Here is a 56,211-nt window from a genome sequence, read left to right as displayed (position 1 = left end):
ACCTGACGGCCGCGTTCGAGGATCTGGAGGATGCCATCCTGAAACACGGCATCCTCACGCCGGCGGGCGAGAAGGTCGGCCTCGGAATCGCCGGCAGGCCGATCTGAGCGCTTCGCCTCCGGCCGGGTCTCAGAGCGTCAGCGTGAGACGGGATCGCCCGCCATGGCCTTGGCCTCTGGCAGCAGGGGCGATGCGGGCGCGGGGGATTGCAGGCGGCTCCGCAGGGCCGCGCCTGCGCGCAGCACGACGAGGACGAGGGACGCCACGCGGATATGGCGGGGCAACTGCTTCGGCCCGAGGGGGCGGTAGACCAATTTGGGGCTGACACGCTCGATCTCGGCGACGGCGAGGCCGACGAGGGGCTGCTGGGCGATCCGGCCCGCCTCCGCCGCCGGGATCGCCAGTCTGCGCGACCAGGCCCGCGTGGTCGCCAGGCGCCCCGTGGCGTGGAGGCGGCGCAGGCGACGGCGCCACAGGTACCGGTAGAGCGCCCGCGGCACCGCTTCCATGCGGGCGTCGCAGAGACTGTCGGGAATCTCGCAGCGTGCCCGGATCGTATCGGCGACGCCCCCCGGCGCCCGGCCGACCAGACGCCCCGACACGGTGACGACCACGTCCTTGGCGTGCCGGACCCGGAGCCCGTGCTGGAGCAGGGCCGCCACGAAGGCGCCGTCCTCGCCGAGCGGGATCATCGGCATGCCGCCCACCAGCCGGTAGGCCGAGAGCCGGACGGAGAGCGTGGCGCCGATCGTCGTGCGGTGGCAGGGCCAGGGATCGTGCGGATCGTGGTCGATCCGCGCCTCCAGCTCCGTCAGGAGATCGCTGTAGGCGTCCTCCAGCTTGCCGCGCGCGCGCAGGGATTTGGGCAGGGCCGCCCATTCGGCCTCGTCGATCTGGATGCGCCCGGCCACCGCGTCGGCGCCGGCATCCAGGGCCGCGAGGTTGCGGGCCACCCAATCGGTGGGGACGCGGCTGTCGGCGTCCGAGGTCAGGATGGTGCCGGCCGTGCCGTCGGGGCCGATCCATTCGGCGGCGGCATCCATGGCGGCGCGGCGCGCCCAGCCGGCATGGGCGCCGTCGAACGTGACGCACCGGACGCGGACGGGAATCGACATCGCCTGCGCGAGGTCCGCCACGATCCGGTCCGTGCCGTCGGTGCAGTTGTTGAGGAACAGGTACAGGCCGAGGCTGCCCGGCCGCACGCCGTCCTGCGCGTCGATGGCGCGAAGGCACGCCTCGATCCGCTCGGCCTCGTTGCGGACCGGGATGGCGATGACGGTATCCGGGGCCGCCGAGGGAAAGCGGGGCGACGTGTCGATCCCGGGGGCGACGTCGGCGAGGGTCGAGTAGGGCACGGGGGACTCCGATGGGGCGGCGCGGGCCAAGCCCGCTTCCGTTTCCCGGCAGGTGAGAGGGCCGGACCTTATCCATCGAAGCTGAACGGCAGCCGTCCGGTGCGACGATCAGGCGCCCGACGGTTTCGCGAAGGTCCGCCGTGCCAGGCCCGGATAGGCCAGGGCCTGGCTGGCACCGCGCGCGGCCAGCAGCGTCAGGAAGGCGAGCCAGAGGCCCATATTGCCGAAGCCGCCCGCATGGGCGAGGCCGATGGCGACGGCGTAGATGCCGGTGGCCGCGATCATCAGGTTGCGCATTGCCCGCGTCCAGGTCGAGCCGATATAGATCCCGTCATAGGCGAAGGGCACCGAGGCCACGAGGGGCGCGAGGGCGGCGGGGACGAGATAGGCGCGCGCCGTCTCGCGCACCTCCGGGCTCGTGGTCACGGTATCGATGAAGGCCGCCCCGAAGGCCAGGAACAGCGCCGCCACCGCCAGGCCGAAGGCGACGCACCAGACGAGGCTCAGCCGCGCCGCCCGGCGGAACCCGGCCTCGTCGCGGGCGCCCACCGCCTGCCCGCACAGGGTTTCGGCCGCCGTGGCGAACCCGTCGAGGAAGAAGCCGCCGATGAGGAAGAGATTCCACAGCACCGCATTGGCCGCGAGGACCACGTCGCCCGAGCGAGCGCCGAGGGCCGAGAACAGGGCGATGGCGCCGACGAGGAGCAGGGTCCGGATCATCACGTCGGCATTGACGCTGAGCATGCGCGCCAATGCCAAGGGATCGCGAACGACGCGGAACGGCACCGAGAACGGCCGCGACCCGAGCCGGGCCAGGAGAAGGAGACCGAGGGCGGTCCCGGCGGCCTCGGCCAGGAGGGTGGCGATGCCGGCGCCCGCGACGCTGAGATCGGCCCACAGCACGAGGACGAGGGTGAGCGCGATGTTGACGAGGTTGATGGCCACCTGCAGCAGGAGGCCGAGATCCGTCCGCCCGCGCCCCAGCACCGAGCCGAGGATGGCGTAGTTCGCCAGGGTGAAGGGTGCCGCGAAGATGCGGATGTGGAAATAGGTGGCGAGCCCCGCGATCACCGCCGGGCTGGCGCCGCTCAGCGCGAAGGCCCCGGCCGCGATCGGCACCTGTGCGGCGACGATGACGAGGCCGACGAGGAGGCCCGCCGCCAGGGAGCGCGCGAGGATACGGTCGACCTCCCCGGCATCGCGCGCGCCCACCGCCTGGGCGGTGAGCCCCGCCGTCGCCATGCGCAACGAGCCGAACGACCAGAACACCGCATCGAAGATCACCGCCCCCAGTGCCATGGCACCGAGAAGCGCGGGATCGCCCAGCCGCCCGATCACCGCCGCCCCGACGAAGCCGAGGAGCGGGGTGGTGACGTTGGCCAGCGTCATCGGTAGCGCCAGAGCCAGGATGCGGCGGCTGGTGGCCGGAACCGGCGTCACCCCGAGGGTGGAATCGGCGGTGGCGGTCAGTGACATCCGCACCCGCTGCCGCAGCTTCCCTCGCTCTTCGGTGGCTCGCCCTTGGGGCCGGCGGCCGGACGACGGGCGGCGTCGCGCACGAGTCCGCGCTCTTCGAGTTCGGACAGGTACGTCGCCCACCGGTTCCGGTATTCCCGGCCGAGATCGTAGAGATAACCCCAACCGAACAGCCCGGTATCGTGCATGTCGTCGAAGGTCAGCTTCACCGCGTAGTTGCCCACCGGCTCCACCGAGAGGATCGCCACGTCGCGCTTGCCGCCGATGACCTTGCGCTCGGAGGGCGAGTGGCCCTGCACCTCCGCCGAGGGGCTGGACACGCGCAGGTACTCGGCGGGCAGGGCGAACTTGCCGCCATCCTCGAAGGACACGTTGAGCGTGCGCTTGTCGCCGGACAAGCGGATCTCGGTGGGCCACCGCTCCGGCGGAGCGACCTGCCGGCCGGTGGAGTGGGGATCGGCGTGATGCTGGCTCATGCGAGAAATCTCATGCCCGAAAGCGGGTGGGATGCAATATATGTGTAGAGCGCAGGGGGCATGCGTCCGAGTATGCTTGCCCTATCCGCCGTCGCGCCTCATATGCCGGACATGCTAGGTTCACCGCGCGACCACGCTCCGGAAGTCCCCCCAGGCCCGAGTCCCGAGTCCCCTATGGGTGTTGCCTTAGCCGAACGCGTCGCATCGAAGGCACCCGCGCCTTTGATAGACCCCTTCCAGCGCGCGATCACCTACCTTCGCATCTCGGTGACGGATCGCTGCGACCTGCGTTGCGTCTACTGCATGTCGGACGACATGCAGTTCCTGCCCAAGCGCGACCTGCTCACCCTCGAGGAGCTGGACCGGCTTTGCGGCGTGTTCATCGACCGGGGCGTGCGCAAGCTGCGGATCACGGGCGGCGAGCCGCTGCTGCGCCGTGACATCATGCATCTCTTCCGGCGGCTGTCCCGCCATCTCGGCTCCGGCGCTCTCGAAGAGCTGACGATGACGACGAACGGGACGCAGCTCGGTCGCTTCGCCCCGGAGCTCGCCGAGCTCGGCGTCAAGCGCGTGAACGTGTCCCTCGATACCCTCGACCCCGACAAGTTCCGCGCGGTCACCCGGCGCGGCGACCTCAAGGTAGTGCTCGACGGGATCGAGAAGGCCCGCAAGGCCGGGATCAAGGTCAAGATCAACGCCGTGGCGCTGAAGGGCGTCAACGAGGACGAGATCGCCGACATGATCGCCTGGGCGCATGGCGACGGCATGGACATGACCCTCATCGAGGTCATGCCCCTCGGCGAGGTCGAGGGCGACCGCACCGACCAGTTCCTGCCCCTCTCCGTCGCCCGCGCCCGTCTCGAGCAGCGCTACACCATGGTGCCCCTGCCCGACCGGACCGGCGGACCGGCGCGCTACGTGCGCATCGCCGAGACCGGCGGGCGGCTCGGCTTCATCACGCCGCTGACCCATAATTTCTGCGAGAGCTGCAACCGGGTCCGTCTCACCTGCACCGGCAAGCTCTACATGTGCCTCGGCCAGGAGGATGCCGCCGACCTGCGCCATGCCCTGCGCGCCTCGCCGGACGACGCCCTCGTCACGCAGGCCGTCACCGATGCCATCGCGCGCAAGCCCAAGGGCCACGACTTCGTCATCGAGCGCGCCCGTCCGGCCGCCGTGCCGCGCCACATGAGCGTCACCGGCGGCTGATTTCGTCTGGCGTTTGACCCCTCCGGCCATCGTATCTAGACCCGCCTCCAACGAAATGACGGATGGAGACGGATGATGGCGAAGGTCGCGTTCCTGGGCCTCGGCGTGATGGGCGGCCCGATGGCGGGTCACCTCGCCAAAAAGGACCATTCCGTCACCGTCTACAATCGGACGACGGCCAAGGCGGAAGCCTGGGTGAAGGCCAATGGGGGCGCCTTCGCGGCGACGCCCCGCGAGGCGGCGGCGGGGCAGGAGATCGTCTTCGCCTGCGTCGGCAACGACGACGACCTGCGCGGCGTGACGCTGGGTGAGGACGGCGCCTTCGCCGGAATGGAGAAGGGCGCGATCTTCGTCGATCACACCACGGCCTCGGCCGAGGTGGCACGCGAACTGTCCCAGGCCGCGTCCGTACTTAGCCTCGGCTTCATCGACGCTCCGGTGTCCGGCGGACAGGCCGGTGCCGAGAACGCGGCGCTGACCGTGATGTGCGGCGGGGACGAGGCCACCTACGCCAAGGTCGAGCCCGCGATCCTCAGCTTCGCCAAGGCCTCGCGCCTGATGGGACCCGCGGGCTCCGGCCAGCTCACCAAGATGGTCAACCAGATCTGCATCGCCGGCATCGTCCAGGGACTGTCCGAGGCGATCCACTTCGCCAAGCGCGCCGAACTCGACGTGGATGCGGTGCTCGACGTGATCTCGAAGGGCGCGGCCGGTTCCTGGCAGATGGAGAATCGCGGCCGGACCATGAATGCCGAAAAATTCGATTTTGGTTTCGCCGTCGACTGGATGCGCAAGGATCTCGGCATCCTCCTCCTCGAAGCCCGGCGTAACGGCGCCAAGCTCCCGGTCACCGCCCTCGTCGACCAGTTCTATGCCGACGTGCAGGCCATGGGCGGCAACCGCTGGGATACGTCGAGCCTCATCGCCCGCCTGGAGAAATGAGGCTCGTCGACACGGCGAGGGCCGCGTCGGGATCCGTCCAGGCCCAGTCCTCGCCCATCTGGTGGCGGAACCAGGTGAATTGCCGCTTGGCGTAGCGCCGCGTATCGCCCTGCCCGCGCTGGATCGCCTCGGCGAGGGGGATCGTCCCGTCGAGATGGGCGATGAGTGCCGGCACGCCGTGGGCGCGCATGATCGGCAGGAGCGGATCGAGGCGGCGCTCCCGCAGGGCCGCGACTTCGTCGAGGGCACCTGCCTCGATCATCGCCACGAAACGTCGGTCGATCCGGGCGCGCAGGGTCTCGCGTTCGGGAGCGAGGAACAGCTTGACCAGGTGTTTGCCCGCCAGCGGCCCGGCGACGCGCTCGCCGTGAAACGCCGAGATCGGCCGCCCGGTGGCGGCGAAGATTTCGAGCGCGCGCATGATCCGGGCGCGGTCGGTGGGCCGCAGGGTCGCCGCCCCGGCGGGATCGACCGCCGCGAGGTCGGCATGCAGCAGGTCGGTGGCCCGGTCCTCGGCCCGCGCGCGAAGGGCGGTTCGGATCGCCTCCGGGACCGGAGGCAGGTCGGACAAACCCTCCTCCAGGGCGCGAAAATACAGGCCGGTGCCGCCGACGAAGATCGGAAGTCGGCCGTTCAGTTTGACGAGAAGGCGCGCGGCATCGCGGGCGAAGTGCCCGGCCGAGTAGTTCACCGCGCCATCCACCTCGCCGTAGAGCCGGTGAGGCGCCAGCGCCTCCTCCTCGGCGCTCGGCCGCGCCGACAACCGTCGCAGGTCGGCATAGACCTGCATGGAATCGGTGTTGATCACCACGCCGTCGTGACGGCGCGCGAGTTCCGTCGCGAGGCCGGACTTGCCCGAGGCGGTGGGCCCTGCGATGAGGATCGCTGCCGGGGGCGCCTGTCTGTGTGATCCGTCCGTGACCGGCGGCAAGGCGTGGACACTCCCCGATGACCCTCGTCGCGACCCTGATAGCAAACGAGAGCCGGCCCGCCATCACCGATGCGGTGCTGGCGGAAGCCCGTTCCGTGCTGCGGACCGACCATCAGCCGCGCATCCTCCATGGCGAGGTAGCGGCCGAGATCCTGTTTCCGGGCTCCGGGGACGACGTTTCCGCGATGGCGCGGCGGCTACGGGCGGCCTTTGCCGCCGAACCGTTCGACGTTGCCGTGCAGGTCTCCGGCGCCCACCGCCGCAAACGGCTGTTCCTGGCCGACATGGATTCGACCATGATCGAGCAGGAATGCATCGACGAGCTCGCCGACACGATCGGCCTGAAGGACCGCGTCGCCGCCATTACCGAGCGGGCCATGCGCGGCGAGATCTCCTTCGAGCCGGCCCTGCGCGAGCGTGTCGCCCTGCTGCGCGATCTGCCGGTCGGCGTGGTGGACGATCTCATCCGGGACCGCATCACCCTCACACCGGGGGGGCGCGTCCTCGTCCGGACTCTGAAGGCCAACGGCGCCCATACCTGTCTGGTCTCCGGCGGGTTCACCCTGTTCACGGGACCGATCTCGGCGACGATCGGCTTCGACGAGGCTCACGCCACCACCCTCGGGGTGAAGGACGGCCATCTCACCGGCGAGGTGCTGGAGCCCATCGTCGGCAAGGAGACCAAGCGCGCGACGCTCATCGCCCTGCGCTCGCGCTTCGGCCTCGACCGTGCGGACACGCTGGCGGTGGGCGACGGAGCGAACGATCTCGATATGCTCGGCGAGGCCGGCCTCGGCGTGGCGTTCCGGGCCAAGCCCAAGGTCGCGGCGGCGGCGGATGTCCGCATCGACCACGGCGACCTGACCGCGCTTCTCTACCTGCAGGGTTACGGGGCGAACGAATTCGTCGCCTAGCACCGGCCGGTCAGCGGATGATCCGTGCCAATGCGATGACGGCGCCGAGAATGATCAGGGTCTGAAAGCCGATCGTCCCGAACATCCACTTGATGATATCGGCTTTCGTGGCTTCGATCTTCGCTTCCAGCCGTGTCTCGGCTTCGCGAAGGTCTGATCTCGTGGACATCTTGAGCGCTTCGATATCCGCTCGGGTCGACAAGCGGAGCGCCTCGATGTCGACTTTCACCGATCCGATATCGGACTTCGTGGCGATGTCGCCCTGAAACAGTTCCGTAAACGCGTCCGCGAGGCCCTCGGCCTGTTCGGACGACAGCTTCGCCTTCTCGCGAAGGGAGCGGGCGAATTTCAAGGTGTCGAAGGCGACCGCCGTCATCGGTTGCTGGTCTCTATAGCGTCGAGATCAGATTACGCGCCGGACGGCGAGTCGCACAAGGCGAATGTCCCGCCTCGACGGCAGAGCGAGGCCCATCCCGCGTGCGGAATGGGCCGATGCTTTCGATGAAGACGGTGCCTATTCGAGACCGATCGCCACGAAGCGAACGTCGCCCGATGCGGCCGCCACGAGGAGGAGAACCGATTTGCGGTTCTCCTTCTTCAGCTGATCCACCCGCTTCGTCACGTCGGCGGGGGACGAGACGGATTCCTGACCGACCTCCACGATGACCTCGCCGGGCTTGATCTGCTTGTCGGCGGCGGTGGAATTCGGGTCGACGCGTGTCACGACCACGCCCTTCACGCTGTCCTTGATGCTGAAGCGGCGGCGCAGCTCGTCGGTGATCCCGGACAGGTTGAGTCCGAGAGCCTGACGGATGGCGGGCTCGGCCGCCTCCGGCTGCTTGGCGTTGGCGAGCTGGGGCTTCTCCGGGTCGTCGAGGCGGCCGAGGGTGACAGATTTCGTCGTCTCGGTGCCCTTGCGGACCACGATGACCTCGACCACCTTGCCCACCGGCGTGGAAGCGACGATGCGCGGAAGGTCGCTCGACGACTTCACCACAGTCCCGTTGAACTTGGTGATGACGTCGCCGATCTCGAGGCCCGACGTCTTGGCAGGGCCCTTCTCGTCGACGCCCGCGATGAGCGCGCCCTTGGCGCCGCCCTTGAGGCCGAGGGCATCGGCGGTGGCGTCGTCGACGTTCTGGATGCGCACGCCGAGCCAGCCGCGGCGGACCTCACCGAACTCCCGGAGCTGGTCGATCACCTGCGACGCGGTGGCGGAGGGAACGGCGAAGCCGATGCCCACCGAGCCGCCTGTCGGCGACAGGATCGCCGTGTTGATGCCGATGACCTCGCCGTCCATGTTGAACAGCGGGCCACCGGAATTGCCCTTGTTGATGGCCGCGTCGGTCTGGATGTAGTTGTCGTAGGGGCCGGATTCGATGTTGCGCCCGCGCGCGGACACGATGCCGGCCGAGACCGAGCCGCCGAGGCCGAACGGGTTGCCGATGGCGATGACCCAGTCACCGGGGCGCATCTTCTCCGAATCGCCGAACGGCACCGCCTTCAGCGGCTTGTCGGCTTCGGGCTTTACCCGCAGGACGGCGAGATCGATCTTGGGATCCTTGCCAATGATCTCGGCCTTCAGCTTGGTGCCGTTGTGCAGAATCACCTGGATGTCGTTGGCGTCGCCGATGACATGGTTGTTGGTCACCACGATGCCCGAGGCATCGATGATGAACCCCGAGCCGAGGGAATTCGACTTGCGCGATTGAGGGCGCGGGGAATCCCCGTCGCCGCGCTGGCCCCGCTTGTTGAAGAACTCCTCGAAGAGATCCTCGAACGGCGTGCCCTGGGGCAGCTGGGGCATCGTCCGGCCGGGCGCCTTGGCTTCCACCGTGGTGGAGGCCGAGATGTTCACCACCGCGTCGGTGACCTTGTCGGCCAGGTCGGCGAGCGACTCGGGTCCCTTGGCGAGAGCCGGTCCGGCGAGGCCGGTGATGGCCACCGTGGTGGCGAGCGACAGGGCGGCGAAGGCCGAGCGCGCTGAGTGGCGGAATGCCCGGGGACGTCGCGCCGTCGTGGCGCCCGCAGCGGAAATCATGGTCGACCTCTTGTTGGAACGAGGCATTAGATCGTCCGCCGTGGCGGACGATCAAGGGTCGGTCGGGCGATGAGGCCGGGCTTCAGCGAGCCGTGCCGGTCGTTGCGCCCGCATCCGCCGCTCCGGTGGCCCGCGGGGCGGTTGCCGGAGCGCGGCCCTGCGGATCGTTGAAGTAGCGGAAGAAGTCCGAGTTCGGGTTGATGACGAGGCGCGTCTCCGGCCCCTTCAGGCTCGTCTCGTAGGCCTGCATCGACCGGTAGAAGGCGAAGAAATCCGCATCCTTCCCGAAAGCCTCGACGAGGATGCGGTTCCTGTCGCCGTCGCCCTGGCCGCGCAGGGTCTCGGCGGTCTGGTTGGCCTCGGACAGGACCACCGTCACGTCACGGTCGGCCTTGGCCTTGATCGTCGCCGAGATCTGGTCGCCGTTGGCGCGGATGTCGGCGGCTTCGCGGTTCCGCTCCGTGATCATCCGCTTGTAGACGGCGGTGGAGTTCTGCGCCGGCAGATCGACGCGGGTCATGCGCAGATCGACGATCTCGACGCCGAGCTCCTTGGCCTGGGTGTTCACGTCGCCCTGGATGACGTTCATCAGGTGCGAGCGCTCGGTCCGCACGATGGCGTCACGGGTCGAGCGGGCCAGAACGTTGCGCAACGACGAGTTGGTGAAGCTCGCCAGCAGCGTGTTGGCGCGCAGCACGTTGTTGGCCGACTGGTAGAAGCGCAGCGGATCGATGATGCGATAGCGCGCGAAGGCATCGACTTCGAGGTTCTGCCTGTCGGCGGTCAGGAGCGTCTGGACCGGGAGGTCGAGGTCGAGGACGCGCTTGTCGAACAGGACGACGTTCTCGATGAACGGGACCTTGAAGTAGAGGCCGGGCTTCTCGGTGCCCGTCTGGTTGAGGACCGTGCGGACACGGCCGAACTGGATCACCAGCGCCTGCTGCATCTGGCCCACGGTGAAGACCGAGGCGTAGAGGGCGACGGCGATCACCGCCAGGAGGAAGACGCCGCCGGTGCGGAGTGCGGAACCGTTCATCGGGCGGCTCCCGGATTGGCGTTGCGATTGCCGAATTCGGTCAGCGGAAGCACCGGAACGACGCCCGCGCCGGTTGCACCACCGGCCACGCCGGTTCCGTTCTGGTCGATGATGACCTTGTTGACCGAGCCCAGGACCCGCTCCATCGTTTCGAGGAAGATACGCTCACGGCTGATCGCCGGTGCGAGCTTGTAGGATTCGTAGACCTGCTGGAAGCGGGCCGCCTGACCGGTGGCATCCGCCGTCGCCTGCGTCTTGTAGGCCTCGGCCGCCTGCACGATCTGCGAGGCCTTACCACGCGCCTGCGGAACCTCGCGGCTCGCATAGGTGCGGGCTTCGTTCTGCGCGCGCTCGGCATCCTGCTGGGCGGCGTTGACGTCGATGAAGGCGGGCCTGACATCCGGCGGCGGATTGACCGCCACGAGCTGGACCACCTCGATCCGCACGCCGGCGCCGTACTCGTCGAGGGCCTTCTGGGTGATCTCCTTGACCTCCTGGGCCACGCTGGACTGCTCGTTGGTGAGGATCGCCTGGATGTTGCGGCGACCGATCACCTCGCGCATGGCGCTCTCGGAGATCGCCTTGATGGTGCCTTCGGGGTTCTCGAGATTGAAGACGAAGTCCGACGCCTTCAGCGGGTTGATGCGCCACTGCACCTCGAAATCGAGGTCGACGATGTTCTCGTCACCCGTGAGCATCAGGCTCTCCTCGGGCAGGTCGCGGGACCGCGACTGCGACCCGACGCCGGCCCGGTAGCCGATCTGGACGCTGTTCACTTGCCCGACATTCGGCTTCGTCACCGCGCCGATCGGATAGGGGAAGTTGTAATGCGGGCCCTGCCCGGTGGTGTTCGTGTAGCGGCCGAAGATCGTCTCGATGCCGACCTGCTGAGGCGCGACCGTGTAGATGCCGGTGGCGAGCCAGATGAACAGGACGATGCCGCCGGCCACGGCGACACCCTTGCCGCCGCCCATGGACCCGCCGGAAATGATCCCGCGTAGGCGGTCCTGGCCGCGACGGAGGATCTCTTCGAGGTCTGGAGGCGTCTTTCCGCCGCCGCCACCGCCGCCGCTACCCCACGGGCCGCCCCCGCCTCCATTGCCGCCGCCGCCACGGCCCCAGGGCCCTCCCCCGTTGCCGCCACCGCCGCCGCTTTGATTGCTCCAAGGCATGCTCGCCGATATCTCCTGCTGAGGCAGTGTCGTTCGAAGGCGGCCCGCCGCGCTCTCGCCTCGGGCCGATCCGTCCCACGGTACTGAGTGTCGCCACTCCGTCCTGTCAAGGCTGGCAAGTGGGCATCACGAAGAGGAAAGGCAACAGCGCCGAGCGCTCTTGCGCGATGCGTCGCGGCGTAGAGTTACCGGACCCGTTCCAGATCAACGAACGCGAAGCCGCATTCATCCCGCTCGCCAGGCGGATGCGCGACACGCGAGACTTCGCGGAAATCCCCCGCGTCGTAGGCCGGGAACACCGTATCCCCCTCCGGGCCGATCTCGACCTCGGTGAAGTGGATGCGGTCGGCATGGGGCAGCGCCAGGGCATAGATCTCGCCGCCCCCCGCCACCATCAGCTCCTCCGCCCCCCCCGCCGCCGCCAGGGCGCCTGCCCAATCGTGGACGACGGCCACGTCGGCGGCCGAGAACGACCGGTCGCGGGTCAGCACGAGGATGCGCCGGCCCGGCAGCGGCCGGCCGATCGATTCGTAGGTCTTGCGGCCCATCAGGACCGGCTTGCCCATGGTCAGCGCCTTGAAGCGGCGCAGGTCGCTGCCGAGGCGCCAGATCAGGCCGTTGTCGCGGCCGATGACCCCGTTGCGGGCCACCGCCGCGATGAGACTGATGCGGGGGCGATGGATGTCGGACGCCATCAGACCGCCACCGGCGCGCGGATGGCGGGATGCGGTTCGTACCCTTCGATGGCGATGTCCTCGAATCGAAAATCGAACACCGAGCGGACCTCCGGGGCGAGGACGAGGCGCGGCAGAGGACGCTGCTCCCGCGTGAGCTGCAGCCGGGCCTGTTCGAGATGGTTCACGTAGAGATGGGCGTCGCCGAGCGTGTGGACGAAGTCTCCCGGCTCCAGGCCCGTCACCTGGGCGATCATCGCCGTGAGCAGCGCATAGGAGGCGATGTTGAACGGCACGCCGAGGAACACGTCGGCCGAGCGCTGATAGAGCTGGCACGAGAGCCGGCCGTCGGCGACGTAGAACTGGAACAAGCAATGGCAGGGCGCCAGCGCCATCCTGTCGAGGTCGGCCGGGTTCCAGGCCGAGACGATCAGCCGGCGCGAATCGGGGTTTCGCCGTATCTCGTCCACGAGCCAGGAGATCTGGTCCACGGCGCCGCCGTCGGGCTTGGCCCACGAACGCCATTGCTTCCCGTAGACCGGCCCGAGATCGCCGTTCGCATCGGCCCATTCGTCCCAGATCGTGACGCCGTTGGCCTGCAGGGCGCGCACGTTGGTGTCGCCGGTGAGGAACCACAGCAATTCATGGATGATCGAGCGCAGGTGCAGCTGCTTCGTCGTGACGAGGGGAAAGCCCTCCGCCAGGTCGAAGCGCATCTGGTGGCCGAAGACCGAGAGCGTCCCCGTGCCGGTCCGGTCGTCCTTGCGCGTTCCCTCGGAGAGGATGCGTTCGAGAAGCTGATGATAGGCGTGCATCGGGGTCCCGTGTTGCATCTCCCGCGATACCGCGAACGGGGCCGCGAGGCGAGCGTCAGGCGGGCGCCGGCCACAGCAAGTAGGCGACCACGGCGAGATTGCTCCAGACGTGCAGCAGGATGCAGGGCCAGAGCCGCCCGGTCCGCCAGCGCAGCCAGCCGAGCATCAGGGCCAGGGGAATCAGCGAGACCGGGCGGGCGATGCTGCCGACCTGGATGTGAAGCAGCACGAACAGGGCGGAGGTGGAGAGGATCGCACCCCACGGCTTGAGGAAGCGCGAGGCCCGCTCGAACATCGCCCCGCGCATGAGCACCTCTTCCGCCACCGGCGCCAGCACGATGGTGAAGGCGAGCCAGGCGATGGCTCCGGTCCTGCTGAGCAGCGGCGACAGGCCGACATTGCGGCCGAAGGCCATGTGGAAGACCTCCGCCGTCCCGATCACCCACAGGATGTGGAGGAACGGCCAGAGCAGGAGGATGGCGAGAAGCCGCGAGGGCGCGAGGCCAGGCGCCTCCACGGGGGTCAGCGCGAGCCTGGCGCGCCACGCCTCGCCACCGGACCGGATCGCCGCGCCGATGACGATGGCGACGATGAGGCACTGGCGCAGGATATCGCTCGCCACCTCGCGCAGGACCAGCTGCTGCGGATACAACCGGGGGCGGCGGGCCTCGGTGGCGAACGGGTCTATGCCCTGCAGGATGTCCGCGCCGACGCGCACGACGAGCAGGGCGGCGATGGCCGCCGCGAGCATCACGAACAGGGTCGCCAGGACGAGGCCGATGGCATCGCGAAACGCCGCCGCGGCGAGGCGGATCGGGGACCGGCGCGGCCGCGCGCCACCGGTGGCGGCCAGCATTGCGCCGATTGCCCGGTCGTCGGACAACTCCACGTCAGGATCGGGCTTCAAAAGCGACGCCTCTCCCTCTATATTCGTGTCGTTCGGTCGAGAGGCCGAACTGGGTGCCTGACAATCTTCGGCCGAGGCCGCTCGATCCCGGCGCTTTCACCAGAATCCCGGGTACGTGGATACGGTGTCAATTCACCGCCCCCCGTGGAGACCACGGTGGGAACGGCGCGATTGAAACCGGCGCCCGAGTCCGGCAAGCCTTCACGTCAATTCACCGACCCGGTGCGCCGTCGGCGCGACATTCCGGCAGGTACCGGGCAAAGCGACAAGCGATGGCAGACGATCTCATCCGTTACGACCTCTTGGTTCAGGATGCCCTGCGCGGCGTCGTGCGCAAGGTGCTGACCGACGCGGCCCGCGAAGGTCTCGCCGGCGAGCACCATTTCTACGTGTCGTTCCGGACGGAGGCGCCGGGGGTGCGGATGTCGCAGCGCCTGCGGGAAAAGTACCCCCAGGACATGACCATCGTCCTCCAGCATCAGTTCTGGGATCTCGGCGTCACCGAGCATTCCTTCGAGGTCGGCCTGTCCTTCTCCGGGGTTCCCGAGCGCCTGCTCGTGCCCTTCGACGCCTTGAGCGGGTTCTTCGACCCCTCGGTCCAGTTCGGCCTCAAGTTCGACCTGAACGAGGCGGCGGACGAGGACGCGCAGGACGATGCGCCGCAACCTCACGGCACGAAGAACGCCACGCGGGGCGCGGCCTCCGAGCCGAGCGAGATCATGCCGAAGGGCAACGCCGTCTCGGCGATCGGCGCCAGCGTGCCCAAGCTCCTCCCCGCGCAGGGCGCGAGCCAGAACCTCGACAAGACCGGGGACGGTCCCGACGGCAAGGCGGCGCGCCCCGCGGCCAAGAAGCCCGACGGCGGCGAAGCTGGTGCCGAAGTCGTCAGCCTCGACGCTTTCCGGAAGAAGAGCTGAGATTAAAGTCGCTTCGCTGCTTTTCGCGATGCCCGACGAATCGGGCTGTGCCTCGCTCCACCCGTCCGGGGCTACTTGATTCACGCAATTGCTCGACGGCTGTTCCCGTTATTCAAGAGGGTTCGGCGTGAAGCGCGACGGGCTCCCTCTCTGGAAGGAGAGGAAACCCGCGGATTGTGTGAGTGCCGTAGCCGTCTGGGGAAGGGACGTGGGTTACACTGAGTCTGCGCGACCGCGGTCGTGAGACCCCGCCCGCCTCTCTCGGACATTTGCACAGCGTAGCGGACGGTGATCCGCGACCCGCCGTAGCGAGTCTCAGCCCCGCCGCTCCACCTGCATCCGCAAGCCATGTTCCGGCCGCAGCGTCACCCGCTGGAGCGGCGTGACGGGGGCGTGGTCGGGTGACAGCGAGAAGCGCGCGGCGCGGGCGATGTGCGCCAGCACGATCACCGCCTCCTGCAGCGAGAAGCTCTGGCCGATGCAGACGCGGGGGCCTGCGCCGAACGGCAGATAGGAGAAGCGCTGAACGGTGGCCCGGTTCTCCGGCAGGAAGCGCTCCGGCATGAACGCCTCGGGATCGTCCCACAGGGTGCGGTGGCGGTGGAGCACGTAGGGCGCCACCATGATGAGCGAGCCCTTGGGGATCTTGATCCGGCCGATCCGATCCTCCGCGATGGCCTGACGGCTCAGGAACGGCACCGGCGGGAACAGCCGCATCGTCTCTTCCATCACCGCCTTGGTGAAGGGGAGCGCGTCGGCATCGAACCCGTCGCCCTGCACGGCATCCACCTCGCGCTCGACGCGGGCACGGGCCTCGTGATCCTGCGACAGACAATAGAGCGCCCAGGTGAGCGCGTTCGCCGTGGTCTCGTGGCCGGCGGCGATGAAGGTGACGATGTTGGCTTTGACCTCCAGATCGCTGAGGCCCTTGCCGGTTTCCGGGTCCTGCGCCTGAAGCAGCAGGGTCAGCAGGTCGGAGGGGGCCGTTCCGGCGTCGAGCTGGGTGCGCCGGCGCGCGATGAGGGCGTTCACTACCTCCTCGAAGAAGCGGATGGCCGGCCGCGCCCGGAGCCGGCCGATGCGCGGCACGAAAGCCGGCACGCCGAACACGTCCATCGGGTCCACCGGCCCGACCGATTCGAGGAACCGGGTGATGGCGCGGCCCAGCGCATCGGGGTCGCTGGAAAGACCCTCGGTGAAGATCGTCCGCTCCAGCACGTCGAGGGTGACGCGGGTCATTTCCAGGGGCACGTCGACGGTGGTGGCGTCGCGCCGGGCGAGGCGGCGGCCGATTCGCGCGCCCGCCTCGTTCATGGGGGCGGCGAAGCCGAGGACGTGGCGGGCCGAGAAGATCGGCGCCAGGGTGCGCCGCTGCAGCTTCCACTCCTCGCCCTCCGCCGTGAGGAGGCCGTTGCCGAGCCCCGGCGCGAGCACCCGGCGCTGCAGGTCGTCCTTACGGTAGTTGGCGGCGTTCTCCACGAACAGGTAGCGGATCAGGGCCGGGTCGCTGACCACGGTGACGCGGCCCATCGCGCCTTCGCGCGCCACCACGGGCTCCACGAAATGCTCGTCGAGCCAGGTGGTGATCGGGTTGGCGCGCACCGCCTTGAGGAAGGCGAGCAACCCCGGCTGTTCGCGCCGGGGGCGCGGGACGACGGGGCGGAAGCGCGGGAGGGCGTCGGGCTCCAGGGTCGCGGCGTCCAACGGCATCGGCAATCGTCCTCGCTTCGTCCCGGAGCGTGCCTGACTCCGGCACGGACCTGTGACGCCTTTGAAAGAAAGCACCATCGCGGTTTTCGGCCGCACCGTTTAAGTAGGGCCGCATACCCCGCCATCTAAGAGGCCACGATGTCGCCGCTCGAAAGCCCCACCGAAACGTCCGCCACCCGGACCGAGTCCGACACGTTCGGCCCCATCGAGGTTCCGGCCCATCGCTACTGGGGCGCGCAGACCCAGCGCTCGATCCAGAACTTCAAGATCGGCACCGAGAAGATGCCGGCCCCCCTCGTCCATGCCCTCGGGATGGTGAAGCAGGCCGCCGCCCTGGTGAACCAGGATCTCGGCGCCCTCGACCCGAAGGTGGCCCAGGCCGTCGCCGCCTCCGCCGCCGAGGTGGTGTCGGGCGAGCACGACCAGGAATTCCCCCTCGTGGTCTGGCAGACGGGCTCGGGCACCCAGTCGAACATGAACGCCAACGAGGTCATCGCGAGCCTGGCCAACGAGCTGCTCGGCGGAAAGCGCGGCGGCAAGTCGCCGGTCCACCCCAACGACCACGTGAATCGCGGCCAATCCTCCAACGACGTGTTCCCCACGGCGATGCACATCGCGGTCTCGCGCGAGATCAACGACCGGCTGCTGCCCTCCCTGAAGCACCTGCACGACGCGCTCCAGGCGAAGTCCGAGGCATTCGCCGACATCGTCAAGATCGGGCGCACCCATTTGCAGGACGCGACGCCCGTCTCCCTCGGCCAGGAATTTTCCGGCTACGTCGCGCAGGTGGCGCTGGGCACCGAGCGGGTGAAGGCGACGCTTCCGGGCGTGCTTGCTCTCGCGCAGGGCGGCACGGCGGTCGGCACCGGCCTCAACGCCCATCCGGAATTCGCGGAGAAGTTCGCGGCCAAGGTCGCCGAGCTGACCGGCCTGCCCTTCACCTCGGCCGCCAACAAGTTCGAGGCGCTGGCCACCCACGACGCCCTCGTCTTCACGCAGGGCGCGCTGTCCGCCCTGGCGGCGGGCCTGTTCAAGATCGCCCAGGACATCCGCTTCCTCGGCTCCGGCCCGCGCTCGGGCCTCGGCGAACTCTCCCTGCCGGAGAACGAGCCGGGCTCGTCGATCATGCCGGGCAAGGTCAACCCGACGCAGTGCGAGGCCCTGACCATGGTCTGCGCCCAGGTGATCGGCAACGGCACCACGGTGAGCTTCGCCGGCTCCCAGGGTAATTTCGAGCTCAACGTGTTCAAGCCGGTCATCGCCAACGCGGTGCTGCAATCGATCCGCATCCTCGCCGATGCGGCCGTGAGCTTCGCCGACAATTGCGTCGTCGGCATCAAGGCCAACGAGGACAAGATCGCCGACTTGATGAGCCGCTCGCTCATGCTGGTGACGGCGCTCGCCCCCTCCATCGGCTACGACAAGGCCGCCGAGATCGCCAAGACCGCGCACAAGCGCGGCACCACCCTGAAGGAAGAGGCCCTGCGCCTCGGCTACGTCACGGAGGAGGAGTTCGACCGCGTCGTGCGCCCCGAGACCATGCTGGCACCGAGCGTCGACTGACGGGGAAGCTCATGGCCGAGATCATCAACCTGCGCTCGGTCCGCAAGGGCAAGGCGCGGGCCGAGAAGGAGGCGAAGGCGGAGGACAACCGCATCGCCTTCGGCCTGCCGAAGAAGGCCAGGACCCTGGCCGAGGCCAAGAAGGCCATCGAGTTCTCGCGCGTGAGCGAGGGTCGGGAGAGGGGAGCGCCATCTCCGGAGAGGTCGCCCCCTCTCCCGCCTGCTCCGCAGGCACCCTCCCCCGCAGAGGGGGGAGGGTTGCGCGCCCGATGACCACCGGCACCACCAAACGCTCGGTGATGATCGCCGGCCACCGGACCAGCGTGTCGTTGGAGACGCCGTTCTGGGAGGCTTTGCGCGAGATCGCCGCCGCCCGCGGGCAGTCGGTTCAGGTGCTGATCGGCGAGATCGACGAAGCGCGGGGCGCGCAGAACCTGTCCTCGGCGATCCGGGTGTTCGTGCTGGCCGAAGTGCGCCGGCCGAACTGAAGCCGTGGGCGTCTATGGACGCCGGATACCGACGAGGCTCGCCGAGGCGGGCGCGCCGAACGTCTCGCGGAAGGCGTTGGCGAAATGGGCCTGATCGGCGAACGCCGCATCGTGGGCCGCTCCCGTGAAGGTTTCACCCCGAATGACGGCGTCGATAGCCCGCCGCATGCGCAGCCACGACCGATAGCGCCGGAACGGAACTCCGACCTCGCGGGTGAATAGGTGTTGCATCCGCGAGGATGACAGCCCGACGGAGGCCGCGAGGCGCGGTGCCGACATGCCCGTGTCCTGGCAGGTGCCGAGGTCGGCCATGATCCGGGCGATGCGCCCATCGAGCGTCGGTCCGTTCCGGCGCACCGCGAAACCGGCGAGATCGGCGATGGCCTGCCCGGCCCAGACCGTGGCGCGCGGGCATTCGTAGAGCGCACGCAAGGGCTCGATCTCACCCCGCATGGCGACGCGTGCCCCGTCGATGTCCTCGCCGGCGGCGATCAGGCCCAGAAGAGCCCGCGCTCCCGCCTCCGGCTCGAGATAGAGCACGGCCAGGGGGTCGCCGGCGCAATCGAGTTCGTGCCGCATCCCGGCCGGGACGAAAGCCGTGCGGCAGGCGATCCACGGACCGGGCCTGAACCGGATGCGGAAGGGGCCATACAGGCCCGCCAGATAGACCGGCGCACCATGCTGGTGGCTGGCGTTGTAGGCGAGCGGTCCGGCAAAGAAGGTATGCCCGCCCTCGACGTGCCAAAGGGGGCCGAGGGCGGGGGCAGCACGTTCGTTCAAGCGGTGTCCCCTCCCCACGCGCTAGGCCGGTCATCCCCGCCTCGCGGCCCACCGGCGCGGCGGGGTCAGCCGGAGATCCTGCGACGATGATCACATTGAGCCGCCGCCTTGTCACGGGCGCCCTCGCGGGCCTCGCTCTTTCCGGCGCGAGGCCGGCCCTGGCCGGTGCGGCCGCCCTGGCCGAGGCGTCGGCGTCGCGGCGCATCCGGCTCGGCGCCTTCACCATCACCACCTTGCTCGATGCGGACGAGACCATCGACGGGCCATGGCCGATCGTCGGCGAGGACCGCCCGAGAGAGGAGGTGCAAGCGCTGATGCGGGAGAACCGGCTTGCCCCGGACCGCTTCACGCCGGGCTTCACCCCGACGCTGATCGAGACCGGCACACAGCGCATCCTCTTCGATACCGGAAACGGCGAGGTCGGCTTCATCCCCAGGCCGGCGGGAGGGCGGCTGGGTCAGGCGCTACGGCGCGCCGGAATTGCGCCGGAGACGATCGACCTCGTGGTGATCACGCATTGCCATACGGATCATATCGGCGGCCTCCTGGACGGCGGTGTTCCGCAATTTCCCAACGCGGCCTACGTCGTGGGAGAGGCGGAATACCGCTTCTGGACCGCGGAGGAGCGCCTGTCGGCGCCGGCGGACAGCAACACCTACCGATCGGCAGCGGTGGTGCGCAGCCACCTCGTCCCGCTGCGCGAACGCATCCGCTTCGTCGGACCCGGCGACACGGTCGCGCCCGGCATCGACGTGGTGGCCGCCTTCGGGCACACGCCGGGGCACCTTGCCTTCCATTGCGAGAGCGAGGGGCAACGGATGCTCGTGTGGGGCGATTGCGCCCATCATGAGGTGGCATCCCTGATTCACCCCGAATGGCACGCGTTGTTCGATCTCGACAAGGATCAGGGCATCGCGACCCGTCGGGCGATCTACGCGATGGCCGCCACCGAAAGGCTGCTGGTGGCGGGCTATCACACCGCGTTCCCGTCGCTCGGCCATGTCGAACCGCGAGGGACGGGCTATCGCTGGATTCCGGTGAGCGAACCCGGAATGCCCTGAGCCCCCTCTTCCCGTCCGCGGCCGATCCGACCCGTCGACAGGACATGCGCAGGTCTAGGCGAAATGCGGAGGTGTAGGCGCCACTTCGGGCCTACTCCGCCGCCTCCAGCACCCGCGTCCCGCCCAATCCTTCCAGTACCGCCGGCTTCGGCCCGCCCGTCGCCCAGTCCAGCAGTTCCACCGTGTGCACGATGGGGATGCGCGTGCCGTTCCCGATCTGCGTGGCGCAGCCGATATTGCCGGTGGCGATGAGATCGGGGCGCATGCGCTCGATATTGGCCACCTTCCGGTCGCGCAGGCGCCCGGCGATCTCCGGCTGGAGGATGTTGTAGGTGCCGGCCGAGCCGCAGCAGATATGGCCCTCGGGCACGTCCTTCACGGTGAAGCCGGCCTTCTTGAGCAGGTTCTTCGGCTCGGTGCGGATGCCCTGGCCGTGCTGCATCGAGCAGGCGGAATGGTAGGCGACCACGAGGTCGCTCTCGAACAGGGGCGGCATCAGGCCGAGGCTGGCGACGTATTCGGTGACGTCCTTGGCGAGGGCCGAGACCCGCGCCGCCTTGTCCGCATAGGCCGGGTCGTCGCGGAACATGAAGCCGTAATCCTTGATCGTCGTGCCGCAGCCCGAGGCCGTGACGATGATCGCGTCGAGGCCGTCGCCGTCCATCTCGGCGATCCAGGCATCGATGGTGCGCTTGGCCTGGGCGTGGGAGGTCTCGGACTTGCCCATATGGTGGGTGAGCGCGCCGCAGCACCCCTCCCCCTTCGCCTGGACCACCTCGACGCCGTGGCGGGTGAGAAGCCGGACCGCCGCCTCGTTGAAATCCGGCCGCAACACGCTCTGGGCGCAGCCGCGCAGGAGGGCGACCCGTCCGGCGCGGGCGGGCGCGGCCTCGCCCTGGAGCAGGGCGCTGGCTTCCCGCGCGCGGTTGTCGGCGGGGAAGGTGCCGGGCCGGTCGTTGACGGTGCGGTTGGGCAGGAGCGCGGGGGCGAGGTCGAGCATCGCCGCGAGACGGTTGCCGACACGGGGCAACTGCGCGACGAGGGGCCGGAACGGCGAGCCGATCTTGGCGGCCAGGAGCGCCAGGCGGAAGCGGTTCGGATACGGCAGCACGAAGGCGAGCACGCTGCGCAGGAGCCTGTCGCTCAACGGCCGGCGATAGGTCTCCTCGATATGCGTGCGGGCGTGATCCACGAGGTGCATGTAATGCACGCCGGACGGACAGGTCGTCATGCAGGACAGGCAGGACAGGCAGCGGTCGACATGCTTGACCACCTCGGGCGTCGCCGGCTTGCCGCCCTCCAGCATGTCCTTGATGAGGTAGATGCGACCGCGCGGGGAATCGAGTTCGTCGCCGAGGAGGAGATAGGTCGGGCAGGTGGCGGTGCAGAACCCGCAATGCACGCAGGTCCGCAGGATCTTCTCGGACGCCGCCATCGCCGGCTCGGCAAGCTGCGTCAGGCTGAAATTGGTCTGCACGGCGTTTCCTCGGGGTCCCGATACGTCAGCCCGCCCGGCGATTTTCCACCGCACGGCGCTGTTTCCCGCAGCTTAGAAGGAATTCGGGCGGAAGCCGAGGCTTGGAACGGCTCTAAGCGGCAGCCTGCCGCACCCCGACGGCGCGGATGGCACAGACCGGCGGACGCGCTCCCCACGAGCGCTCGCCGCGCACCGGTCAGATGCCCGCATACATCCGGCCGGGGTTGAACACCCCCTTCGGATCATGGGCCGCCTTGATCCCGGCCGTCATCCGCAGCAGGGGATCGGACAGGGGCTCGAAGACGGCGGTGGCCGCGCGGACCGCGTCCGGCGCCCGCACCAGGGTGGCGTGGCCTCCGGTGGAGCGCAGGACGTCGCGGATGGTCTCGGCGCCGGCATCGCCCTCGGAAGAGGTGGCGAGCCAGACGAGGCCGCCGCCCCAATCGTAGAACCAGCGCGCCTGGCGCCGCGCCGCGATGGCGGCGGTGACGGCGGGTCCTTTGGTCGGCGTGGTGGAAATCCGCCATACGGCGGCCGCGCGCGGTTCCGTCAGCGGGATCACGTCGCGGATGGCAGCCCACAGGACGGCGCCGATCCCGTCCTCGATGATCTCCGGCTCGCCGAAGCGCCGCAGGAGCTTGCGCAACTCGCCGAGGCGATAATCGAGGGAGTCCGAAAAGCCCTCCAGGCGCATCAGGGTGCGTGGGCTCGGCCCGTCGAGGCCGCTCGGCAGGTGAGCGGCGCCGGTGAGTTCGAACGGCGATCCGAGGGCAGCGCTGAGGGCCGCCACCGCCGTGGCGTCGTCCAGGCCGGAAAAGGCCAGGGTTGCCGTCCGTTCCTGCACCGGCAGCACCTTGAAGGTCACCTCGGTGAGGAGGCCGAGGGTGCCCCACGAGCCGGCCATGAGCTTGACGAGGTCGAGGCCGGTGACGTTCTTCATCACCCGCCCGCCGGACTTGATGGCCTCGCCGCGCCCGTTGACGAAGCGGACGCCGATCAGGCTGTCGCGGGCCGCGCCCGCATTGATCCGGCGCGGTCCGGCATTGTTGGTGGCCGCCACCGCGCCGAAGGTGGGCTCGCCGCCCGAGCCCATCAGGATGCGGTGGTCCATCGGCTCGAAGGGCAGCATCTGGCCGCGTTCCGCCAGCAGGGCCTGCACCTGCGCGAGGGGAGTGCCGGCGCGGGCGGCGACCACCATCTCGGCCGGTTCGTAGAGGGTGACGCCGGAGAGTTTCAGGGAGGAGAGGGTCGATTCGTCCTGCGCAGGGCGGCCGATGGCGGCCTTGGTGCCCCCGCCAACGAGGCGCATCGGCTCGGCGCGGCCGGCCGCATCGGCGACGATGGCTTGCGCCTCGCCTTCGTCCTGAGGCTCGTATGTCCGCATCGTTTCCCGCCCGTTGTGATGCTCGCCGGCATCCTTTGCCGAACCATATGCGGGAAGCGGTGCCCCCCTTTCAAGCGGCGCTCCTGTCTCAGGCGGTCGGGGTGACGGTGCGCTGCCGCAGATACGCGGCGGCGAGGCTGCGCAGGCCGGCGATGTCGAACAGCGCCACGAGCAGGACGTAGACCAGCACGCCGAGGGGCAGGGAGATGGCGAGGGCCATGGCCGGGTCCATGTGCCGGAACGGCGCGAGGCAGGCCATCATCGCCAGGGTGGCGGTGCAGGCGGCAAAGACGTCCCACCAGTCGATGCGCAGGCGCTGCGGTCCGGCAAGAGCGCGGACCGCCAGCCACAGGGTCGAGGCGACGAGGCCGGCGCTCTGCGCCATGGCGATGCCGGGCGCCCCGAAATGCGTGGGCAGGACGATCAGGCAGACGGCGTTCACGGCGAGGCCGACGATGGCGGCGGCGATGACCGGCACCGTCTTGCGGCGGATCTGGAAGATCGGGTTGAGGCCGAAATTGAGCAGCGTGCCGCAGAGCAGGCCGGGAATGAGGATCAGTGCGTAGAGGGCGAAGGGCCCGCGATACGCCTCCGGCACGATGAGCCCCTGGATCGCCGGAAGCACGGCCCAGAGCCCGCCGGCGCAGGGCACCATCAGGGCCACCACGATGCCCGCGTTGCGGCCGATCTGGGCCTCGGCCGCCACGTGGCCCTCGTGCTCGTCCACCCGCACGGCGAGCTGGAACAGGATGAGGTCGAGGGCCGTGCCGATCATGCTCAGGCTGCGGGTGGCGACATCGGCGGCCAGGGCGAAATAGCCGGCCTCCGCCAGTCCGAACCACATGGCGATGGCGCTGCGGTTGAGGAACGGCGTGATCTGGTAGATCGCGTTCGCGGCGATGAGCGGCAGCCCGTAGGCGCGAAACAGCCGCCAGGTCTCGCCCATGCGCACGCGGACGATGGGCACCTTCGGATCGAGCAGGGGCCTGCGCAGCACGAGGACGGGCAGGAACTGGCTGAGCCCGCAGGCGACGAGCACCCAGACCGGCTGGGGAAACAGCCAGGCCGCCCCCGCCATGAGCAGGAAGGCGAGGCCGTTCTTGACGATGGTCAGCTTCAGGTAGAGGCCGCCGTCGAAGCGTGCCCGCGTCAGGGCCGCGTGATAATCGAACAGGCCGATGCCGAAGGCGGCCAGCCCCGCCCCCGCCGCGATGGCGAAGCGCCCCTGCACATCCATCTCCACCGTCGCGCCGACCACCGCGCACAGGGCGGAGGCGACCAGCAGGACGAGGGCGAGGACGGCGTAGGCGCGGTCGAGCCCATGACGGATCCAGGGTTCCTCCTGCCGGACGCGGTTGGAATAGAACCGGGTGGCCGAGAGCCGAAGCCATTCGAAGACGAGGGTGTTGAGGACCACGGCGCCCGTGGTCGCGAGGCCGAACAGGCCGAAATCCGCCGGCCCCATCAGCTTGGCGAGGAGCAGGCCGAGGCAGAAATTGAGCCCGGCATTCAGGATGAAGGCGGCGATCACGGCCATGCGGTCGACTCTGGTCGCCGGAGGCCCGGCTCTGCTCCCGATCCTTGCGCGCCGGCCCGAAAAGAATTCCCTAAATCCCGAGCCGGCCGGGCCGCCCCCGCGTCAGAACCAGCCGCGCAGCTTGAAGAACACGACGGGGATGATCGCGCTGATGACGATCAGCGACAGACCATAGGGATAGCCATAGACCCAGTCGAGTTCCGGCATGTGCTTGAAGTTCATGCCGTACATGGAGGCGATGAGGGTCGGCGGAACGCCCACCACCGAGACCACGGTGAGCACGCGGAAGGTGTTGTTCTGCTCGATGTTGATGAGGCCGAGGGTGGCGTCGAGGAGAAACTGCACGTTCTCCGAAAGCCGGATCTCGAACTCGTCGAGGGAGGCGATGTCCCGGCGCAGGGTCTCGAAGCGTGGCATCTCCGTGGCGCCGAGGAGGTGCTCGCACTCACCGGCGACGAACGGGAGGATGCGCTCGAGACCGAGCAGGCTCGAGCGGATCTTGCCGAGCGCCTTGCCCCGCCGGCCGACGCTGCGGAGGATGCGGCGCAGCGCGAGATCGCGGCGGCGCGGGGTCTTGCCGGAATCGCCGGCGACACCCCCTGCCCTCACGTCGAAATCGAAGATCCGGGTGGAGAGCGCGTCGAGATCGGCGCCCATCTCCTCCAGGGCGTCGGCGAGGCTGTCCACCAGCTCCTCCACCAAGAGGAGGAAGATCTCGGTGCCGGTCTGGCAATCGCCGTCGCCGTCGCCGATGCGCTTCTTGACCTCCTCGAAGGCGCGCAGCTCGTTGAACCTGACCGTGATGAGCCGGTCCCGGGTCAGGACGAAGCCGAGCGGGGTCAGCTGCGAATCCACCTTGTCGAAGGTGATCATCGGGGTGGAGAGCGAGAGCCCGTTCTTGAGCCGCCGCAGCCGGCTGGAATTCTCGACCTCGCTCAGGGCTTTTCGCGAGGGGACGCGCAAGCCTGTGGCGGCCTCGATATGCTCCGCTTCCTCGGTGCTCGGATCGTTCAGATCGATCCAGATCGCGTGGCTCGGCACGCCGCCGCCATTGGCTGCGCCGGAATGCTCGACCGCGCCCTGCGGTCCCTGAAGACTGATCATGGGGTGATTGTCATCCGTCTGTCAGCGACCGGAGAGCAGAACATGCTGCGCAAACGCGGCATGACGCGTCGTCCGCGTCTTGACTCGCAAGGGGCTTGAGCCTACCTCCGCCCTTGCTTTGGCACTCTTCGCTCGGGAGTGCTAACAGCCTGGGTTGGGCGAGCCCTTCGGCCGCATCAACGCCATCCATGAATTTGAAGCAAGAGGGCAGCTCATGAAGTTCCGTCCGCTGCACGACCGTGTCGTCGTCCGCCGTATCGAAGGCGAAGAGAAGACCAAGGGGGGCATCATCATCCCCGATACCGCCAAGGAGAAGCCGCAAGAGGGCGAGATCGTCGCCGTCGGCCCTGGCGCCCGTGACGAGGCCGGCCGGGTGAACCCGCTCGACGTCAAGGCCGGTGACCGCGTCCTGTTCGGCAAGTGGTCCGGCACCGAAGTCAAGATCGACGGTCAGGACCTCCTGATCATGAAGGAATCCGACATTATGGGCGTCGTCGCCTAAAGCGACCCGGCCCTCTTCCTTCTTCCATCCGGGCCTTTCGAGCGCGCCCTTCGGTGAGCGCCTCAAGGCTCCCAACTAGATGAGGAACTGTAAATGGCAGCGAAAGAAGTACGCTTCGGCTCAGATGCCCGCGAGAAGATGCTCCGCGGCGTCGACATTCTCGCCGATGCAGTGAAGGTCACGCTCGGCCCCAAGGGTCGCAACGTCGTCATCGAGAAGAGCTTCGGCGCTCCCCGCATCACCAAGGACGGCGTCACCGTCGCCAAGGAGATCGAGCTCTCCGACAAGTTCGAGAACATGGGCGCCCAGATGGTGCGCGAAGTGGCCTCGAAGACTAACGACATCGCTGGCGACGGCACCACCACCGCCACCGTCCTGGCCCAGGCCATCGTCCGTGAAGGCGCCAAGTACGTCGCCGCCGGCATGAACCCGATGGACCTGAAGCGCGGCATCGACCTCGCCACCACCGCCGCCGTGAAGGACATCACGAGCCGCGCCAAGAAGGTCGCCTCGTCCGAGGAAGTCGCCCAGGTCGGCACCATCTCGGCCAATGGCGACAAGGAAATCGGCGAGATGATCGCCCACGCCATGCAGAAGGTCGGCAACGAGGGTGTCATCACCGTCGAGGAAGCCAAGACCGCCGAGACCGAGCTCGACGTCGTCGAGGGCATGCAGTTCGACCGCGGCTACCTCTCCCCGTACTTCATCACGAACGCGGAGAAGATGGTCGCCGAGCTCGAGGACCCCTACATCCTCATCCACGAGAAGAAGCTCTCGTCGCTCCAGGCGATGCTGCCGGTTCTCGAGGCCGTGGTGCAGACCGGCAAGCCGCTCGTCATCATCGCCGAGGACATCGAGGGTGAGGCTCTCGCCACGCTCGTCGTGAACAAGCTGCGCGGTGGCCTCAAGGTCGCTGCCGTCAAGGCTCCGGGCTTCGGCGATCGCCGCAAGGCCATGCTCGAGGACATCGCGATCCTGACCCAGGGTCAGATGATCGCCGAGGACCTCGGCATCAAGCTCGAGAACGTCACCCTCCCGATGCTCGGCCGCGCCAAGCGCATCCGCATCGAGAAGGAGACCACCACGATCATCGACGGTCTCGGCGAGAAGGCGGACATCGAAGCCCGCGTCGGCCAGATCAAGGCTCAGATCGAGGAAACCACCTCGGACTACGACCGTGAGAAGCTCCAGGAGCGCCTGGCCAAGCTCGCCGGCGGCGTCGCGGTCATCCGCGTCGGCGGCGCGACCGAGGTCGAGGTCAAGGAGAAGAAGGACCGCGTCGACGACGCGCTCAACGCCACCCGCGCTGCGGTGGAAGAGGGTATCGTTCCCGGCGGCGGCACCGCTCTCCTGCGTGCCCGTGAAGCCGTCCGCGCTCTCCAGAGCGACAATCCGGACGTCCAGGCCGGCATCAAGATCGTGCTGAAGGCCCTCGAGGCCCCGATCCGCCAGATCGCCGCCAACTCGGGCGTCGAAGGCTCGATCGTGGTCGGCAAGATCACCGACAACACCTCTTCGATCACCTACGGCTTCAACGCCCAGACCGAAGAGTATGTCGACATGATCCAGGCCGGCATCGTCGACCCGGCCAAGGTCGTGCGCACCGCTCTGCAGGACGCTTCCTCCATCGCCGGCCTCCTCGTCACCACCGAGGCCATGATCGCCGATGCTCCCAAGAAGGACGGCGGCGCTCCCCAGATGCCGGGCGGCGGCGGCATGGGCGGCATGGACTTCTAAGAAGTCCACGCTCTCCATCGGAACGGATGCTCTCGCGGTTTTGGCCGCGAGGGCGGAAAGGGTCGTCGCAAGACGGCCCTTTTTTCGTTGTGGGCGGGACATGTCGAGTGTCCGCGATCGGGCTACTGGATTTTCATACAGCTACGTTGTCGAAGCAGACCGCGTCCCTCTCCCCCTTGTGGGGAGAGGTTAGGAGTGGGGGTGGCTCCGCCAGCCTCCGCAGCAACAGGAGGGTCGCCCGACCACCCCCACCTCCAACTCCTCCCCACAAGGGGTAGGAGGGCCGCGCATCCCACGACATATGCGAATGCCGTCGCCTTCCAGAAGACGGAGTCCGTCGCGCCTCATCTCGAACCCTCTTGGGTAGAGGGGACACCTGTTGAGCGGATCCGCAGATCAATCAGCCCCAATCGGGGGCGGGCAGCGCTCCATGCTCGTGCGGCGGAGATGTTTTATCCACGATCCCGCCCGCGCCTATCCCGCGCGGCGCCGGCACCGGACGTAGGAGGCGTCGCCCTTGGCGCTCGACCATGTCAGGCGGTTGCCGTCGACCAGAAGCTTCACCTGGGACGACCAGCGCCGGCCGCCATCGCTGCAGGAGGCCGACACGCTCCAGCTCGCGCCGATGCGCCGCCCGTCGCGGAAGGTGCACACCGTGTTGCCGGCCCGAGCCCCGCTTTCGGTGATCCGCGCCGGAATGTATCCCCGCCGCCGCGCGCCGCGGCCGCACGCGGATTCGTTGGGTCCCCAAAGACCGACATAGGCTGCCGGCTCGACCGGGGGCGACGCGGCCGTGACCACGTCGGCACGGAGTGCCACTTCGGGATCCTGCCGCAAGGCGGCGGACCGGATGCCGGGCTGGACCGTTGGGGCGACCACGGCATCCCGGCCCGACGGACCGGACCCGACACCCACATCGGACCAGGGAGCGCTGCCACGGGGCGAGCGCGCCCCACCCGCCCGATCCTCGAACGGACCGGGTTCGTTGAAGGCCGTCTGGATCGTGTCGATCTCCGGACGCGCCGGCGGGTCGTCGGTCAGCAGAACGGTACTGTAGCCGAGGAGCACGCCCCAGCCCATGGCGAGCGAGACGGGAAGCACCAGGGCGCGGCTCGACCTGACGGAGCCGTTCGCTACGGCCGGCGACGGCGCTCCCTCGTCGCTCCCCCTCGCATCCCTCTCTTCGACGCCCGCGGTCATCGTCGTCTCCCGTAAGGCTCCCCCTGGGGCGGAACCGATCTCGCAGCGGCGGCCGCTTCACCGTTCGGCGACTTGAACAGCCTCCGCCCCCCTTCGACAACCGGACCCTTATGCACTCATGAAGCCGGCTTTGGTCAGGACAGGCCTGTGGCTATTCTGTCCCGGCGCCATCGATAGCGGGGGATAGACTCCGCGAATAGGGCGAGCAAACGGCAAGCCCTTCCCGTCCCTCACCAAAACTGCCATGCTCAAGCTTGTGAGAAACAAGTCAGTTATTTGTGCCATCGTGATGAGACGCTTCGCCTTCGCCGTCTGCGTCACCATCGCAGTCCCGGCCGGTGCTCAAGCACCCCCCTCCACCATGCGGATGGCCTGCGCGGATGCGATGGCGCTCGTGAAGCGGGACGGATCGGCGGTCCTGTCGTGGCCGGCGGGCAAGCCGGAGAAGCCAAGCAGGATTGAGCCACCGGGCCGGACCGAGCGCTTCGTCAGCGACCGGAGCCAGTGCGGGATGACGGAGATCGCCGAACTCCGCTTCGTGCCCACCCGCGACAATCTGGAATGCCCGGTCGGCTACCGATGTCGCGAACCGGATTACGGCGATTGGGATTGGCCCTGATCCGATCTGGCGCATCCGGCGGCGCCTTCCCCCGCCACGATCTCGCCACGACCGGCCGTCACTGCCGCCGTCACGGTCCGGTCCCGATCCGGCGGGCGAAGTCGTCGTCGCCTATTTGAATCATCCACTTGAGGAGACGCGCGTGGCCGTACTCAGGACAGGCCTCGGCCTGCAGGCCGCCATTACGGCGCTCTTCGCACTCCTGCTGCTCCTTTTGCCCGGTGAGCTGTCGCCGCCGCTCTACGTTTCACTGGCGGGCTTCGCCATGGCGGCGATCCTCATCGCCTCGCGCAACATCTCCGCCTATCTGAAGGTGTTCATTTCGGTCTACGCGGCCGGGTACGTTCTGTTGGCCGGCTCGAAGGCGCTGGCGACCGCCAACCTCCTGCCGGCAACGGTCGCGGCGCTTCTGCCACCGGCCTTCGCGGCGACGGCAGCCGTCGTGTTCGCACTCATCGTCATGCTCGTCTCTTATCTCAAGCCCATTCGAGCGATCACGCAGATCACCGACCCGTTCTTCATGAACCGGGACGAGCCGACACAAGAGATCAAGATGTTCCGCTGGTTCGGGAATACCGAGGGGCGGATCGGACAGCGGCTCGTGGCTTTATCGATCTTCGTCAGCTTCCTCGATGTAGCATTGACGCTGAGATTCAATTTCTACTATCGCGACATGTACAACGCGCTCCAGGAATACAACGCTGAGGTATTCTGGTATCAGGTCGTCTGGATCTTCATACCGCTCGCGGTCATCAACGTCGCTCTCGGGATGTTCGACCTCTACGTCGATTCCTCATTGCATATCCGTTGGAGGACATGGCTGACGCGGAGCTTTTATCAGCGCTGGTTGAACGACAGCACCCATTATCGGATTCCGTTCACCGGCGAGGAAGCCGATAACCCGGATCAGCGCATTCAAAGCGACGTCAATCTGTTCATTCAACAGACGGCGAGCCTTTCGATCCGGCTCCTGTCCCAGGCGGCGCAGCTCGTCTCGTTCCTCGTCATCTTGTGGACGCTGTCGCGGGACTTCATCCTGCCCTTCACCGAGAACACGGTCATCCCCGGCTTCCTGGTCTGGATGGTCGTCGCCTATGCCGTCGTTGGCACCTGGCTCACGCACATCGTTGGCAAGCCGCTGATCGGGCTCGACTTCCGCCAAGAGAAGGTCGAGGCGGACTTCCGGTTCTCGCTGGCCCGGAACCGCATCTACAGCGAGCAGATCGCCCTCCTCCGCGGCGAGCGCGCGGAGACGGTACGGCTGAGGACGTTCTTCCATTCGATCATCGAGAACTACGTCGATATCATCTATCGGCGGATCAAGCTCATCGCCCTGACGTTCAGCTATCGGCAGGCCAGCGCGATCTTCCCGCTGGTGCTCGCCGCGCCCTCCTTCTTTGCCAAGAAGATCACCCTGGGGGGCCTCCAGCAGACATCGAGCGCCTTCGGAAGCGTGCAGGAATCGCTGTCGTTCTTCATCAACGCCTACATCACGATCGCGTCCTACAAAGCCAACACGAACCGGTTGGCCTCCTTCAACCGGGCGATCAGCAAGGCGGAAGCCCTGTCCGGTGCCGGATACGGCCTCGTCCAGGGCAATGGGACCGGCCCGAACGTCACCGCCTCCGGCCTGACCCTCGCCCTGCCCGACGGCCGCGAGATCGTCACCGCCGGCTCGTTCACCCTCGGCAAGGGGGCGGCGACGCTGCTCACCGGGCCGTCCGGCTCCGGCAAGTCGACCCTGTTCCGCGCGATCGCCGGCATCTGGCCGTTCGGGAAGGGCCGGGTCGACGTGCCGGAAGGACAATCCGCGCTGGTTCTGCCGCAGCGGCCCTATATCCCGCTCGGGACCCTGCGCGGTGCCGTGGTCTATCCCAGCACCACCGACCAGTTCTCCGACGAGGCGATCCGCGAGGCGCTGATCGCCGCGCAGCTGCCGCAGCTCGCCGACCGTCTCGACGAGGTCGATGCCTGGGATCAGCGCCTCTCCGGTGGCGAACAGCAGCGCCTGGCCATCGCCCGCGCCGTGCTGGCAAAGCCCGCTTGGCTCTTCCTCGACGAATCCACCGCCGCCCTCGACGAGCCGAGCGAGGCCGGCATCTACCGGATGCTGCGCGAGCGCCTGCCGGGGACGACGATCGTCTCCATCGGCCATCGCTCGACCCTGCATGCCCTCCACGACACGCGCATCGACATGAAGCCGGGCCAGGATGGGCGCTTCACGCCGACGGAACTTTCCGGAGCCGCGGGCGCGAAGTAGGGGGCAGCCTCAGCGCAGGAACGTCACCGCGAGCGGCGCCAGGATCGCGGTGATGAGGGCGTTGAGGCTAAGCGCTATGCCGGCGAAGGCGCCGGCCACCTCGTTCACCTGGAACGCCCTCGCCGTGCCGACGCCATGGGCGGCCAGACCCGCCGCGAAGCCCCGCGCGCGCATGTCCTCGATGCGGAGCAGGTTCATGAGCGGGGTGACCAGGATGCCGCCGGTCATGCCGGTCAGCATCACCAGCACCGCCGCCAGGGTCGGATCGCCGCCGAGATTCTGGGCGATGCCCATGGCCACGCCGGTCGTCACCGATTTCGGCACCGAGGCGACGATGACGTCGTGCGGGATACCGAAGGCGGTTCCGAGAGTCGTCGCCGAGATCAGCGCCACCACCGAGCCGACGAGGAGGGCCGCCAGCATCGGCGCCAGCGAGCGAAGCACCGTCGCGCGGTATTCGTAGAGCGGGATCGCCAGGGCCACGGTCGCCGGCCCCAGCAGGAAGTGGACGAACTGCGCGCCCTCGAAATAGGTGGGATAGGGCGTCCCCGTCAGCTTCAGCACGCAGGCCATCAGGATGATGGCGACCACCACGGGATTGGCGAGGGGATGCCGGTTCGTCGCCGTGGCGACGCGGTCGGCCACGGCGTAGACCATGAGCGTGACGGTCAGCCACAGCAGCGGCGTGCGCGAGAGATAGACCCAGAGGGCGAAATCGCCGGTCATGGCCGCTCCCCCGGTGCGACCCAGCGCTTGACGGCCACGAAGGTGAGCGCCGTCGCCGTCAGGGTCGCCAGCGTCGAGACGACGACCACGCAGGCGAGGGCCAGGCCATGGGCTTCGAGCACGTCGAGCCGGCCGACGATCCCGGCGCCGGCCGGGATGAACATCAGCGAGAGATGGGCGAGCAGCCCTTTTCCCGAGCGCTCCAGGGTGCCGTCCACGAGGGGCGCGGCGAGGATGCGGGCGGCCTGGCCGCGCCAACGGTCCCGGACCACCATGAAGAGAAGGAGGAGCGCCATCCCGATGACGGGGCCGGGCACCGGAAGGGCCGCTCCCCGTGCCAGCGCTTCACCGACGAGCTGAGCCAGGAGGATCAGCGTCAAACTGACGATCATCGCGCCACGATCCTCCCGCCACGCCCGATGTGGCCCGCCGATCCCGGAGATCGCGCCTGCAAGGCCGCCCTACGATACCGCTTCGGTCTCGGCGCCGGCGCGCGCGAGGCGGATCGCCGTGTCGTCGAACCGCAGCAGGCGCCCGAGCCGCCAGACCAGCGCTTCCTCGAATTCATGAACGGTGCCATCGGCGCCGGCCACGGACCAGGCCATCGACAGCAGCCGCGCCCGCTCGGACTCGCCGAATTCATGGCCCATCATTTCGACCAGCAGCGCCATGTCGCGGGTCTGCGAATCGACGCTGGCCGCCCGGGCGATGAGCGCCTCGGCCTGCTCGCGGTTGCCGGCGTAGCGCCCTTCCACGAGGCGGCACAGCCGCTCCGACTCGGCCCCGTCGAGGACGCCATCCACCCGCGCCACATGGACGAGAAGGGCGATGGCCGCCAGACGCTCGTCGACGGCCTCCGCCTCCTCCGGGCTCGCGGAGAGGCCGAACGCGTCGGCGGCATAGGCACGCAGGCGGGCGATGAGGGACATGGCGGTTCCTGACAGACGCCGCGAGCCTTCGAAGCCGCACCGCCCCACGTCAAGGCGGCACGGACGGTCGCGGGACCGGGAGCCGGCCTCCGTGGCACAGTTGCATCAGGAAGACGTCGCCGAGCGCCTTGCCATCGGCCGATCGGACGGCTATGACCCCGCAACGATCCGACGCGCCATGAAGCGTCACACCACGGATCTCGCCGCAATAGCTCAGCTGGTAGAGCACCTCATTCGTAATGAGGGGGTCGGGGGTTCGAATCCCTCTTGCGGCACCAGCATCCTTTCGAGTTGCCGGTTTGTCCGTGATGAATTTGAGCGAGTGCTCGAGCGGTTCGGCACCGAAAGTTCAGTCCATCCTTGTCCTTACAGGCTGAGCCTTCCGTTGAAGCCGGCATCGCAGGCCATGGACGGGCCGAAGGGCTTCAGGAGTAGGCGACCAAGTGGGTCGCAGCATGATAAATTGCTCCGTCGAGCCTGTCTCGCCCCTCGGTCGGAGAGCATCGTAATCGTCATGGAAGACTGGAAAGATGGCGTCGATCCGGAGTTGTTCAACGCGGATCTCAGGCCGCAGGACGATGTCCTCATTGTCGGCGATATCGAGGCCATCAATCCACGCGGCGGAAAATTGACTTTGAAGAAAGGGAGTTTCTTCAAAGTCAGAATGTTGGGAGGCATCCTGTTCTGCCGTCCCAAGGGCGGCGGAAAGCACGACGAGATCGCAGTCATGCCAGCGGACTTCCGGAACGTTCAATTCCTGCAGCTGAAGGTGGTGCCCGTCGAATGACCGGCTACGGCACCAGCCGGACACGCCGAGGCATTGGGACGGGCATTAAAGGGGATCGGAGGCGCTGGCGCCATTAACGGAATTCCACCGGTTTGCACCCGGTCACCGGCCGAGCGACGACAGCGCTCAGCAGGTTCCTGATTCGCACATTTTAGTGCCTCGGGCGTGGTTCAATTCAAGGCTCAAGACCGGCCGCATCGGGGCTCCCAGGGAGACCTATGGATCAACTGCTGAGACTGACGCTCCTCCTCAGCCGGTGGACGCGCCGCCGCTGGACGCGGACGGAAGCCATGATCGCATTGTCGGTCATCGCTTTCGCCTTCATCATCGGGATGATCGAGTGGGCCGGTTATTGGCCCGAGGCCCTGGTGGCCGAGAAGGTGCGTAGGGCGCCGATGAGGTTTTGAGGCACCCATCGGTGGCGATCTTCCCCCCAATTACGCGGTGATGCCAACGATCGGCGATCAGGTCGGCCGCCCGCGGATATCGGTGGGTTCTAGATTGTCGCCGAACACCCAGGCTGAAACCTTGAGTGGCGTCTCGTTGGGAGCATCTAGGAAGAGGTAAAGATAATCGAACGAGCGTTGCTCATGATTCAGCACGCATTCGATGATCTGGATATCGTCCGTGAGCTTCGCCCATTCCGCGTTCGGCAGATCATAGACCCGATCTCCCTGCCTGCCCCACTTGGTGTAAAGGCCTCCGCTGATGACACGGCCCGGGATGCCATGCGCCATGGTGATCACCACGCGATGGGGAATGAAGACGAACGCATTACCGTTGATGGCGTGATCGCCCGCCACGGTCAGATCGATGTCGTTCGTGCGCCCCAGCCACGGCTCATTCCCGATACGGGGATTACCGGAAAGACCGTTTCCGGAGGTCATGAAAAGCGGGGGCAGCGCTTGCAACTCGCAGGTCGTCCACTGCCCGTTATGATAGACCACGATGCCGTTTCCAGCCTGGCTCATGTCGGGGCCGGAGCTTACGCCGACTGCTCTGCGAGGATTGAAGACGGGCATGAAGAGTTCCCCAGTCAGACGGTGGTGACGGCGTTCTCGGCAGCGAGCCGCGCCTTCAATTCAGGAAAGGGAACATCGGCGAGGGCCCGATCGGACAGACTGCCGTTGTTGAAAGCGAGCGCCGTGAGCATGCCGCAGGATTGAGCCCCGCAGGCCACGGTCTGCTCCATCCGCCATGACGAGCGCCAGATGGCATCCCCGCTCGCTCCCCAGGAGACGGTCAGGTTGGAGCATTGTCCCGGATGCGGCAGGAAACAACGAAGCGGTACCCCATAGTTCGGGCGTTCCCTGTAGCCGATCGACCCTTCCTTGCGCGCGTAACCGTCGGGGGTGTTGTAGTAGTAGGGCGTGTGAATATCGGCGTGGTATCCACCGGTGGTCACGCTATCTTCAAAATTCCAGGGGCGACGTGTCGCGGGATTTTTCCTCAGGTGTTCGGCTGTCATCATGAACTGTCCCCAGATCCCGCCGCCGTCCCGTATGTAGAATTGCGGCGGCCATCCTGGGAACAGCGTGTAGATCTCCTGGAACGTGTCTTCTGGGAGGCGCAATCTCTGTATCGACTCGCGGCGCCTTTTCGCGACGTCCGGATGGTTCGCGGTCACCCAATGTGAACCCATGGTGATCCATGCGGCCCGCTCCGCGATGCGCACTCGTTCCCCGTAACTCGCATCGCACCAGCCGTTGGTGAACGCGCCCGGCAAATCGCAGCCGTTGGTCCCATAGCGACCGGATTGATGCGCAACAGTTGTATCAATGGCCCTTGCGGATCCTCCAAACGGGAATAGATTTCCTCCTGCCCCCGTGCTCGATGGATTGTTAGGCGACTGCGACCTGTAGATGAGGTCGAGGATGCGCCGGTCGTCCGCTTGGGTCCAATCCGAAGGCTTTACCCATGGAAGCCCCCCCGGTTCGCCCTTGGCCCTCAGTAGAAGCTCAAAGCGCCAACCATTGGCTTGATTGGCCGCGGTAGCATCGCCATTGTTGAGGCCACGCTGAGGCGCCTGCGTGGCGAACCAAAACCTGTCGCCGCGGGTATCAATTAGAGTATGGTTTTCGTTTTTGTGACGTAGCGGGTTCCAACCTGGCGTCGACATTTTGCCATCACGATCTTCATATTCCACCGGAGCGTTGAACTGCGCTTGCCCTTCGCGACCGGAGCGCAGTCGAACTCCGGCAAGGCGGGCGAGATCGTATTCGTACGACGCATCATGGAAGTAATCGGCGACAATGAGATCGCCGCTTTCCAGCTCCACCATGCTAATCCGCGCAGTTCCGGGATGCTTGTACACCTTCTTAAGCCGCATATTTGTGCGTATCTCGATCAGCTGGTTTGCCAGATATACGGCGTCCATCGACGCGCGCATCTGGTTGGCGCTGACATTCTTCATCTCACGGCCGTCGGTGAAACCGAGGTTCTCGCCGATCTTCACATTGACCTGCTTCGTCTTCCCCCAACGGGCGGTCGACCAATCACCGATGCCAAGACCACCGGCACTAGTACCGCCGATATGGCGGGTCCATTCGCCGATCAGGCAACGCGCGCCGGTCTCGACAGCATAGGCCGCGAAGGCCATCCCGGCCTGAGTGGCCCCATAGCAGAAGATATTGGTGTTGATGATCGCCATCGTTACGCACCCGCCTGAAGTACGGCGAATGCGGCGCGCATCTTTGACGCGGCGGCTTCGATCGAAAGCGTTTGCCCATCCGTCATCGGAGCTCCTGCCCAGACAAAGAACGGGGTGAGGTTCGAGAACCCGACGGCCTTGCCGCTCGGTGTGGTCTGAGCCAAAACGAGCATCTCGTAATTGTTGCCGCCCAGCGTAACCGATGCTGTGGGGACATCCTGAAACCGACGACGGTGGGCAAAGCGATATGTGGCCGCGCCGATACGGTTCACCGCGAAAAGTCCGCCTTGATCCTCGGTAGATGTAGTCCCGCTGAAGAGAACGTCGTTCGTTGTCTTACCCGAGCGAGCGCCGGCGGCGGTGAAGGATTCCCGGTTCGGCGCGAGGCCGGTCGTATAGCTGCCCATGACGGATGCGTTTGCGCCGTCTGTCGCATCGTTCACCACAACGCCAAATCCATGGCGATTCGCGGTAAATTTATTCGTATCCGCGCTTGGAATATAAGTAGTATTTATGTATTGGTCTGTTCCGTTGCCGGTAAAGCCTTCGTACTTAGTGAAGGCGATCTCGTTTCCACCACGTGAGACCTCTCGCCATGCCACATTCCTAACGATGTCCTGCAGGGCCAGGGCTCGGGAAGGGCCGCCGAGGATCGCGCCCATGCTCATGTTTCTGAGCGCGCCTGAGACCCGGATCTCGCTCAAGAAGGTGGCGACGATCTCGCGCTCGGCCGTGGTAGGCTCGTACGACGCCTTGGCGAAATAGGCGTCTGCTGCGACATATTTCAGGACATCGATGCCGGAGCTGTTGGTATAATCGGCGCGGACCGGGCACGTACCGGCCCTGGCCATCGCGTAGATCGCGACCTTGGGCGGATGCATCCGGTGATAGGTTCCGCCACCCGGCTCCAGGGGCTGTGTCCATTCGGCGCCCTCCACTGGAGGTGCACCGATGCCGAGCAGGAGCGTCTTGTCTGCAGAATTATTCGTAATATCTACACTATTAAGATCTTGGTCCTCAGGAATTAGAACAATAAGATCAGCTCCCACCTTCGCATGAGCAATAAAAGAATAGAATTTTTCGCCCAAGCGAGCCTCCGGCTGTGCGACATGTTTTCAGGAAGTGAAGCGGGCGCGCCGACCACCCGATGTATGCCACGACGATCAATGTTGCGTGATTGATTGTAAGGGGGATTGATGCGGTTGCAAAGCCATTAATGGACGCTTTGTCGCGGAGCAGACGAATTGCCGGGGAGGCCCTGGCCGCAACTTCGGACAAAGGCTCCGGTCGTTAGGCTCCGCACATGATCCTGATCTGGCTCGAACGCGCGAAGCCGATTTTCATGAGGCGTGCTAATGATGCGTGGTGGTGAGAAACCAGCCAATCAACCGACCGTTTCGGGCCGAATCGTGAAGCTGTTGTCTGGGATGCCGATCAGCCTGTTTTGGCCCCGAGGAGGCGAAGGCTCAGGCCGCGGACAGGCGATCCGGGTATGGTCTGACATTACTCATGCTTGTCAGGCCGCGTGCTCGGTCGCCCGGCTCGAATTCGCCGGCGGGATCACGGATTGGGATTCCACCCGGTTCCGGCCCGCCGTCTTCGCCGCGTAGAGCGCCGCGTCCGCGGCACGGAGCAGTTGCGGTGCGGTGATGCCCACATGCCGTAGCGCGCCGTGGGCTGCGGTGACCCCGATGCTCACGGTGACGACACCGCCATCCGGCAGGCCGGGATGGGGAATCGCCTGGTCCATCACCGCCAGCCGCAGGCTTTCGCCCACATCGCCGATCGTCTCGGCGGTGGCCCGGGGAACGAAGGCGGCGAATTCCTCGCCGCCGTAGCGGCAGACGAGGCCGCCCCAGCGGGCGAGATCGCGTTTCAGGGTGTCGGCGACGCTCACCAGGCAACCATCGCCCTCGGCGTGGCCGGCCGTGTCGTTGAGACGCTTGAAATGGTCGATATCGACGAGGAGCACGCCGAACCATTCGTGTCGGGTCGCGGCAAGCTCCCAATGTTCGTCCAGCTGCTCGGTGAAGAGCCGGCGGTTCGCCGCACCGGTGAGAGGGTCGGTCTCCGAGAGGATCGTGAGTCGGGCGCAGGCCCGGGCCAGTTCGTCCGCCTGTTCCCTCTCCCGCAGACCGAGGAGGAAACTCTTCTTGCGGTCCCATTCGCGCGAATAGGCGAGCTTGATCGGCACCAGGATGAGCGCCGCCACGAGGAGGGGCACGCCCGTATGCCCATCCGGTCCGAACCCGGACACGAAGACGAAGCCGACATACAGCAGAAATGCCGATCCGCAGAACCACAGGCTGAACCGGAACGACAGGGGCGAGATCATCCCCACCACGAGGGGAACGATGGCGGCGAGGATGAGGTAGGTGTCGGCGTGCTCCTGCGGCACCATCCTGGCGCTGTTGAGGATGATCGCCATGTCCGCGAGTGCCGTGATCGTCGCGGCCGCTCCCTGCCGGCGCAGGGAGGGCCGCCCGCGCAAAGCCACGATCCACCCCAACGCGAGGGGAATGAAGACACCGACCGTCAACCCGGCGGGCACCGCGATCGCATCGCGGCCGAACAGATCGAAATCGATTTTCAACGAGATGATGTTGAAGAGGACGAAGACCAGCAGCCAGGACTGCAAGTACAGACCGCGCGGAGGCACGTCCTCGGCATGGTATTGAGCTTCGAGGCGCTGCGGCAGGCGAAGGCGATGCCAGGGCCGGCTCAATCCGACCTCGATGGACGTGGGCATCAGGTCACGACGCTCCGGCGCGGTTAGTTCAACTGTTCCGCCGCATCATAAAATGAGAGCACCGTAAACGCAAAGGTCCCCCTTCCCCGCTTCGGTTGGCGTTTCGACGGCGCAGCGACGAGGCGCGAGCCGATCGGGGGGACGCATCAATCGGAGCCGGGGCCTTTCGCAAAGCCGGCCAGGGTGAAGAGGTCGACGGACAGTTTGGCGCCGACGACAAAGGCATCCGGAATGGGCTTGCGATAGGTGGGAAACCGGGTCTGGTCCGGGTCGACGATGTATTGCAGGTTCGGCGTCAGGCGGATCGCGGGCGTGACCTGGATGCCGTAATTGAGCTCCATCATCACCTGCCGGCTCGGGATCTTGCGATCGATGCCCAGCGAGGCCTGGGCCAGCCGGATGTTCTGCAGGGCGAGATCGCTGAACGCCTGCGTGTTGATGACGAAGCCCAGCGTATCGAAGGGCCGGCCGGCGAAGGTGCCGGTCTGCAGGGCGCCGATCTCGAGGAAGTAATCCTCGTTGAGACGCCCCGACGTGCCGGCCATGGCGACGCCGAACAGGGTCAGCCCCTGGGGCGCGGTGGGGTCGGGCCGCCAGACCATCTGGTCGAACCGGGCATAGACGCCCGAGCGCCCGAACCGGGTGCCGAGGGGCAATCCGGTGAGAACCGCCGGCCGGCCGGTGACGTCGCGCATGGGATCGACATAGTCGGAGGCGTCGTACCAGCCGCCGATCCCGTAATTGCGCGGCAGGCGATCGTTGGCGAAGGTGGTGGAATAGCCGAGCTCGAACGGCATGATCGCGCCGGTGGCGCCCTTGGTGGAGAAATCGAGGCCGTTGTCGCCCGACTGCTGGTGCAGCGGGTTCACTTCGTAGATTCCGCCATGGACGAACACCCTGTCGGTGAGCCAGGCCTTGGCGTGCGCGCCCCAGCTCGCCACCGGCCAGAAGGTGAAGTTCGAGGTCTTGAACACGAAGGTCGGGTTGCCGCAGGCGGAATTCGATTGAAAATTGCAGTAGATCGGTGAGTTGAGGAAGGCGATGTTGGCAACCAACCGCCCGAACTCGACATCGAGCCGATTGTCGAACAGCTTCTGCTGGTAGCTGAGCAGGGTGAGCCGCGTCGTCTGCCCGCCGCCGAAGATCTCCTGGACCGACGTGTTGTTGCCGATGGAATCGTCGGAGAGGCTGCGCCCGTGGCGGTTGGTGACCGCGATGTGGAACGAGCCGCCCGCGATCCCGGCGAGGCGGTCGAGGTCGCCGTCGATGCCGAAGAAGAGCTGCCCGGCATAGGCCGAGCCCTGGCGGATGCCGCCGATCGGGTTCGCGGCTGCCTGGCCGGTGTAGTTGGCGCTCAACGCGAGTCCATTGCCGATATCGAACACACCGACCGGCAGGGTCGCCGGGGTCGCGCTCTGCCCGAGGGTATCGGCGGCGCCGGCCGCGCTCTCGGCACCGGTTATGTCCTGGCCGTCCGGCTGGCCGGCGGTCGTGCCGCGCGGCGCCATCTGCGCGAGGGCCCCGGACGTCGTCGCCGCGCAAAGCGCGAGCGCTGCGAGTATCGTCGATCCTGCCTTCATCCTGTTCCCCCTCGATGATTCCGATGCTGTCGCGGGTCCGGTCCTGCTGCCGGCTCCGATGCGTGTCCCTCTCCCCTCCGCGTGAGCGAGGGTCGGGAGAGGGGAGCGCGTTGTCCGGAAAGGTCGTCCCCTCTCGTGCCTGCTCCGCACGCCCCCTCCCCCGCAAAGGGGTGGGGAAGGGTCTCGATGAGGGCTTTCAGGCCGACCGCTTCTTCAGCAGCCCCACCATCAGGCCCGTGACGACCGTCCCGGCCAAGAGGGCGATGACGGCCCAGGGCAGGTTGGTGACGGCATTGGGGATCGGCAGCACGAACAGGCCGCCATGGGGCACCTTCAGGGTCACGCCGGCGGTGAGCGCGATGGCGCCGGCCAGGGCCGAGCCCGCGACCATGGAGGGGATCACCCGCAGGGGGTCGGCCGCCGCGAAGGGAATCGCGCCCTCGGTGATGAAGGCGGCGCCGAGCACCGCCGCCGCGCCGCCGGCCTCGCGCTCGGGTTGCGAGAAGCGGTTCGGGAACAGCCGGGTGGCCAGCGCGATCCCGAGCGGGGGCGTCATGCCGCCGAGCATCACCGCAGCCATGGGCGCGTCGACGCCGGAAGAGAGCAGGGCCGCGGCCGAGGCATAGGCGGCCTTGTTGATCGGGCCGCCCATGTCGACGGCCATCATCCCACCGAGGATCAGGCCGAGGACGAGGGCGCTCGCCCCCTGCATGCCCTTCAGCCAGTCGGTGAGGCCGGCCAGAATCGCGGCGACGGGCACGCCCACCACGTAGATCATCATCAGGCCGGTAATGGTGGTGGCGAGCAGCGGCAGGATCAGGACGGGTTTCAACCCTTCGAGATTCCGGTGCAGCCGGATGTGTCGATTGAGGAAGCGCGTGACGTAGCCGGCGATGAAGCCCGCCGCGATGCCGCCGAGGAACCCGGCCTGGAGGTTCGCCGCCAGCATGCCGCCGATCATGCCCGGTGCGATGCCGGGCCGGTCGGCGATGGAATAGGCGATGTAGCCGGCCAGGGCCGGGACGATGAGGGCGAAGGCCGCCTTGGCGCCGATCTCGCCCAGCGCGTAGCCGAGGCTGCCGGCATGGTCCGGCTTCATCGCGTCGATGCCGCCGACGGCGAAGGCCAGGGCGATGAGGAGGCCACCCGCCACCACGAAAGGCAACATGAAGGAGACGCCGGTCATCAGATGCTTGTAGGCGCCGGCCCTGCTCTCGGCGGCGGCCGGCCGGGATGGCCTCTCCTCCGTCTCGGCAATCTGCCCCTGGACCTGCGCTTCGGCGAGAGCGGTGGCGATCAGCCCTTTCCCGTCGCGGATCGCCGCCTTGGTGTTGGTGGCGTAGAGCCGCTTGCCGGAAAAGCGGGAGCGGTCGACCCCGGTATCGGCGGCGATGAGGACGATGTCGGCCGACGCGATCTCGGCGGCGGTGAGCGCATCGCGGGCGCCCACCGAACCTTGCGTCTCCACCCTCACCTCGTGGCCCAGCGCCTGCGCGGCGGCCTGGATGCCTTCGGCCGCCATGAAAGTGTGGGCGATGCCGGTGGGGCAGGAGGTGACGGCGACGATCCGCATCCTGCCGCCGGCCTCGGGCGCTGCCGGCGCGGTGTCACTGCCCGCCAGGAAGCGACCGAGCACCGAATCGGCGTCGGTCAGCACCTCCTCGATACCGATCCGGACCTTGCGCATGGTGCCGAAACGACCCTCCCCGAGATCGCCCTCTCCGATCAGCAGGACGGAATCGCCCCGGGCGATGGCGGATTCGGCCAGCGGATTGCCGCCGACCCCCTTGCCCCTGAGTTCGAGGTCGAGTGCCTGCCCGAGGCGGGCGGCGGCCTGGCGCAGGGCCTCACCGGCCAGCACCGCATGGGTGCCGAGATCCCCGCCCCCGACGACGGCCAACATCTGGGCCATGGTTTCCTCCGCCTGCTTCTACGTTGTTTGCTCGCACCGATGGTCCCACCCGACCACCTCATCCTGAGGTGACGGAGCGAAGCGGAGGCCTCGAAGGAGGGGTCCAGCTCGCTCCGCGATCCCTGGAGCCCTCCTTCGAGGCCCGCTGGCGCGGGCACCTCAGGATGAGGCCCTGGGTGGGACCTTGATGGTCTCGACCCGCACGGTCTCGACGATGGCGAGGATGGTCCCTCGGCTCGGCAGATTGGCGCCGGGAAGGGTCAGCTTGCCGGCGGCGAAGGCCAGCGACAGCCGCGCGGTTTCGGCCAGGGGCAGGCCCGCATGGAGGCCGGCGACGAGGCCCGCCACCAGGGCATCCCCCGCCCCCACGGTGCTCGACACCTCCGTCGGCGGCGGATGGGCGAGGAGCGCCTCGTCCCGCGTGACGAAGAGTGCGCCCTCGCCTCCCAGCGACACCACCACGAGGGGAATGCCGCGCGCGACCAGGCCACGCGCCGTGGCGACGACCTCCGGCAGGGTGTCGAGGGGCCGGCCGGCCCAGTCCGCCAGTTCCTGGCGGTTGGGCTTGATCACCTCGGGGAGGTGATCGGACGCGAGGGCCGCCGTGAGGGCCGGGCCGGACACGTCCAGCACCACGCGGACGCCGCGCGCCGTCAACAGCTGCGTCAGGGCCGCATAGGTCTCGACCCCGAGCCCCCCCGGCAGGCTGCCCGCGAGGACGACGAGGCTCCCCTCCGTGGCGACCTGGCGCAGGACCGCCCGGATGGTGTCGAGCGCACCCGACGTCGCGGCGAGGCCTGGCAGGTTGATGTCCGTGGTGTCGTTGGAGGCGGCGTCGAGGAGTTTCAGGTTGGTGCGGGTCTCGCCGGGGATCCAGGCGAAGCGGTCGTCGATCCCCTTGCGGGCGAACAGGGCCTCGAACGGCGTGGCGTTGTCCGAGCCGAGAATGCCGGTGGCCGAGACCTTCGAGCCCCAATCGGCGAGGCAGGAGGCGACGTTGACGCCCTTGCCGCCCGCATCCGAGCGCACGGCGCGCGCCCGGTGGACGTGGCCCGGCGTCAGGGCGTCGAGGGTGACGGTCTGGTCGATGGCCGGGTTGAGGGTGACGGTGACGATGGCCGCGCTCATGCCTCGGCTCCTTCGAGGGCGCGGACGGCGGCGGCGTCCTCCTGGTCGCAGGCGCGGGCGGCAAGCGCCCGCAACTCGCCCATCTCCGAGGCCCGGAGCCGCGCCTTCACGGCGGGGACGTCGCGGGGCGTCATCGAGAGTTCGTGGACGCCGAGGCCGGCGAGGAGGCTCGCTCCGAACGGATCTCCGGCGATGCCGCCGCAGACGCCGACCCAGCGCTCGTGCCGCGCCGCGCCCGCGCAGGTCATCCGGATCAGGCGCAGGACGGCCGGGTGCAGGCTGTCGGCCTCCGGCGCGAGCTCGGTGTTCTGGCGGTCGATGGCGAGGGCGTATTGGGTGAGGTCGTTGGTGCCGATGGAGAAGAAGTCGCAATATGTCGCCAGGGCGTCGGCCTGGATCGCGGCGGCCGGCACCTCGATCATGATGCCGATGGGCAGTGCCGGCGCGTCGAGTTCGGCGCGGATACGCTCGCAATGGCCGCGCAGGGTGGCGATCTCGGGGATCGAGGTGATCATCGGAAACATGATCGACAGCGGGGCGTCCTTGCCCCCGGGCGCGTCGGCCGCGATCCCGTCCCTCGCGGCGCGGTAGAGGGCGCGCAGCTGCGGCTCCATCAGGTCCGGCCGGCGCAGCAGGAGGCGCGCGCCGCGCACGCCGAGGAAGGGGTTCTCCTCTCTCGGCAGGTGGAGATGCGCCACCTGCTTGTCGCCGCCGATATCGAGCGCCCGCACGATCAGGGGCCGCCCCTCAAGGGCGCGCAGCATGGCGCGGTAGGTGGCGTATTGATCGTCCTCGGAAGGGGTGTCACCCCGTTCCAGGAACAGGAACTCGGTGCGCATGAGGCCGACGCCTTCGGCGCCCTGGTCGAGGGCGAGCGGCACCTGCTCGGAATTGTTGACGTTGGCGCCGATGGCGACGGAATGCCCGTCCCTGGTGCGGGCGGGGAGCGCGCGCTCGCGCGCTTCTTCCTCGGCAATGGCGCGCTGGCGGTCGCGCCAGTCGCGGGCCGAGGCGAGGTCGGCCTCGCTCGGATCGAGGTAGAGCCGGCCGGTGCCGCCGTCGAGGATCGCCGATCCGTGGTTCTGCAGGGCCATCAGCGTCGGCCCACCGGCCACCATCGCCGGGATGCCGAGGGTGCGGGCGAGGATCGCGGTATGCGAGGTCGGGCCGCCCTGGGCCGTGGCGAGGCCGATAACGCGGGACGGATCGAGCCCGGCCGTGTCGGAGGGCGCGAGATCGGTCGCGATGAGGATGCAGGGCACGTCCGGCAGATCGTGGCCGCTCTTAAGGGAGGGGTCGATCTGCGCCAGCACGCGCCGGCCGACATCGCGCAGATCGGCGGCGCGGGCGGCCAGGACCGGGTTGCCGAGGGCCGAGAGCCGCCCGGCCATCCGCTCCACCGCCGCGTTCCAGGCAAAGGCGACTCCGTGGCCCTCGACCATGAGCTGGCAGGCCAGCGTGATCAGGTCGGTATCGGCGATGAGTTCGCCCTGAGCGCGGAAGATGCCGGCATCGGCCTTGCCGAGGCGGCGCTCGGTATCGTCGGCGAGCGCCCTCAACTGACCTCCGGTGGTGGCCAGCGCCGCGTGCAGGCGGTCTCCCCCCGTGGTGAGCGGCTCCGGCTCGTCCGGCACCGCGATCTCGGCGGTGGCCAGCACATGGATCGGACCGATGCTGATGCCGGGGCTCGCCCCGATTCCCGCGATGGTGCGCGGCAAGTCCGATGGGTTCCATCCGGCGACCGGCCCGGCCGCCCTGGCGGCGGCGTCTTCGGCGGCCTTCGCGGACGCTTTTTCGCCTGCGGTGAGAGAAGTGACTGCGGCGCAGACCTTTGCCAGCGCCCCGGCCTCGTCGTCGCCCTCGGCCGAGATCGTCACCTCGTCGCCGCAGCGCAGACCGAGCTGGAGCAGGGCGATGAGGTTCTTGGCGTCGGCGATCTCCGATCCGTGCCGGACCTGGATGCGGGCCGGGCAGAGCCGCGACACCTCGACCCAATGCGAGGCCGGCCGGGCATGCAGGCCGGTGGGATAGTCCACGGTCCAGTCGAAGCGCTGGCGAAGGTCGGCGGCGGGGCCGGCCGAGCCGGTCACGGGCGCATCCTCGGAAAGCGCCGCCGCGATGTCCTCCTTGGCATCGGTCTTCCGCAGGGTCGCGAGGCGCGCCTCGTCCTGGATCAGCCGCGTGAGCCGGCGCAGGATCGTGATGTGGGTGTCCGATTGCGCCGCGATGGCGACCACGAGATGGGCGATCTGGCCATCGTGCCACGCCACGCCGTCCGGCACCTGAAGGATCGCAAGCCCGCTCTCGCGCACCAGATGGCGGTCGTCGACCATGCCGTGGGGGATGACCACGCCGTGGCCGAGATAGGTGTTCGCCACCGTCTCCCGGCGCAGCATGCTCGCGCCATAGGCCGCATCGATGCAGCCCCCCGCCACCAGCAAGTGCGACGCCTCGCGGATGGCGTCCTCCTTGGTCGCGGGCGTCGCGCCGAGGCGGATCAGCAATCGGGGTGTCAGGACCGGCGTCGGTGCGAGCATGGCGTGCCCTCCCTGTTGTCGTTGGTGGCAATGAAAACGTTTTCACTGATACTGTCAACGATGACCGGCGAAATAATTCAGCTTGCCGCCTTGCCGGCTTGGAACGGGAATGCCAGAACGTCGTCATGGTGCTGAAAACGTTTCCTCCCGCCTGAGGCCGTCCCCATGACGATCGGCATCCGCGACGTCGCCCGCGCCGCCGGGGTCTCCACCGCGACGGTCTCGCGCGCCCTCGGGCGCGGCCCCGTCAGCGAGGCCTTGAAGCGTCAGGTGGAGGAGGCCGTGCGCCTCACCGGCTACCGCCCGAACCTGTCGGCGCGGCGCCTGCGCTCGCAAGCGACCCGGACCATCGGGCTGATCGTCGCCGACATCCGCAACCCGTTCTTCACGGCGGTGAGCCGGGCCGTGGAGGATGCGGCCTATGCGGCCGGTATGCGGCTGATCCTGTGCAACACCGACGAGGATCCCGACCGCGAGGCGATGTATCTCCGGTTGATGGAGGAGGAGCGCGTCACCGGCGTGATCTTCGCGCCCACGCGGATCACGGCGGACAGGCTCGCCGCCCGCGACCTGGACGTCCCCGTCGTCTTCATCGACAGGACCGGACCGCCCGGCGCCCATGACAGCGTCGTCCTCGACAACGAAGCCGCCGCCGCCCTCCTCGTGGACCATCTGATCGGGTGCGGCTACCGGCGGATCGGCGGCCTGTTCGGCTCCACCTCGTCCACCGCCCGGGAACGCCGGGCCGGCTACGAGACGGCGATCCGGCGCGCGGGCCTCGCGCCCGACATGCGCTCGGCGCCACCCAACGCCGCCGCTTCCGAACTCTGCGTCGGCCGCTGGCTCTCGGAGGCGACGCCGCCCGACGCGCTGATCCTCTCCAACGGGCTGATGCTGATGGGCGCGGTGCGTGCCGCGCGGTCGGCTGGCCTCGGCGTGCCGGACGATCTCGGCCTTGCCGGGTTCGACAACGATTCCTGGACCGACCTCGTCGAACCCGGCCTCACGGTGATCGAGCAACCCGTCGCCGAGATCGGCGCCCAGGCCATGTCGCTCCTGTTCGACCGCCTGAAAGCGCCGGACCAGCCGATCCGCAAGGTCACCCTGAGCGGACGGCTGGTGGTGCGGGGGTCTTCGCAGCGGGGGTGAGAGAGCGGCGGGTGATTAGGAGTTGCGCACGCCTCCTACCCAGCAGATCGGGCAAAAAGCGTTGCTACAGGCAAAAGCCGTAACCGAAAATGCGTACATCAAGCCCCCTTCTATCGACGCCTAAAGGCGATTAATAATCTCGTGCGAAGTCCTGAGGTAATTCCTTCAATGCGAGGCATATTGACCCGTGCCTAGACCGTGAACAAAAAAATACGAATTGGTCCATTTTTGATGAATAGAGCAAGATTATGACGCTGGATATTCGGGGAAGCATCAAAAACACAAAGCTTAGCTCAAATCGCTATGTTGTTTTCGAGGAGTTGATTTCAAATGCAATTGATTCGTTTTTGATTCGTAAGAACGCAGAATCGAAAATTCCACCACTCGCAATTTGTATCGACGTCAATTTCACGGCCGCCGACCTTTTAGATGAGCGTGAGGTTATGTCGGTAGCATGCGCGGATAATGGCTGCGGCCTCGGCGAAGAGCAGCTCAAAGCATTCCTTACCAAGGATACTTCCTACAAGGACGATCTCGGTATCTCGGGCATCGGCAAGTGCAAGGGCGCAGGGCGGATCCAATTTTTCCATCACTTTGCTGAAATGGCGATCGAAAGCCAATATCGCATTGCCGACACGTTTTTCTGCCGTTCCATGCATTTTGCCGAGCCGAGTAAGCAAATCGACTTCGAGGATTTTAAGACAATTGTAGTGAAGGAAGCAAATTTAGGTACTACCATAAAGTTAAATCAGCTTAAAGGAAGTGTGTGCGAGCGCTTGTTCCAGAATGAGCGCCTCAGCGAAATCTTCGCTGCGCCAATGCTGCGCCGAGTTACTTTGATCGCGTTTCTACAGCGACTGTTTGGCCTAGCGGACGAACTCGGCAATTTTGAGATCCGCTTTCGCACTAATCATTGGAGGCAAGGCGTAAAAACTGAATGGCTGCGTCGCGCAGACCTTCCAGCAATTACCCGTGAAGTTCAAGTCAAAGTCGAAGAATGCGATCCGCTGAGTGGCGATCTGATTGGTATCTACCAAAACTTTACGCTCTCCCATTACCAGCTTGATGCAAATGATTATGATCTACCACGCAACGCGATAGCCTTTTGCGCCAAGTCTTCACCGGTTAAGGACATCACAACTCATTATCTGCGGACCAAAACCGAGCAACGAAACCCCGTCGACGGTTTCCATCATATCGTGCTGATTGAGAGTGAGTATCTCGACGGCCACGTCAACGAACAGCGTGACGACTTCGACTGCATCCCGGACGAAATTGGTACAAGTGACCTATTTGAAAATGAAAAAATTTCTTATGCAACAATTCACGCGGCGATTGACCCTATCATTGAAAAAATGGTCGCGCCGGCTGCCTGGAAGAAGGAGGATGTTCTAAACGAGATCGCCAAGCAGTTCGGTGTTGGCGTTGGGATGCTTACCGATACGGAGACACGCATCCGATATGGCGACAATGCGCAACAAGTGGTTGAACGCGTGCTACGCAAATATCAGGATAGAGTAATCAGCGCAACGGCAGAGATATTCGTCCTGAAAGAAGAAATTATCAATACTCATCCAGACTCAGAAGACTTTCAGACAAAAATCAATGAACTGTCGTGGAAATATACCGCCTCACTAAAAGACTTCGATATGGCAACTCTGTCGCAATTGATTGTTCGCCGCGCCGCGATTGTTGAGATACTCGATCTAGCATGTCGCAAGAAACTTACCTTGCAGACGAACTCTACAGTTGGGAGGCGCAAAGACGAGCGCATTATTCATAGTATATTCTTCCCAATGCGAAAGGATAGCATTGAATTTACCGATCACGACATTTGGTTGCTTAGCGAAGAGTATCAATATTACGACCATATTTCATCGGACAAACCTCTATCGCAAATTCCCTGGTCAGTCACAGAGAAGATTTTTGACAGCGATATTGATGATAAATTTCGTCTTCTACTAAATAAACGTGCCGACGACAATGGCGGGAAGCGTCCAGACATCGCCATTTTCAACAAAGAAGGATCTGCGATAATTATTGAGTTCAAGGCACCAGGCGTCTCACTTGATGATCATATTGGCGACTTAGTCGAGTACGCCCATTTACTTGCTGCGAAATCACATGGCAAGCTACGCAAATTTTATTGCTATCTAATCGGCGATACGATCAATCCGCTACGCCTTAACAATTGGATTCAATTTCCAGATGGAAAGGGTTTTTTTCAGGCCAGCCCATTGATTGATCCACAAACGCGGGCACCACTTGGCGAAATCTATTCTGAAATGCTTTATTATGATGATGTTGTCGCGCGAGCAAAAAAGCGGATCGCCGTATACCAGCAAAAACTTAAGATTGATCTACGCAGTGGTCACTAGACCACTACTTTATCTTAGGAGTAATTTGCGAACTGTCGCAAATTCCCCCTCACAAACGCATCCCTACGCCCCCGCAAACAACTCCGGCCGGCGCAGCCGCAGCGCGAAAAGCAACACCAGGGTCTTCATGTCGGTGATCTCGCCCCGGTCGCTCATGGCGGCGAGGGTGGCGAGGGGCATCTCGTGGACGGTGATGGTCTCGTGCTCGTCGGCGAGACCGCCGCCGGGGCCGGAGCGGTCGGCGGCGGTATAGGCGCCGAGGAAGAGGTCCATCTGTTCGGTGGAGATGCCGGGCATGGACCAGCCGGTCGTCAGGCGTTCCAGGGGGCCGAGGCGGACGCCGGTCTCCTCGAACGCCTCGCGGCGGGCGCCGTCCTCGGGCTCGGATTCGTCGAGGAGCCCGGCCGGGACTTCGAGGAGCGACAGGGTGCCGGCGGCAAAGAAGGTGGGCGGCCGGAACTGCTCCACCAGCAGGGCCACGCGGCGCTCGGGATCGTAGGGCAGCACCCCGACCGCGCGGCCGTGATCCTCGATCTCGCGGGTCAGGCGCGTGCCGTCCGGCATCGTGACCTCGGCCACGAGAAAACGGCTCCAGCCATCGTGCAAGATGCGGGTGCCACGGATCACCGGCGCCATCGATTCGTTCCCGTCTTCCGGCCGCGGGCGGTCGCGCGGCCTTCTTCGGGATCACCTAACCGCGAGTTGCCGCATCAATGAGGCGAAGACGGTGCGGAATGAACGAGTTTTCAGGCGCCGCCCTTCTCGATGGTGAAGCTGAAGACGCCGTCGTCCCGGCCCTGACCGACGAGACGATCGCCCTCCTGGGTAACGAGATGGGGGATGTCGATCACCGAGACCGGATCTGTGCAGAGCACGGTCAGCTGCGCCCCCGGTTCCAGGCCGCGTAGGGCCTTGCGGGTGCGCAACACCGGCAGGGGGCATTTCAGGCCGCTGAGATCGAGGACGGGCGGCGCGTCGGTCATATCAGCCCCGCGATACGAAAACCCCGCCCGAGGCCGGAGCCTGGAGCGGGGCGTGAGCCGAAGACGAGGCTCGGTGGATGATGTCAGTAGCCGTAGGCCGGATAGCCGTAGGCCGGGGCGTAGCCATAGGCGGGCGCGTAGCCATAGGCCGGGGCATACCCGTAGCCGCCGTCATAATAGCCGTAGCGGGGAGCCTGGCTCGCCGCGATGGCGCCGCCGATGATACCCAGCGCGGCACCCGCCGCGAGGGCTCCGCCGATGCCGGGTCCACGGCGATAGCCGCCGCCGTAATAGCCGCGACGGTAGCCGTAGCCGCCGCCGTAATAGCGGCCGTAACGCACGGTCTCCACGGCCGAACCGCTACCGGCGACCTGCGCCGAGGTCAGCGCGGGCATCGGGGCGGCCTGTGCGCCGGAGAGAGGAGCTGCCGCCAGACCGACGGCGGTCGAACCGGCAAGGACCAGGGACATGATGCGCGACATGCGTGCGATCTCCAATTACGAGTGAACCTGATCCGTAAAAACACCATCTCCGATGAACCGTTCCGGAACAGACGAGGCACTATCGGCCGGACGTGTGCTCCGACACAATTGTCGTGACCAGAAGACGTGGTTTCATGGTCAATGCCGTCTCTTCAGAACACGCATTCGGTGAAGGCCGGCTCCACGGAACGCCGCCACGGACCTTCGTAATCGGCGAGCCTGTCCTCCGCACGCGAACGACCGCTGGCGACGATGGCTTCCAACGGTTGCAGATGATGTGTCTCGTCGCGCCCCTGCTCATCGCGGCGCCCGCGCGCCTCGAGGCCCTTGCGGGCGATGGCCAAGGCTTCCGCCGCCACGGTTCCGAGACTGCGGCCGGCGATCGGCGTGGCGAGGCCGAGACGCGGGACCATGGCGCGCAGGCATTCCCGCTCGGAGGCGCTCCAGGCCTTGGCGATGTCCCAGGCCGCTTCGAGCCCGGCCTCGTCGTAGAGAAGGCCGACCCAGAAGGCCGCCTGCGCGACGATCATGTCCGCGCCGCCCACATCCGAGCCGCGCATCTCGATGTAGCGCTTCAGCCTGACCTCGGGGAAAGCGGTGGAGGCGTGGTTGGCCCAGTCGGACATCGTGGCCCGCTCGCCGGGAAGGGCCGCGAGGCGCCCATCCATGAGGTCGCGGAACGAGGCGCCGCTGACGTCGTGATAGGTCTCGCCGCGCTTGACGAAATACATCGGCATGTCGAGCAGCCAGTCGACATAGGCCTCGTAGCCGAACCCGGCCTCGAAGGCGCGGGGCAGCATGCCGGTCCGGTCGGCGTCGGTGTCGCGCCAGATCTCCGAGCGGCGGGAGAGGAAGCCGTTGGGGCGGCCATCGGTGAAGGGAGAATTGGCGAACAGAGCCGTCGCCACCGGCTGCAGCGCCAGGGCGACGCGCATCTTGGCCGCCATGTCGGCCTCGGAGGAGAAGTCGAGATTCACCTGCACCGTGGCGGTGCGCAGCATCATGTCGAGGCCGAGGGAGCCGACCTTGGGCATGTAGCCGGCCATGATCTTGTAGCGGCTCTTGGGCATGACCGGCGTGCCCTCGCGCGTCCATTTCGGGCTCATGCCGAGGTCGAGGAAGCCGATGCCGAGGGGGTCGGCCGCCCGCGCGGTGGCTTCGAGATGGATGCGCAGCTCACGCTCGGTGGCGTGGACGTCCGGAAGCGGCGCGCCGGAGAGTTCGAACTGCCCGCCGGGCTCGAGGGAGATCGCACCGCCATCCGCGCCGGCGAGGCCGATCAGGTGGCCCGCATCCTCGATCGCCTCCCAGCCGGTCTCGCGCGCGACGCCTTCGAGCAGGGCGCGGATGCCGGTCTCGCCCTCGTAGGGGACGGGCGAGTTGCCGTCCCGGTAGAACGGGACCTTCTCGTGCTCGGTACCGACGGCGAAGCGCTCGCGCGGTTTCTCGCCCTCGGCGAACCACGCGATCAGTTCGTCCCGCTTCGTCAGCGGTGTGGTGTCGGACGTATCGCGCGCCATGCGCTGCCTCGTGGTGAAGGTCGTTTGTGGTGAGAGGCGCGCCGGACCGCAGCGGAGGAGCCTCCTGAGAGATGGCGACTCCTTAGTCCAGCGGCGAGGCAGGAACAACGTAGGCCAAAGGAGGCCCGCTCAGCGTGTGTCGCCGAGCACAGACTGCACCAGAGCCAGCGCCACCACGGCGGCGGTGTCCGCGCGCAGGATGCGTGGTCCGAGGGACAGCGCCACGGTGTTCGGCCGGGCGGCCATCATGTCCCTTTCCTCCGGCGAGAATCCGCCTTCGGGCCCGATCAGCACGGCCAGCGGCGGTGGCGCCGCCGGGTCCGCCGCCTCGCGCAGGGCCGCCACCGGATCGGCGACGGGGGCGTCTTCGTCGCAGAAGACGAGGAGGCGGGCAGGGTCGAGCTCCGCCAGGGCGACGGGAAGCCGGACCGCCTCGGGTAGATCGGGAATCGCCAGGATGCCGCATTGCTCGGCCGCCTCGATGGCGTTGGCGCGCAGGCGATCCAGGTTGATCCGCTCGCCCTGGGTGTAGCGGGTGAAGACGGGGCGGATGGTGCCGGCGCCCATCTCCACCGCCTTCTGGGCCAGGTAATCCAGCCTCGCGGTCTTCAACGGCGCGAAGAGGTAGTGCAGGTCGGCCCGCCCGGGCTGTGGGCGCAGACGCTCGACGACGATCAGTTCCGCGCTCTTGCGGCCGTTCTGGGCGATGCGGGTGCGCCACTCGCCGTCGCGCCCGTTGAAGACGAGGACCGGATCGTCCGGGCCGCGTCGCAGGACGTTCAGCAGGTAGTTCGCCTGCGCGCGTTCCAGCGGGAGAACCGTCCCTTCGCGGAGGTCCGGCTCGACGAAGAGGCGCGGGGCGGTGAAGTCGTAATGTGCCATGGATCGGGGTGGTCGCTCGCGGCACCACACCTGTCAACGCGTGAGGGAGGCCGAGGTGATGCGAAAGCGCAACAGCGTCGGATTATGTCGCGTTTCCCCAAGCGCATGTATTACCGCCCGTTTACGTCTCGAAAGACGCCACATTCCTATGGCGAGAAGTCTCGCAGGATAGGCAATCGCTCCGGCGGCCACGAATTGGGCACCGGTGGGGATTGGGGGAGAGGGAAGCCTAGCTAATGTCATCGAAGACCATCGCGGCGGTCGCCGGAGCCCTGCTGGGTTCCGCCCTCCTCGCCGGCCCTGCTTTCGCGCAGAACGCGGAATGCGGCGACATCCAGAAGACGCTTCAGTCGCGCAAGGATCTCGTGGCCAAGGCGAATGCCGCCTCGAACTCGAAGAAGAAGATGACCCCGGCCGAGGCCTGCGCCCTGTTCGGCAAGCTGCAGGCCAACGGCAACGAGGGCGTCAAGTGGATCGCCGCCAACAAGGAATGGTGCTCGATTCCGGATTCCTTCGCCGAAGGCTTCAAGGCCGACCATCTGAAGGTCGCCGGCATCCGCACCAAGATCTGCGGCGTCGCCGCCCAGGCCGCGAAGATGGAGGCCCAGGCACGGGCGCAGGCCCAGAACGGCGGCGGCGGTGGCGGTGGCGGCATGCTCGGCGGCCCCGGCCTCACCGGCAGCCTGAAGATGCCGCAGGGCGCGCTCTGAGCCTTGGCTGAGTCGCCGCGTCACGGCCTCGTTTCCGCATGGCGGGCGTGACCTCCCGGCCCGGTGCGGATGGCAGGGTCGCGGATGCGGTCGCCGGGCACTGGGTCGATCGCCTCGCCCCGCGCGGCCTGCGCCCCTATCTCAGGCTGGCGCGGATCGACCGTCCCATCGGATGGTGGCTGCTGCTGCTGCCGTGCTGGTGGTCGGCCGCCCTCGCGGCGCTGGCCGGTCACAAGCCGTTTCCGGACCCGGCCCATCTCGTCCTGTTCCTCATCGGCGCCATCGCCATGAGGGGGGCGGGGTCGACCTACAACGACATCGCCGACCGCGACCTCGACGCTCAGGTGGAGCGCACGCGCTCGCGCCCCCTCCCCTCCGGGCAGGTGCGGACACGCTCCGCCGCGATCTTCCTGGTGCTGCAGGCGCTGGTGGGGCTGGCGGTGCTGTTGCAGTTCAACCGTACCGCCATTCTCGTCGGCATGGCGTCGCTCGTGCCGGTGGCGATCTATCCGTTCATGAAACGGGTGATGTCGATGCCCCAGGCAGTGCTGGGCCTCGCCTTTTCGTGGGGCGCGCTGATGGGGTGGGTCGCCGCCTTCGGCGATCTCGGCGCCCCGGCGCTGCTGCTCTATGCCGGCACGGTGGCGTGGGTCGTCGGCTACGACACGATCTACGCGGTGCAGGATATCGAGGACGACGAGATCGCCGGCATCCGCTCCTCGGCCCGCTTGTTCGGACGCGGTTTGAGGCCGGCCATCGGCCTTTGCTACGCGGTTTCGGTCGCTTCCATCGCCGCCGCATCGACCCTGGCGGGAGCCGGCCC

53 protein-coding genes and 1 tRNA gene (2 of these 54 only partly in view) are annotated in these 56,211 nt (G+C 67.0%); 20 read left to right on the top strand and 34 right to left on the bottom strand.

The window, feature by feature from the left end:
- Positions 1-107, top strand: the 3' portion of a protein-coding gene (locus tag ASF08_RS09270; protein ID WP_056144139.1) for a hypothetical protein. The gene continues 253 nt to the left of window position 1, outside the view; 107 of the gene's 360 nt are visible here — the last part of the coding sequence; its start codon lies off the left edge, out of view; its stop codon occupies positions 105-107.
- 30 nt (positions 108-137) lie between these two features.
- Here the strand turns inward: ASF08_RS09270 and ASF08_RS09265 are convergent, their stop codons facing one another.
- From ASF08_RS09265 to ASF08_RS09255, 3 genes are all read right to left on the bottom strand, one after another.
- A complete protein-coding gene (locus ASF08_RS09265; protein WP_056144719.1) occupies positions 138-1,319 on the bottom strand; it encodes a glycosyltransferase in 1,182 nt (393 codons plus the stop codon).
- Between the two features lie 144 nt (positions 1,320-1,463).
- Complete coding sequence (locus ASF08_RS09260) at positions 1,464-2,831, bottom strand: MATE family efflux transporter (RefSeq protein WP_056144136.1); 1,368 nt, start codon at positions 2,829-2,831, stop codon at positions 1,464-1,466.
- Positions 2,822-3,307, bottom strand: coding sequence for a gamma-butyrobetaine hydroxylase-like domain-containing protein (locus ASF08_RS09255; protein ID WP_056144133.1), 486 nt, complete (start codon positions 3,305-3,307; stop codon positions 2,822-2,824). The genes ASF08_RS09260 and ASF08_RS09255 overlap by 10 nt, the downstream gene beginning before the upstream one ends.
- A 174-nt stretch (positions 3,308-3,481) precedes the next feature.
- On the opposite strand from ASF08_RS09255, the gene moaA reads away from it, so the two are divergent.
- Together moaA and ASF08_RS09245 are read left to right on the top strand one after the other, a co-directional pair.
- The gene (gene moaA, locus ASF08_RS09250; RefSeq protein WP_056144129.1) at positions 3,482-4,516 is read left to right on the top strand and encodes a GTP 3',8-cyclase MoaA; all 1,035 of its coding nucleotides are present in this window, start codon (positions 3,482-3,484) and stop codon (positions 4,514-4,516) included.
- A 75-nt stretch (positions 4,517-4,591) separates the two neighbouring features.
- Positions 4,592-5,458: an NAD(P)-dependent oxidoreductase gene (locus ASF08_RS09245; RefSeq protein WP_056144717.1), complete on the top strand. Its 867-nt coding sequence runs from the start codon at positions 4,592-4,594 to the stop codon at positions 5,456-5,458.
- On the opposite strand, the gene miaA is transcribed toward ASF08_RS09245, so the two are convergent.
- Positions 5,436-6,389, bottom strand: a complete 954-nt coding sequence (gene miaA, locus ASF08_RS09240) for a tRNA (adenosine(37)-N6)-dimethylallyltransferase MiaA (protein WP_056144126.1) — start codon at positions 6,387-6,389, stop codon at positions 5,436-5,438. The genes ASF08_RS09245 and miaA overlap by 23 nt on opposite strands.
- Before the next feature lie 17 nt (positions 6,390-6,406).
- On the opposite strand from miaA, the gene serB reads away from it, so the two are divergent.
- Positions 6,407-7,303: a phosphoserine phosphatase SerB gene (gene serB, locus ASF08_RS09235; protein ID WP_056144124.1), complete on the top strand. Its 897-nt coding sequence runs from the start codon at positions 6,407-6,409 to the stop codon at positions 7,301-7,303.
- A gap of 10 nt (positions 7,304-7,313) precedes the next feature.
- Here the strand turns inward: serB and ASF08_RS09230 are convergent, their stop codons facing one another.
- The 7 genes from ASF08_RS09230 to ASF08_RS09200 all read right to left on the bottom strand — a co-directional run bounded on the left by ASF08_RS09230 (position 7,314) and on the right by ASF08_RS09200 (position 13,948).
- Positions 7,314-7,679 carry a hypothetical protein gene (locus tag ASF08_RS09230; RefSeq protein WP_056144119.1) on the bottom strand — a complete coding sequence of 122 codons (366 nt, stop codon included), beginning with the start codon at positions 7,677-7,679 and terminating at the stop codon, positions 7,314-7,316.
- Positions 7,680-7,817: 138 nt separating this feature from the next.
- Positions 7,818-9,344: a Do family serine endopeptidase gene (locus ASF08_RS09225; protein ID WP_056144115.1), complete on the bottom strand. Its 1,527-nt coding sequence runs from the start codon at positions 9,342-9,344 to the stop codon at positions 7,818-7,820.
- An 82-nt stretch (positions 9,345-9,426) separates the two neighbouring features.
- Positions 9,427-10,380, bottom strand: a complete 954-nt coding sequence (hflC, locus tag ASF08_RS09220; protein ID WP_018042570.1) for a protease modulator HflC — start codon at positions 10,378-10,380, stop codon at positions 9,427-9,429.
- Positions 10,377-11,552 carry an FtsH protease activity modulator HflK gene (gene hflK, locus ASF08_RS09215; protein ID WP_056144114.1) on the bottom strand — a complete coding sequence of 392 codons (1,176 nt, stop codon included), beginning with the start codon at positions 11,550-11,552 and terminating at the stop codon, positions 10,377-10,379. Before hflK ends, hflC begins: the two co-directional genes overlap by 4 nt.
- 185 nt (positions 11,553-11,737) lie before the next feature.
- Complete coding sequence (locus ASF08_RS09210; RefSeq protein ID WP_200931841.1) at positions 11,738-12,247, bottom strand: dihydrofolate reductase; 510 nt, start codon at positions 12,245-12,247, stop codon at positions 11,738-11,740.
- Positions 12,247-13,041 carry a thymidylate synthase gene (locus ASF08_RS09205; RefSeq protein WP_018042567.1) on the bottom strand — a complete coding sequence of 265 codons (795 nt, stop codon included), beginning with the start codon at positions 13,039-13,041 and terminating at the stop codon, positions 12,247-12,249. The genes ASF08_RS09210 and ASF08_RS09205 overlap by 1 nt, the downstream gene beginning before the upstream one ends.
- 55 nt (positions 13,042-13,096) lie before the next feature.
- On the bottom strand, positions 13,097-13,948 hold the full coding sequence (locus tag ASF08_RS09200) for a CPBP family intramembrane glutamic endopeptidase (RefSeq protein WP_244474489.1): 852 nt from the start codon (positions 13,946-13,948) through the stop codon (positions 13,097-13,099).
- Positions 13,949-14,220: 272 nt separating this feature from the next.
- Between ASF08_RS09200 and ASF08_RS09195 the strand changes: the two genes are divergently transcribed.
- Positions 14,221-14,865: an SspB family protein gene (locus ASF08_RS09195; protein WP_056144110.1), complete on the top strand. Its 645-nt coding sequence runs from the start codon at positions 14,221-14,223 to the stop codon at positions 14,863-14,865.
- A 315-nt stretch (positions 14,866-15,180) separates the two neighbouring features.
- Here the strand turns inward: ASF08_RS09195 and ASF08_RS09190 are convergent, their stop codons facing one another.
- Positions 15,181-16,575 (bottom strand): cytochrome P450, encoded by a 1,395-nt coding sequence (locus tag ASF08_RS09190; RefSeq protein ID WP_056144107.1) that lies wholly within the window; start codon positions 16,573-16,575, stop codon positions 15,181-15,183.
- 138 nt (positions 16,576-16,713) lie between these two features.
- Here ASF08_RS09190 and fumC point away from each other — a divergent pair, with 138 nt between their 5' ends.
- Genes fumC through ASF08_RS09175 form a run of 3 tightly spaced genes read left to right on the top strand, consistent with a single transcriptional unit; the run spans position 16,714 to position 18,625 of the window.
- Positions 16,714-18,138: a class II fumarate hydratase gene (gene fumC / locus ASF08_RS09185; RefSeq protein WP_056144106.1), complete on the top strand. Its 1,425-nt coding sequence runs from the start codon at positions 16,714-16,716 to the stop codon at positions 18,136-18,138.
- Between the two features lie 11 nt (positions 18,139-18,149).
- Positions 18,150-18,410: a DUF4169 family protein gene (locus ASF08_RS25750; RefSeq protein ID WP_056144103.1), complete on the top strand. Its 261-nt coding sequence runs from the start codon at positions 18,150-18,152 to the stop codon at positions 18,408-18,410.
- On the top strand, positions 18,407-18,625 hold the full coding sequence (locus ASF08_RS09175) for a ribbon-helix-helix domain-containing protein (protein ID WP_056144100.1): 219 nt from the start codon (positions 18,407-18,409) through the stop codon (positions 18,623-18,625). Before ASF08_RS25750 ends, ASF08_RS09175 begins: the two co-directional genes overlap by 4 nt.
- Before the next feature lie 12 nt (positions 18,626-18,637).
- Here ASF08_RS09175 and ASF08_RS09170 read toward each other — a convergent pair whose 3' ends face one another.
- Positions 18,638-19,405 carry a helix-turn-helix domain-containing protein gene (locus ASF08_RS09170; protein WP_056144097.1) on the bottom strand — a complete coding sequence of 256 codons (768 nt, stop codon included), beginning with the start codon at positions 19,403-19,405 and terminating at the stop codon, positions 18,638-18,640.
- An 86-nt stretch (positions 19,406-19,491) separates the two neighbouring features.
- Between ASF08_RS09170 and ASF08_RS09165 the strand changes: the two genes are divergently transcribed.
- On the top strand, positions 19,492-20,466 hold the full coding sequence (locus ASF08_RS09165; RefSeq protein WP_056144094.1) for an MBL fold metallo-hydrolase: 975 nt from the start codon (positions 19,492-19,494) through the stop codon (positions 20,464-20,466).
- Positions 20,467-20,557: 91 nt separating this feature from the next.
- Here the strand turns inward: ASF08_RS09165 and ASF08_RS09160 are convergent, their stop codons facing one another.
- The 4 genes from ASF08_RS09160 to ASF08_RS09145 all read right to left on the bottom strand — a co-directional run bounded on the left by ASF08_RS09160 (position 20,558) and on the right by ASF08_RS09145 (position 25,968).
- Positions 20,558-21,943, bottom strand: coding sequence for a heterodisulfide reductase-related iron-sulfur binding cluster (locus ASF08_RS09160; protein ID WP_056144091.1), 1,386 nt, complete (start codon positions 21,941-21,943; stop codon positions 20,558-20,560).
- A 196-nt stretch (positions 21,944-22,139) separates the two neighbouring features.
- Positions 22,140-23,327: an FAD-binding protein gene (locus tag ASF08_RS09155; protein WP_056144086.1), complete on the bottom strand. Its 1,188-nt coding sequence runs from the start codon at positions 23,325-23,327 to the stop codon at positions 22,140-22,142.
- Positions 23,328-23,415: 88 nt separating this feature from the next.
- Positions 23,416-24,864 (bottom strand): lipopolysaccharide biosynthesis protein, encoded by a 1,449-nt coding sequence (locus ASF08_RS09150; RefSeq protein ID WP_056144083.1) that lies wholly within the window; start codon positions 24,862-24,864, stop codon positions 23,416-23,418.
- 102 nt (positions 24,865-24,966) lie between these two features.
- On the bottom strand, positions 24,967-25,968 hold the full coding sequence (locus tag ASF08_RS09145; RefSeq protein WP_018042555.1) for a magnesium transporter CorA family protein: 1,002 nt from the start codon (positions 25,966-25,968) through the stop codon (positions 24,967-24,969).
- A gap of 214 nt (positions 25,969-26,182) precedes the next feature.
- On the opposite strand from ASF08_RS09145, the gene groES reads away from it, so the two are divergent.
- A complete protein-coding gene (gene groES / locus ASF08_RS09140) occupies positions 26,183-26,470 on the top strand; it encodes a co-chaperone GroES (protein ID WP_018042554.1) in 288 nt (95 codons plus the stop codon).
- Positions 26,471-26,563: 93 nt separating this feature from the next.
- The gene (groL, locus tag ASF08_RS09135) at positions 26,564-28,207 is read left to right on the top strand and encodes a chaperonin GroEL (RefSeq protein WP_018042553.1); all 1,644 of its coding nucleotides are present in this window, start codon (positions 26,564-26,566) and stop codon (positions 28,205-28,207) included.
- 474 nt (positions 28,208-28,681) lie between these two features.
- On the opposite strand, the gene ASF08_RS09130 is transcribed toward groL, so the two are convergent.
- Positions 28,682-29,407 carry a hypothetical protein gene (locus ASF08_RS09130; protein WP_056144080.1) on the bottom strand — a complete coding sequence of 242 codons (726 nt, stop codon included), beginning with the start codon at positions 29,405-29,407 and terminating at the stop codon, positions 28,682-28,684.
- Positions 29,408-29,696: 289 nt separating this feature from the next.
- On the opposite strand from ASF08_RS09130, the gene ASF08_RS09125 reads away from it, so the two are divergent.
- Positions 29,697-30,026 (top strand): hypothetical protein, encoded by a 330-nt coding sequence (locus ASF08_RS09125; protein WP_018042551.1) that lies wholly within the window; start codon positions 29,697-29,699, stop codon positions 30,024-30,026.
- A 142-nt stretch (positions 30,027-30,168) separates the two neighbouring features.
- Positions 30,169-32,286 (top strand): ABC transporter ATP-binding protein/permease, encoded by a 2,118-nt coding sequence (locus tag ASF08_RS09120; RefSeq protein WP_018042550.1) that lies wholly within the window; start codon positions 30,169-30,171, stop codon positions 32,284-32,286.
- 9 nt (positions 32,287-32,295) lie between these two features.
- On the opposite strand, the gene ASF08_RS09115 is transcribed toward ASF08_RS09120, so the two are convergent.
- The 3 genes from ASF08_RS09115 to ASF08_RS09105 all read right to left on the bottom strand — a co-directional run bounded on the left by ASF08_RS09115 (position 32,296) and on the right by ASF08_RS09105 (position 33,941).
- Positions 32,296-33,012 carry an LrgB family protein gene (locus tag ASF08_RS09115; RefSeq protein ID WP_056144078.1) on the bottom strand — a complete coding sequence of 239 codons (717 nt, stop codon included), beginning with the start codon at positions 33,010-33,012 and terminating at the stop codon, positions 32,296-32,298.
- Entirely contained in the window at positions 33,009-33,404 is a 396-nt protein-coding gene (locus tag ASF08_RS09110) for a CidA/LrgA family protein (protein WP_018042548.1), read from the bottom strand. Before ASF08_RS09110 ends, ASF08_RS09115 begins: the two co-directional genes overlap by 4 nt.
- Before the next feature lie 69 nt (positions 33,405-33,473).
- Entirely contained in the window at positions 33,474-33,941 is a 468-nt protein-coding gene (locus ASF08_RS09105) for a tellurite resistance TerB family protein (RefSeq protein ID WP_018042547.1), read from the bottom strand.
- A 202-nt stretch (positions 33,942-34,143) separates the two neighbouring features.
- Between ASF08_RS09105 and ASF08_RS09100 the strand changes: the two genes are divergently transcribed.
- From ASF08_RS09100 to ASF08_RS09090, 3 genes are all read left to right on the top strand, one after another.
- Positions 34,144-34,219: transfer RNA gene (locus ASF08_RS09100), tRNA-Thr, on the top strand.
- A gap of 236 nt (positions 34,220-34,455) precedes the next feature.
- Positions 34,456-34,728 carry a hypothetical protein gene (locus tag ASF08_RS09095; protein WP_018042546.1) on the top strand — a complete coding sequence of 91 codons (273 nt, stop codon included), beginning with the start codon at positions 34,456-34,458 and terminating at the stop codon, positions 34,726-34,728.
- Positions 34,729-34,946: 218 nt separating this feature from the next.
- A complete protein-coding gene (locus ASF08_RS09090) occupies positions 34,947-35,135 on the top strand; it encodes a hypothetical protein (RefSeq protein ID WP_018042545.1) in 189 nt (62 codons plus the stop codon).
- A gap of 57 nt (positions 35,136-35,192) precedes the next feature.
- Here the strand turns inward: ASF08_RS09090 and ASF08_RS09085 are convergent, their stop codons facing one another.
- From ASF08_RS09085 to ptsP, 8 genes are all read right to left on the bottom strand, one after another.
- Positions 35,193-35,750, bottom strand: a complete 558-nt coding sequence (locus ASF08_RS09085; RefSeq protein ID WP_156629524.1) for a hypothetical protein — start codon at positions 35,748-35,750, stop codon at positions 35,193-35,195.
- Between the two features lie 14 nt (positions 35,751-35,764).
- Positions 35,765-37,378: an FAD-dependent oxidoreductase gene (locus tag ASF08_RS09080; RefSeq protein ID WP_056144072.1), complete on the bottom strand. Its 1,614-nt coding sequence runs from the start codon at positions 37,376-37,378 to the stop codon at positions 35,765-35,767.
- A gap of 2 nt (positions 37,379-37,380) precedes the next feature.
- Complete coding sequence (locus ASF08_RS09075) at positions 37,381-38,466, bottom strand: hypothetical protein (RefSeq protein WP_156629523.1); 1,086 nt, start codon at positions 38,464-38,466, stop codon at positions 37,381-37,383.
- Positions 38,467-38,894: 428 nt separating this feature from the next.
- Complete coding sequence (locus ASF08_RS09070; protein WP_056144066.1) at positions 38,895-40,127, bottom strand: GGDEF domain-containing protein; 1,233 nt, start codon at positions 40,125-40,127, stop codon at positions 38,895-38,897.
- A 146-nt stretch (positions 40,128-40,273) separates the two neighbouring features.
- A complete protein-coding gene (locus ASF08_RS09065) occupies positions 40,274-41,635 on the bottom strand; it encodes a carbohydrate porin (RefSeq protein ID WP_056144711.1) in 1,362 nt (453 codons plus the stop codon).
- Between the two features lie 268 nt (positions 41,636-41,903).
- A complete protein-coding gene (locus ASF08_RS09060) occupies positions 41,904-43,619 on the bottom strand; it encodes a fructose-specific PTS transporter subunit EIIC (RefSeq protein WP_056144062.1) in 1,716 nt (571 codons plus the stop codon).
- Positions 43,620-43,778: 159 nt separating this feature from the next.
- Positions 43,779-44,747, bottom strand: a complete 969-nt coding sequence (gene pfkB, locus ASF08_RS09055) for a 1-phosphofructokinase (RefSeq protein WP_056144059.1) — start codon at positions 44,745-44,747, stop codon at positions 43,779-43,781.
- Entirely contained in the window at positions 44,744-47,284 is a 2,541-nt protein-coding gene (gene ptsP, locus ASF08_RS09050; protein ID WP_056144056.1) for a phosphoenolpyruvate--protein phosphotransferase, read from the bottom strand. The genes pfkB and ptsP overlap by 4 nt, the downstream gene beginning before the upstream one ends.
- A gap of 165 nt (positions 47,285-47,449) precedes the next feature.
- Between ptsP and ASF08_RS09045 the strand changes: the two genes are divergently transcribed.
- Together ASF08_RS09045 and ASF08_RS23950 are read left to right on the top strand one after the other, a co-directional pair.
- On the top strand, positions 47,450-48,433 hold the full coding sequence (locus ASF08_RS09045) for a LacI family DNA-binding transcriptional regulator (protein ID WP_056144053.1): 984 nt from the start codon (positions 47,450-47,452) through the stop codon (positions 48,431-48,433).
- A gap of 248 nt (positions 48,434-48,681) precedes the next feature.
- Positions 48,682-50,811: a hypothetical protein gene (locus ASF08_RS23950; RefSeq protein ID WP_082473138.1), complete on the top strand. Its 2,130-nt coding sequence runs from the start codon at positions 48,682-48,684 to the stop codon at positions 50,809-50,811.
- Between the two features lie 63 nt (positions 50,812-50,874).
- Here the strand turns inward: ASF08_RS23950 and ASF08_RS09040 are convergent, their stop codons facing one another.
- The 5 genes from ASF08_RS09040 to ASF08_RS09020 form a co-directional block, all read right to left on the bottom strand.
- A complete protein-coding gene (locus tag ASF08_RS09040) occupies positions 50,875-51,447 on the bottom strand; it encodes an NUDIX domain-containing protein (RefSeq protein WP_056144051.1) in 573 nt (190 codons plus the stop codon).
- A gap of 110 nt (positions 51,448-51,557) precedes the next feature.
- Positions 51,558-51,794 carry a sulfurtransferase TusA family protein gene (locus ASF08_RS09035; RefSeq protein ID WP_056144048.1) on the bottom strand — a complete coding sequence of 79 codons (237 nt, stop codon included), beginning with the start codon at positions 51,792-51,794 and terminating at the stop codon, positions 51,558-51,560.
- Between the two features lie 83 nt (positions 51,795-51,877).
- Complete coding sequence (locus ASF08_RS09030; protein ID WP_056144046.1) at positions 51,878-52,276, bottom strand: hypothetical protein; 399 nt, start codon at positions 52,274-52,276, stop codon at positions 51,878-51,880.
- A gap of 152 nt (positions 52,277-52,428) precedes the next feature.
- Positions 52,429-53,796: a glutamate--cysteine ligase gene (locus ASF08_RS09025; protein ID WP_056144043.1), complete on the bottom strand. Its 1,368-nt coding sequence runs from the start codon at positions 53,794-53,796 to the stop codon at positions 52,429-52,431.
- Between the two features lie 129 nt (positions 53,797-53,925).
- Entirely contained in the window at positions 53,926-54,678 is a 753-nt protein-coding gene (locus tag ASF08_RS09020) for a 16S rRNA (uracil(1498)-N(3))-methyltransferase (protein WP_056144040.1), read from the bottom strand.
- A gap of 236 nt (positions 54,679-54,914) precedes the next feature.
- On the opposite strand from ASF08_RS09020, the gene ASF08_RS09015 reads away from it, so the two are divergent.
- The gene (locus tag ASF08_RS09015) at positions 54,915-55,388 is read left to right on the top strand and encodes a hypothetical protein (protein WP_018042529.1); all 474 of its coding nucleotides are present in this window, start codon (positions 54,915-54,917) and stop codon (positions 55,386-55,388) included.
- A gap of 38 nt (positions 55,389-55,426) precedes the next feature.
- Positions 55,427-56,211, top strand: the 5' portion of a protein-coding gene (gene ubiA, locus ASF08_RS09010; protein ID WP_056144037.1) for a 4-hydroxybenzoate octaprenyltransferase. Its footprint extends 172 nt past the window's final position; the window shows 785 of its 957 coding nt (coding positions 1-785); it begins with the start codon at positions 55,427-55,429; the stop codon falls past the right edge of the window.

This window comes from Methylobacterium sp. Leaf85 (assembly GCF_001422125.1).
Classification (GTDB): Bacteria; Pseudomonadota; Alphaproteobacteria; order Rhizobiales; family Beijerinckiaceae; genus Methylobacterium; species Methylobacterium bullatum.
Note: the sequence above shows the minus strand (reverse complement) of the source record. Positions and strands in the feature narration are given on the sequence as shown.

Bases quoted from the DNA above. Each gene is read 5' to 3' on its own strand.
- ASF08_RS09260 (WP_056144136.1), bottom strand. From the start codon at position 2,831: ATGTCACTGACCGCCACCGCCGATTCCACCCTCGGGGTGACGCCGGTT.
- ASF08_RS09255 (WP_056144133.1), bottom strand. From the start codon at position 3,307: ATGAGCCAGCATCACGCCGATCCCCACTCCACCGGCCGGCAGGTCGCT.
- moaA (WP_056144129.1), top strand. From the start codon at position 3,482: ATGGGTGTTGCCTTAGCCGAACGCGTCGCATCGAAGGCACCCGCGCCT.
- ASF08_RS09245 (WP_056144717.1), top strand. From the start codon at position 4,592: ATGGCGAAGGTCGCGTTCCTGGGCCTCGGCGTGATGGGCGGCCCGATG.
- serB (WP_056144124.1), top strand. From the start codon at position 6,407: ATGACCCTCGTCGCGACCCTGATAGCAAACGAGAGCCGGCCCGCCATC.
- ASF08_RS09230 (WP_056144119.1), bottom strand. From the start codon at position 7,679: ATGACGGCGGTCGCCTTCGACACCTTGAAATTCGCCCGCTCCCTTCGC.
- ASF08_RS09225 (WP_056144115.1), bottom strand. From the start codon at position 9,344: ATGATTTCCGCTGCGGGCGCCACGACGGCGCGACGTCCCCGGGCATTC.
- hflC (WP_018042570.1), bottom strand. From the start codon at position 10,380: ATGAACGGTTCCGCACTCCGCACCGGCGGCGTCTTCCTCCTGGCGGTG.
- hflK (WP_056144114.1), bottom strand. From the start codon at position 11,552: ATGCCTTGGAGCAATCAAAGCGGCGGCGGTGGCGGCAACGGGGGAGGG.
- ASF08_RS09210 (WP_200931841.1), bottom strand. From the start codon at position 12,247: ATGGCGTCCGACATCCATCGCCCCCGCATCAGTCTCATCGCGGCGGTG.
- ASF08_RS09205 (WP_018042567.1), bottom strand. From the start codon at position 13,041: ATGCACGCCTATCATCAGCTTCTCGAACGCATCCTCTCCGAGGGAACG.
- ASF08_RS09195 (WP_056144110.1), top strand. From the start codon at position 14,221: ATGGCAGACGATCTCATCCGTTACGACCTCTTGGTTCAGGATGCCCTG.
- ASF08_RS09190 (WP_056144107.1), bottom strand. From the start codon at position 16,575: ATGCCGTTGGACGCCGCGACCCTGGAGCCCGACGCCCTCCCGCGCTTC.
- fumC (WP_056144106.1), top strand. From the start codon at position 16,714: ATGTCGCCGCTCGAAAGCCCCACCGAAACGTCCGCCACCCGGACCGAG.
- ASF08_RS25750 (WP_056144103.1), top strand. From the start codon at position 18,150: ATGGCCGAGATCATCAACCTGCGCTCGGTCCGCAAGGGCAAGGCGCGG.
- ASF08_RS09175 (WP_056144100.1), top strand. From the start codon at position 18,407: ATGACCACCGGCACCACCAAACGCTCGGTGATGATCGCCGGCCACCGG.
- ASF08_RS09165 (WP_056144094.1), top strand. From the start codon at position 19,492: ATGATCACATTGAGCCGCCGCCTTGTCACGGGCGCCCTCGCGGGCCTC.
- ASF08_RS09155 (WP_056144086.1), bottom strand. From the start codon at position 23,327: ATGCGGACATACGAGCCTCAGGACGAAGGCGAGGCGCAAGCCATCGTC.
- ASF08_RS09150 (WP_056144083.1), bottom strand. From the start codon at position 24,864: ATGGCCGTGATCGCCGCCTTCATCCTGAATGCCGGGCTCAATTTCTGC.
- ASF08_RS09145 (WP_018042555.1), bottom strand. From the start codon at position 25,968: ATGATCAGTCTTCAGGGACCGCAGGGCGCGGTCGAGCATTCCGGCGCA.
- groES (WP_018042554.1), top strand. From the start codon at position 26,183: ATGAAGTTCCGTCCGCTGCACGACCGTGTCGTCGTCCGCCGTATCGAA.
- groL (WP_018042553.1), top strand. From the start codon at position 26,564: ATGGCAGCGAAAGAAGTACGCTTCGGCTCAGATGCCCGCGAGAAGATG.
- ASF08_RS09130 (WP_056144080.1), bottom strand. From the start codon at position 29,407: ATGACCGCGGGCGTCGAAGAGAGGGATGCGAGGGGGAGCGACGAGGGA.
- ASF08_RS09125 (WP_018042551.1), top strand. From the start codon at position 29,697: ATGAGACGCTTCGCCTTCGCCGTCTGCGTCACCATCGCAGTCCCGGCC.
- ASF08_RS09115 (WP_056144078.1), bottom strand. From the start codon at position 33,012: ATGACCGGCGATTTCGCCCTCTGGGTCTATCTCTCGCGCACGCCGCTG.
- ASF08_RS09110 (WP_018042548.1), bottom strand. From the start codon at position 33,404: ATGATCGTCAGTTTGACGCTGATCCTCCTGGCTCAGCTCGTCGGTGAA.
- ASF08_RS09105 (WP_018042547.1), bottom strand. From the start codon at position 33,941: ATGTCCCTCATCGCCCGCCTGCGTGCCTATGCCGCCGACGCGTTCGGC.
- ASF08_RS09095 (WP_018042546.1), top strand. From the start codon at position 34,456: ATGGAAGACTGGAAAGATGGCGTCGATCCGGAGTTGTTCAACGCGGAT.
- ASF08_RS09090 (WP_018042545.1), top strand. From the start codon at position 34,947: ATGGATCAACTGCTGAGACTGACGCTCCTCCTCAGCCGGTGGACGCGC.
- ASF08_RS09085 (WP_156629524.1), bottom strand. From the start codon at position 35,750: ATGCCCGTCTTCAATCCTCGCAGAGCAGTCGGCGTAAGCTCCGGCCCC.
- ASF08_RS09080 (WP_056144072.1), bottom strand. From the start codon at position 37,378: ATGGCGATCATCAACACCAATATCTTCTGCTATGGGGCCACTCAGGCC.
- ASF08_RS09070 (WP_056144066.1), bottom strand. From the start codon at position 40,127: ATGCCCACGTCCATCGAGGTCGGATTGAGCCGGCCCTGGCATCGCCTT.
- ASF08_RS09065 (WP_056144711.1), bottom strand. From the start codon at position 41,635: ATGGCGCCGCGCGGCACGACCGCCGGCCAGCCGGACGGCCAGGACATA.
- ASF08_RS09060 (WP_056144062.1), bottom strand. From the start codon at position 43,619: ATGGCCCAGATGTTGGCCGTCGTCGGGGGCGGGGATCTCGGCACCCAT.
- pfkB (WP_056144059.1), bottom strand. From the start codon at position 44,747: ATGAGCGCGGCCATCGTCACCGTCACCCTCAACCCGGCCATCGACCAG.
- ptsP (WP_056144056.1), bottom strand. From the start codon at position 47,284: ATGCTCGCACCGACGCCGGTCCTGACACCCCGATTGCTGATCCGCCTC.
- ASF08_RS09045 (WP_056144053.1), top strand. From the start codon at position 47,450: ATGACGATCGGCATCCGCGACGTCGCCCGCGCCGCCGGGGTCTCCACC.
- ASF08_RS23950 (WP_082473138.1), top strand. From the start codon at position 48,682: ATGACGCTGGATATTCGGGGAAGCATCAAAAACACAAAGCTTAGCTCA.
- ASF08_RS09040 (WP_056144051.1), bottom strand. From the start codon at position 51,447: ATGGCGCCGGTGATCCGTGGCACCCGCATCTTGCACGATGGCTGGAGC.
- ASF08_RS09035 (WP_056144048.1), bottom strand. From the start codon at position 51,794: ATGACCGACGCGCCGCCCGTCCTCGATCTCAGCGGCCTGAAATGCCCC.
- ASF08_RS09030 (WP_056144046.1), bottom strand. From the start codon at position 52,276: ATGTCGCGCATCATGTCCCTGGTCCTTGCCGGTTCGACCGCCGTCGGT.
- ASF08_RS09025 (WP_056144043.1), bottom strand. From the start codon at position 53,796: ATGGCGCGCGATACGTCCGACACCACACCGCTGACGAAGCGGGACGAA.
- ASF08_RS09020 (WP_056144040.1), bottom strand. From the start codon at position 54,678: ATGGCACATTACGACTTCACCGCCCCGCGCCTCTTCGTCGAGCCGGAC.
- ASF08_RS09015 (WP_018042529.1), top strand. From the start codon at position 54,915: ATGTCATCGAAGACCATCGCGGCGGTCGCCGGAGCCCTGCTGGGTTCC.